This is a genomic window from Streptomyces sp. NPDC030809 (assembly GCF_055572195.1).
Genome location: NZ_JBVIDV010000018.1, coordinates 111,796 through 169,260 on the forward strand (window position 1 = coordinate 111,796; position 57,465 = coordinate 169,260).

Genomic DNA, 57,465 nt, shown 5'->3' on the forward strand with positions numbered 1-57,465 from the left:
CCCGGCTCCTGCCGTGTCTCCCGTGCGGTGGCCCGCGGGTTCCTCCGTACGGCCGTCGGGCGCAGGTGCATGCGCCGGGGCTGCGGTCTCCGGGTGTTCGCTCGCGTGCGGGTCAGCGGGCGCGTCGGCCGGGCCGGCGGTTTCCCGTAGCAGGCAGTTGAGCAGCGGGGTCACGGCCAGTGCCTCTGCCGCCCGGGCGAACTCCTCCTCCATCGCCCTTCACAGTAGGCGCGGCCGGGAGCGGGTGCGGTAGGACACGCGCATGTGCCGTACCGATGCCGAACGGACCCTCGCAGCGGAACTCGAAGCCGTACGCCCGGCGCGCTCGGACACCTACCTCGCCGCTCTGCCCGGAGCCCGGGCCGCGGTCCTGGCCCGGCTCTGGCGCGGACTCGTCCACGAGCCGCTGCCCTGGATCGCGAGCCGCACCGCAACGGCCGGCGCCCTCGTGCTGCGCCTCGCCGACGGCCGCCGCCTGCACGGCCCGCCCCCGGACCCGTGGGCGACCGGCACCGCGCTCGCGGAACTGGTCCTGGACGGCGCCCCGTACGACCATCCCGCCGAGCTGCTGGCCGCCCTCGCGCTCCCGGACACCGGGCACTTCACGGCCGAGGTGGACCACAGCGTGGCCTCGCTCGCCCTGTCGAGGACCGCCCCCGCCCCCGCGCTCCCGCCCGCCGCGCCCTGGGAGTGGGAGCAGTGGTCGACCGACGGCCACCCCTACCACCCCGCATGCCGGTCCCGCCCCGGCTTCTCCGCCGCCGAGCAGCTCGCGTACGCGCCGGAGCACCGGCCCGTGGTCGGCCTGCGGCTGGCACCGGTGACCGGTGGGACCGTACGGGGCGACTGGCCGGCGGAACTGCGCGAGGGGGCCGCCGTCCTGGTGCCGGTGCACCCGTGGCAGGCCGACCACGTCCTCCGCGGACGCCCCTTCCTGGCGGGACCCGCGGCGCACCCCCTGCTGTCCCTGCGCACCCTGCACCTCGGGGACGGCGGCCCGGGCCCCGCCGGGGGCTGCGGGGGCCTGCACGTCAAGACGGCGCTGAGCACCCGGCTCACCTCCTCCGTGCGGGACATCTCCGCCTACTCGGTGGCCCATGCCCTCGCCACCTCCCAGGTGCTCGAACGCGTGGCGGACCGGCTCGGGGGCCGGCTCCACATCGCCCGGACCCTTGCCGCCGCGGGCGCGGGCACCCCGGACCTCGCGGCCCTGCTCCGGGAATCGCCGTACGGGTACGCGGACGCCCGGGCCGGGGAGCAGGTCGTGCCGGTGGCGGCGTTCGGGGCCTGCCTCGCCTCCCGCAGCCCCGAGGAGCGCCTCGACCGGCTCATCGGGCTCGCCCGCCTGGCCCTCGGCGTCTGCCTGGACCTGCTCGAACGGGGCGTGGCCCTGGAGGCCCACGGCCAGAACCTCCTCGCCGTGCTCGACGCGGACGGCCACCCCCGGCGCCTCGTCTACCGGGACCTCGCCGACGTCCGTCTCAGCCCGTCCCTGCTCGCCCGGCACGGGTTCCCCGCTCCGCCCCTGACCGGCCGGCTGCTCAGCGAGGACGTGGCCGCCCTGCACCGGCAGTCCCTCGGCTGCCTGATCGGGAACGCCCTCGGCCCGCTGGCGGCCGACGCCGCCACCCTCGGGCTGGTCCTGGACGCCGCGACCCGCGATCTCCCGCCCACCGCGGCGGTACGCGCCCTGCGCACCCGCCCGCTGCCCGCGAAGGCCCTCACCCTCCGCCGCCTCACCCACGGCGGCGACCAGTGGACCACCCTCCCGAACCCGCTGGCACAGTGACGGACCGTTCCGTGCGTCCGGTCCGGACGGGCCGTCCGGTCCGTCCGGTCCGTCCGGGCCGTACGGTTCGCCCAGGCCGGACGGACCATATGACCGGCCGGGACGGCCCAAGGCCACCGCGCCTGACCGGCGGGCGGCCGCGCGTGGGCTAACGTGGGCGCGCATGACGGGCCGAGGGCACAGCGAGCGCCGGGCCGGGGCCGCCCCCGGCGGGCGGCGCGGGTTCGTACGGGCGTGCGCGGGCGGTGCGCTGGCCGCCGGGAGCGGGCTGCTGTCCGGGTGCGGCGCCCACGAGGGCACCGCACCCGTCAGCCGGGCCCGGGCGGACGGCGTGCTGCCCGCCGGCCCGGCCGCCGCCTGGCGGGAACTGGCCGCGGGCAACGCCCGCTGGCGCACCCTGCACGCGCAGCACCCCGACGAGTCGCGCGCCGTGCGGCGCTCGCTCGTCGGGGGCCAGCACCCGTTCGCGGTGGTCCTGGGCTGCATCGACTCGCGGGTCCCGCCGGAGCTGGTCTTCGACCAGGGGCTGGGGGACCTCCTGACCGTGCGGACCGCCGGCGAGGTGCTGGACGAGGCGGTGCTCGGCAGCATCGCCTACGGGGTCCTGGAACTGGGGGTGCCGCTCGTGGTCGTGCTCGGCCACGAGGGCTGCGGGGCGGTACGCGCCGCCGCCGAGTCGGAGGCGGACGGGGCCCGGCTCCCCGCCCACGTCCGCTACCTCGCCCAGCAGATCCGCCCGGTGCTCGACCCGCGGCTGACCGGGGAGGCCCGCGTGGACGCCGCGGTCACCGCGAACGTCCGCAGGATCACCGCCCGCCTGTCGGCCGAACCGGACCTGGCGCCGCGCATCGGATCCGGCGCCCTGGAGGTCGTGGGCGCCCGCTACGAACTGACCAGCCAGCGGGTGCACCGGATCCGGTGACCGCGGCGGCACGGTGGGCCCGACGGCGGGCCGGGCCGGGCGGGCGTTGTCAGACCCCCCGAATAGCCTGCACCTGTGACCGGACAAGCGTGCGAGAACCAGAAGAACCGCCCGAACGCCCTGCCGGCCGCCCTGCGGGCGGTGGCCGGGGTCGCCTTCCCCTACGGCGAGGACGAGGGGTGCATCGACTACGCGCCCTTCGAGGAGTTCATGTCCCCGGAGGAGACCACCGAGTGGTTCCGGGCCTGGACCGGCAACAGTGAGCTCGACGGCGGCGGGTTCCGGGTGTTCGGCCAGGACGGGTCGGGCGGGTACGCGGCCTTCTGGCTGGTCCGGGAGGGCCGGCCGCTCGTCGAGCAGCCGGTGGTCTTCCTCGGCTCCGAGGGGGAGACGGGGCTCGTGGCCCAGAACCTCGCCGCGTACCTGTGGCTGCTGGCCGACGGCGGCGGCCCCTACGAGGCCGTCCAGTACCCGGAGCGCGTCGGCCGCCCGCATCCGGTGCTGACGGAGATGGCCGAGCGGTACGCGCCGGACGGGCGCCGCCCTGCGGCGGAGCTGATTGCGGCGGCGGCCGCCGAGTTCCCCGACTTCGAGGACACGGTCTTCGCGCTCTGCCGCTGACCGGGTGCGCAGCGGCCGGGTTCACCGGGGGGTGATGACGAGCCCGACCGGCGCCGTGGGCGGGAGCGGAAGGGGGAGCAGGGACGGGAACGGGAACGGGTGCAGCGGGCGGGTGCCCGGGGTGAGGGAGCCGAGGACGCGCGGACCCGAAGCACCCGTGCAGTCCGGCGCGTTGGCGGGCAGCCCGAGTGCGCTGAGGAAGCCGAGCACCGCGAAGGCGTACGCCTCCTTGGCCTGGGCGGGCAGGCCGAGGCCGTCCGAGGGGACCACCGGGATGCCGCCCAGCTCCCGGCGGAGCAGCGCCATCAGGACCGGGTTGCGGGTGCCGCCGCCCGAGACGACCAGCTCCGTGGCGCCCAGCGGCCGCACCGCATCCGCGATCGTCCGGGCCGTCAGCAGGGTGAGCGTGGCCACGACCCCGGCCGCTCCGGCCGGGCCTCCGTCGGCCCCGAGTCCCGCCCCTGCCAGGGCCGTGCGCACGTACGCCGCGTTGAAGAGCTCCTTGCCGGTCGTACGGGGCGCCGGCAGCCGGTAGTACGGCTCGGCCAGCAGCCGGGCGAGCAGCGGCTCGTGGACGGTCCCCGCCGCGGCGAGCCGACCCTCGGCGTCGAACGCGAGGCGCCCGCCGGTGAGTTCGTGTACGGCCGCGTCGATCAGGGCGTTTCCGGGGCCGGTGTCGAAGGCCACCGCCGTGCCGTCCGGCCGTACCGCCGTGAGGTTGGCGATCCCGCCGATGTTCAGGGCGACGGGCCGCCCGGGGCGGCCCCGCAGCCACATCAGGTCCACGAGGCCCACCAGCGGTGCGCCCTGACCGCCCGCCGCCACGTCGCGGGGCCGGAAATCGGAGACGACCGGGCAGCCGGTGGCCTCCGCGATCCAGGCGGGCTGCCCGATCTGGAGGGTGCCGTGCACCCGGCCGCCCTCGGCCCAGTGGAAGACGGTCTGGCCGTGGGAGGCGATCAACTCGGCCCGGCCCCCGCACAGTTCGAGGTCCGCCCGGCGGGCCAGTGCGCCGAAGGCCTGGCCGATCCACGTGTCCAGGCGGCAGACGTCGGCCATCGTCACCGCGGCCGGCGGCAGCGCACGGGCGAGGGCGTCCCGCAGCTCAGGCGGATACGGCCGGCCGATCGCGCCGAGCGGGGTGAGGCGCAGCAGGCCGTCCTCGATCACCAGGTCGGCGGCCGCGGCGTCGATCGCGTCGTACGAGGTCCCCGACATCAGCCCGACGACCCTCACCGCAGGGGCCTGCGGTGGTCGTCGGAGCGCAGGGTCCACAGGGCCGGCAGGCCGAGGGCGCAGGCTCCCGCCGCGTACAGGGCCGGGATGTCGGTGCGGCCCGTCACCTGCGTGAGGCGGGTGACGACCAGCCCCGCGCAGCCCGCGAACACCGCGTTGGCCAGGGCGTACGCGAGTCCCAGGGCCGTGCAGCGGGTGCGGGCCGGGAACATCTCGGCGAGCATCGCCGGACCGGGTCCCGCGAGCAGGCCCACCAGGGCCCCGGCGACGAGCACCGCGGCGGCTTTGGCGGCGGCCGGTGCGCCGGGTTCGCGGAGCAGGGCGAACAGCGGGACGGCCAGCACCATCACCAGCACGCTGCCGGTGAGCATCACCGTCCGCCGCCCCAGCCGGTCGCTGAGCGAACCGGCCGGTACGAGCGCCGCCGCGAAGCCGAGGTTGGCGAGGACCGCCGCCAGCAGGGCGCCGCGGTACGAGGTGCCGAGCGTGCCGTGGAGGTACGAGGGCAGGACCACGAGGAAGGCGTACCCGGCACCGGACCAGCCGACGATCCGGCCCGCGCCGAGGACGACGGCGGTGAGCAGTTCCCGGCGCGGGACCTCCGGCGGGTCCGGCGGCCGGGACCGGGCCTCCGATGCCGTGGGCCGGAATGCGGGCGATTCCGCCAGCCGCAACCGCAGGCCCAGCGCGAGCAGACCCAGGGGCAGGGCGAGCAGGAAGCACACCCGCCAACCCCATGCGTACAGGGCCGCCTCCGGCAGCAGCGCGGCCAGGGCGGCCGCGGTGCCCGCGCCCGCCAGCAGCCCGAGGGCGACGGTGCAGGACTGCCAGGAGCCGTAGCGGCCGCGGCGGCCGGGCGGGGCGAACTCCGTCAGCACCGCCACCGCCCCGCCGAACTCCCCGCCCGCAGAAAGCCCTTGCAGGGCCCGCAGGGCCGTGAGCAGCACCGGGGCCGCGGCCCCGGCCGTCGCGTACCCGGGCAGCAGGCCGATGCCGGCGGTGGCCGCGGTCATCAGTCCGAGGGAGGCCAGGAGCGCCGGTCGGCGCCCCGCGCGGTCCCCGAGCCGGCCGAAGAGCAGCGCGCCGAGCGGGCGGAAGAAGAAGGCGAGCGCGAACGCCGCATACGTGGCGACCAGCGGGCCGGCCCCCGCCGCCGGGCCGCCCGGACCGGAGGCGGGGCCGGGGGAGAAGAAGGCGGCGGCGATGACCGGGGCGAGGCAGCCGTACACGCCGAACTCGTACCACTCGACGAGGTTGCCCACGGCGCCCGCGCACAGGGCTCGCCGGGCCGTCGGCGTCACCGCCCCGGCGGGGGACAGAACGGAGGTCGTCACCCCGCGAGGCTTCCCGCCGCCCCCACCCCGGAACCAGCCGCTCCACCCGTTCCCCCTGGCGGCCCTGCCCCGGGCACCACGGCAGGTCGTGACCCCGTCCCCGGCCGCCCGCGCCGGGGGAGGCTCTGGGCCGACACGGATCCGGGGCCGCCCGCCCGAGGCCGCCCCCGCGACTCCGGGGGCTACGGCTTCGGGTGCCCTGGGGCTTCGGGGCCGCGCCCGCAGGCCGTCCCGGCCGCCTTCCGGACGGCTGTTCCGGGGCCTGGTCCCCTCTGCTCGGGGGCCGCCATTCCGGCTCCGGCCTCCGGCCCCTGGCCCCGCAGCGGCTCCCGGCTTCCGGCCCGCCGGCCCCGGCTTTCCGGCCCGCGGGCCGGCACGGGGGCCGTCGTGCGTCCGGGGTCCGGCCCGGCACTCAGCTCGACGGGCGCCCGGAGTCCGACCCCGTACCGGGCCGCACGGGCTCTGGTTCCGTGGTCGGCACGGCCTCCGGCTCCGGCCGCGTACCGGGCTCCGTTTCGGGATCGGGCGCCGGTGCGGGATCCGGGGCCGTGCCGGGGGTCGGGACCGGCTTCGTGGCTGTTTGCCGGCGGGGCCCGGTGGTCAGGGTTGCAGCCGTGCACAGGCCGGCCGCTGCGAGGGCGGGCAGCAGGATGCGTACGTCGAGCAGGGAGACGAGGGCGGCGCCGAGGGCCAGGGCCACCGCGTTCGGGGCCATGATCAGGGTGCCCGCCGTGGCGGCCGTGCGGCCCAGGACGGCGTTCGGGGTCTCCCGCTGGACCGCCGTCATGGCGGTGACGATCACCGCCGGCAGACCGGCGCCGATCAGCGCGCTTCCGCCGGCCGCGGCGGCATCGTACGGCAGTGCCCGCAGCCCGGCGCCCACCGCGAAGGCGGCCACCGCGGCGGCGGCGAACAGCCGCTCGGGCACCCGCCGCAGCAGCGGGCCCGTCGCGAGCCCGCCCAGGACCGAGCCTGCACCCTGGACCGCGTACAGCACCCCCACCCAGGCGGGCGTCCGGCGCAGCACGTCGTCCGCGACGGCGTAGACGAAGGCCCCGTTCAGCCCGGCCAGCAGCATGGTCGCCGAGGCGGCGAGCACCAGCGGGCGCAGGGCGGGTGAGTGCCACAGGAGGCGGGCCCCCTCACGGACCCGGCCGGTTCCCGGCTCGGCCGCAGCCCCCGGCCCCGGACCCGGCTCCGGTTCCTGCTCCCCGTGGATGCGGAGCAGCGTGAAGATGCCCGCCGACAAGGCGAAGGTCGCCGCGTCGAGGAGGGCCACCGAACCGCCCCCGAACCGGGTGAAGAGCGCCGCACCGGCCACCGGGGCCACGAGCTTCATGCTCTCGTCGGCCGCTGCCCGCAGTCCGTTGAAGTCGCCGAGGAGCCGCTTTTCCACCACCTGCGGCAGCAGCGCCGCCCCGGCCGCGTCCGCCAGTGTCCCGGCGGTTCCGTAGAGGACCAGGACGGCGAACAGCAGCCACACCCGGTCCGCGGAGTCCATCAGGAGCAGGCAGGGCAGCACGGCGGCCATGCCCGCGCCGACCGCGACGAGCAGGGGCCGCCGGGGGAAGCGGTCGGCCAGGGCGCCCAGCGCGGGCCCGGCGAGCACGGGCACCCACATCGCGAAGGCGGTCAGTGCCGCGAGGCCGTCCGACCCGGTCAGGGTCTTCACCCAGACACCGGAGACCAGCCACATCGCGGTCGTGCCGAAGCCCGAGACCGCCACCCCGGAGAGGTAGAGCCCTGCATTGCGGTCCCGCAGGACCCGTTTCAACGTCCATGTGTTCACCGGCCGATCGTCGGGCGTGAGGCGGGCCGCCCGGATCGGGCAACTGCCGTAGCCGCTGCCCCGCGCCGCACTCAGGCCCCGCCCGGCGGGGGCTCAGCGCGGCGGGCCGCGCAGCCTTGCGCCCGAGGGCCCGCAGGCATCGCGAGTCCGCCCGGTTGCCGGACCGGCTCGCGCGGTGACATGACGGGCCCGGCGGCGGGCAGGTGCGGGGAACGGGGAGGTGCGCGCGTCCGGCGCGCCCGGTCCGGACAGCAGCCGACGACGACGAGGACGTGATCGACATGCGGGTGGCGTTCCTGATGGCTCCCGAAGGCGTCGAACAGGTGGAACTGGAGAAGCCCTGGCAGGCCGTGCGCGAAGCGGGCTGGGAGCCGCGGCTCGTCTCCACCCGGCCGGGACGGGTGCAGGCCTTCCACCACTTGGACAAGGGGGACACCTTCCCCGTGGACGACCTGGCCGCCGAGACCCCGGCCGAGGAGTTCGACGCACTGGTCCTGCCTGGCGGGGTGGCCAACCCGGACGCCCTGCGCCTCGACGAGCGGGCGGTCGGCTTCGCCCGGCACTTCTTCGGCATGGGCCGACCGGTCGCGGCGATCTGCCACGCGCCCTGGACCCTGATCGAGGCCGACATGGTGCGCGGCCGGACACTGACCTCTTGGCCCAGCCTGGCCACGGACATCCGCAACGCGGGCGGCACCTGGGTGGACGAGAAGGTGCACGTCTGCCGGGCCGCCCCGGGCACCCTCGTCACGAGCCGGAAGCCGGATGACCTGGAGGCGTTCTGCGCCGCGCTGGTCGAGGAGTTCGGGGCGGGGGAGCGGGGGGAGGCCCGCGCGGCGTGAGGCCCGGCGGCGGGAGGCCGCTCGCGTGCGCACTGCTCACGCGCGCCCCGGCCGGTCCGGCGCGTGCGTGAGCCGTACGGCGTTTTCCAGGAGCAGTGCGTGGACGAACGCCTGCGGGAGGTTGCCGCGCAACTGGCGCTGCGCCGTGTCGTACTCCTCCGCGAACAGGCCCGCCGAGCCGGCCGCCGTGCGCGAGCGTTCGAACCAGCGGGCGGCGGCCACCTCCCGCCCCTCCGCGAGGCAGGCCTCGGACATCAGGAACCCGCACAGGAGGAACGCGCCCTCGGCGCCGCCCAGGCTGCTCGGGCGGTCCGTGCCGCGAGTGCCGCCCGTACAGGCGAAGCGGTACACGAAGCCGTCCTCGGCGAGTTCGCGCTCCACCGCCAGCCGGGTCGCGGCCGAAGCCGGGTCCCCGGTCGGCCAGTACGCCGAGGTCAGGGGGCGCAGCAGGGCGGCGTCCGGGCCGGGGTCGGAGGCCGAGCGCTGCCAGCGGCCCGAGGGGTGCAGGCACCGCCGGCGCGCCTCGCGCAGCACCGCGTCCGCCAGTTCCGCCCACCGGCCCGCGTCCGGCCCGCCCACCTCGCGGGCCACCGCCCGCAGCCCCGTGACGGCGGCCAGCCGGGAGTGCGTCCACCAGGCCGGCTCCAGCTCCCACAGCCCCGAGTCCGGACTGTCCCAGTTCTCCTCCAGGGCCGCCACCGCCACCGCGACGGCCCGCCGCCCGTCGGAGTCGAGGCGGTCCTGCCGGGCCGCGGCCGCGAGGAGCTCCAGCACCTCGCCGAAGGTGTCCAGTTGGAACTGGGAGCCGGCCCGGTTGCCGATCCGGTCCGCCGCGCCCGGATAGCCGCACAGCGGCAGGGTCCGTTCCGGCGGGACCGGGGAGCCGTCGGTCCGGTACGCCGGCCGCAGCGCCGGCCCGTCCGCCAGCACCCGCGCCGTGGCCACCCGTACCGCCTCGTCGGTCAGCCGGTGCGGGCCGTGCTCGGCCACCGCGAGGCCGGTGTAGCACTGGTCGCGGAGCCAGGCGTACCGGTAGTCGTAGTCGCGGTCCGAACCGGCGTGCTCGGGGAGCGAGGTGGTCGCTGCCGCCACCATCGCGCCCGTGCGGGGGCTGGTGAGCCCGGTGGCCACGGCGTACGCCTGGCGGGCGTCCCGGGCCGCCGTCAGGTCCGTGCAGGCGGGTACGGCCGCGGCCCAGAACTCCTCCGTCCGCCGCCAGGCCCCGTCCGGGGGGACCGGGGGGTCCAGGGGGCGGTCCGACAGCTCCAGGACCAGATCGTGGTGCGCGCCTTCCGGTACGTGGACCAGGGCGCGGAGTTCGCCGTCGGGGCCCGGGCCGGCGGAAGCCCCCGGAAGGCCGCGCAGCCTCACTCTGAGCAGGCCGTCCGTCCCCTCCCACAGGCCTCCGCCGGTGCTGTGGAACCGCGGTGGCGGATCGCTTCCGTAGCCGCCGCGGACGCTCAGCCGGATCCGGAACCGGGCGGGGCCGCGGACTGCGCGGATGCGGCGGAGCAGGACCGCGCGGTGCGGGTCGGGCGGGGCCGCGAGGGCCTCGCGGCACTCGGCGACCCCGCCGGGGAGGGTCCAGCGGGTGGTCCAGATCAGGGAGCCGTCCGTGTAGGCGCCGGCCGACACCCGCCAGGGCTCGTCGGGACACACCTCGAAGGCGCCTGCGCCGCCGATCAGCTCCGCGAACACGGCCGGGTCGTCCCAGCCGGGGACGCACAGCCACACGGCGTCTCCGGCGGGGCCGACCAGGGCGCCGCGCTCGCCGTCGGCGAGGAGGACGTAGTCGCGCAGCGGGCGGGGTGTGTGCCGGAGGGCGGGGTCGGGCAGCGTGCAACGGCGGCGTTCCGTGGTCCTCTCCTCTCGTCCGTGCCGCGTCTACCCGCTGGGCGGGGGCTGATGCCGTGCCCTGGCGGGCCGGTGCCCGGCCGGGCACCGGGCTCGGGGCTCTGCCCCGGACCCTGCGCCTCAATCGCCGGCGGGGCTGGTTTTGGCGGGGCCGGATGTCGTGGGCGGCGGAGTCTCCGGTTCGGGGCTCTGCCCCGGGCCCTGCGCCTCAATCGCCGGCGGGGCTGGATTTCGCGGGGCCGGGTTTGGTGGGGCGGGGTTTCTGGTTCGGGGCTGTGCCCTGGGCCCCGCGCCTCAATCGCCGGCGGGGCTGGTTTTGGCGGGGCTGGTTTTGGCTGGGCCGGATTTCGTGAGGGGCGGGGTTTCCGGTTCGGGGCTCTGCCCCGGGCCCTGCGCCTCAATCGCCGGCGGGGCTGGATTTCGCGGGGCTGGGTTCGCGGCACCCGGGCGGAGGCGTGGCGGACCCGCCGCGGCGCTGGCGGCGGCGGGATTTCCGCGGGCCCTCGCAGCGGTCACCGGTCCTGTTGTGCCCGTGCCCGCCGGGCGGTCGCCGGTCGTGCAGGGCGCCGCTCCCCGCCGGGCGGTCGCCGGTCGTGCAGGGCGCCGCTCCCCGCCGGGCGGTCGCCGGTCGTGCAGGGCGCCGCTCCCCGCCGGGCGGTCACCGGTCGCGCAGGGCGCTGCCCCCCGCCCGGCGGTCGCCGGTCGCGCAGGGCGCCGCTCCCCGCCGGGCGGTCACCGGTCCCGTTGGGCCCGCGCCCGTCCGGCGATCACCGGTCCCGCAGGGCGCTGCCCCCGCCCGGCGGTCATCGGTTTCGGTGGGGCGGACGGGTGGGGGAGGTGAGGAGGCCTGGGAGGAGTTCTTGGGCCTTGGCCTTCAGGCCCTGGGTGAGCAGGTGGGCGCGGCCGCCGCCGTCGGAGCGGGCCAGGGAGGCGAGCGTCGCCTCGACCTGCTCCCAGGTGGCGTGCGGCGGGATCGGCGGGACCGCCGGGTCGGTGCGGAAGTCCAGCACCGTCGGTCCCTCCGCCGCCAGCGCCGTGCGCCAGGCGTCCTCGACCCGGTCCGGATCCGTCACCCGGATGCCGTCCATGCCCAGCGAGCGCGCGAAGTCCGCGTAGGGCACGTCGGGCAGCGACTGGGAGGCCTCGAAGGGCGGGGAGCCGCCCATCGCCCGCAGCTCCCAGCTGACCTGGTTGAGGTCGTGGTTGTTCCACACCGCGACCACCAGCCGGGGATCGTCCCACCGGTCCGCGTACTTGGCCACCGTCACCAGCTCGGCCAGCCCGTTCATCTGCATGGCCCCGTCGCCCACCAGCGCGATCGCCGGCCGGCCCGGGCGGGCGAACTTGGCCCCGATCGCATAGGGCACCGCGCTGCCCATCGTGGCCAGGGTGCCCGAGAGCGATCCGCGCATGGCACCGCGCATCGTCAGGTGCCGGGCGTACCAGGTGGCCACCGAGCCGGAGTCCACGCAGATCATGGCGTCCTCCGGAAGCAGCGGGTCCAGGGCGCGGGCCACGTGCTCGGGGTTGACGGGATCGGCCGCCAGGGCGGCCCGGCCCGCCATGACCTTGCGCCAGCGCCGCACCCCGGCCGCCACCTGCCGCTGCCAGCTCCGGTCCTCCTTGCGGGTCAGCAGCGGCAGGAGCCGGCGCAGCGTGGCCGCCGCATCGCCGACCAGATTGACCTCGTACGGGTAGCGCAGGCCCACCAGCTGCGGGTCGATGTCGATCTGCACCCCGCGCGCCCGCCCGTACTCCGGCAGGAACTCCGAGTACGGGAAGTTCGACCCGACCGTCAGCAGGGTGTCGCAGTCCCTCATCAGCTCGTAGCTCGGCCGGGTCCCCAGCAGCCCGATCGCGCCGGTCACGTACGGCAGTTCGTCGGTGAGCGCGTCCAGCCCGAGCAGCGCCTTCGCCACCCCGGCGCCCAGCAGCTCGGCGACGGCCCGGACCTCGTCGGCGGCGCCCGCCGCGCCCTGCCCGATCAGCATCGCCACCCGCTCGCCGGAGTCGAGCAGGTCCGCGGCCCGGGCGAGCGCCCCGTCGTCCGGCACCGGCGCCCAGCCGCTCGCGTCACGGCTGGACGGCACCATCTTGTGGGCGTGCGCCGGCGGCTCGTACGGCAGTTCCTGCACGTCGGCCGGGATGATCACCGCGGCCGGGGCCCGGCGGGCCCGGGCCGCCCGGAAGGCGCGGTCCAGCACGTTCGGCAGCTGCTCGGGCACGTTGACGGTCTCCAGATAGGCACCCGCCACGTCCTTGAACAGGCTGTGCAGGTCCACTTCCTGCTGGTACGAGCCGCCCATCGCGCTCCGGTCGGTCTGCCCGACCAGGGCGACCACCGGCACGTGGTCCAGCTTCGCGTCGTACAGCCCGTTCAGGAGGTGCACGGCGCCCGGGCCGGACGTCGCCACGCACACCCCGGTCCGGCCCGCGAACTTGGCGTAGCCCACCGCCTCGAACGCGGCCATCTCCTCGTGGCGGGCCTGGATGAACCGCGGCCGGTCACCCGCCCGCTCCCAGGCCGACAGCAGCCCGTCGATCCCGTCCCCGGGATAGCCGAAGACGTGGGTGACGCCCCAGTGCCGCAGCCGCTCCAGGACGTGGTCCGACACCTGTGCCGTGCTCATGAACCGCTCCTTCGTCGCGCTCGTCCCGCCCGGCCGGTGCGCGCCCCCGCCGGGCGGCCTGTCCGGCCGCACGCCTCACACGGTGGTCGTGGCCGTCGCGAGGGCGTCCACCACGTCCGTCAGGCGGCCGTGGCGGTGCAGGGCCGCGCGCTGGCGGGCCGCGCCGCTGCCGCCGCTGCGCAGCTGCTCCAGCAGGTCCCTGGCCAGGGCCAGGTCGCCGGTGGCTTCGAGGCCGGGGGCGGCGCGGGCGAAGAGCCGGTCGACGAGTTCCTCGGCGGGCGTGCGTTCGCCCGTGACCGGGTCCAGGCCGAACCCCGCCCGGCCGTGCGCGGCGGCCAGCCCGTGCGCGGCCCGCAGCCGGTGCTCGGGCACGTGCGGCGGGGGCACGCCCTCGGCCACCTCCGTGGCCAGGAGGCCGGCCGCCAGCCCGCGGATCAGGGCCGCGAGGAGGACCACCGTGTCCAGCTCGGCGTTGACGTCGGCCACGCGGATCTCCAGCGTGGGGCAGTGCTCGGAGGGCCGGGCGTACCAGTAGACCATCCGGCGGTCCATGAGGATCCGCTTCTCCACCAGGGCACCGACGTACGCCTCGTACTGCGGTTCCTGCAGCACGGGGGCGGGGCCGACGGTGGGCCAGCGGGAGAACTCCATGAACCGCCAGCTCTCGAAACCGGTGTCCCGGCCGAGCGAGAAGGGGGAGTTGCCCGCGAGGGACTGCACCACGGGAAGCCACGGCCGCATGTGGTTCGCCAGTGCCAGGGCCTCGGCGCGGCCCAAGGCGCCCACGTGCACGTGGCAGCCGCAGACCAGCCCGTCGTAGCCGCCCACGATCGCGGCGAACTGCCGGGCCATGCGGCGGTAGCGGTCGGTGTCGGTGATGGTCAGCGGGCGGGCCGGGGGGATCACGGGGGTGCCGGTGGCCACCAGCCGGCAGCCCTGCTCCTCGGCGGCCGCGCCCACGGTGCTGCGCAGGTGCGCGAGGTCGCTGCGGAGGCGCCCGAGGTCGGCGGCGGGCTCGGTGCAGACCTCGACCTGGGCGTTGAAGAACTCGCTCTGCACCCGGGGGCCCAGCTCCCGGGCGGCGGCGGCGATGACCGCGGGGGCGCGTTCCGCGGGCCCCCGGCTCTCCCGGTCGACCAGCAGGAACTCCTCCTCCACGCCCAACGTGAGCACGCTCATCGGAAGCCTCCTCGTGCCGGACCCTGCGCCTACCCCCGCAGGGCCGGTCCAAGCGCGCGGGCCGGGGTCCGGAAGGCCGCATGGGATCCGGGATCCGGGGTAGCTGCGCGTTGCCGGAACCCGATACCCGAAGGGACAGGGCCATGGGCAAGCTCAAGGGCAAGGCCGACGAGGTCAAGGGCAAGGTCAAGGAAGAAGTCGGCGACATGACCGGCGACAAGGGCATGGAGATGAAGGGCAAGGGCGACCAGGCCAAGGGACGGATGGAGGAGTCCGCGACCGACGCCAAGACCCGGATGAAGAGGATGGCCGACAAGGACCGGTGACCGGACGGTGACCGGACGGCGGGGGGGGGGGGGGGGGGGGGGGGGGGGGGGGGGGGGGGGGGGGGGGGGGGAGGGGGGGACCGATCACTACGCCCCCTCCACGCCCCCCCCCCCCCCCCCCCCCCCCCCCCCCCGCCGCCAACCCCTGACCAGGCAGAACGTCAGTCCCCGCCGGAACAGGCCCGACCCGCCGGAACCGGCCCGAGGGGCCCGAACCGGCCGGGCGGGGCGACTTCGCCCGTGCCGTCCGGTCCGGGGCTACTTCTCCACGAGGACGATGTCCTCGATCCGCCGGGTCATGCGCACCGTGTGCTCGGTGATCTGGAGGACGTGCTGCAGCCCCTTCAGGGGCTCCTCCCGGCCCGGCACGATCACCTCCTCGTCCCCGCCCGCCAGGTACGCGCGGAAGCAGGCCAGGGAGGGGCCGAAGAGGCGCAGGTGGTCGGCCAGGCGCCGGAACAGCTTCGGGAGGATCACCTGCTGCTCGGTGATGGATTCCAGGTTCTCGATCGTCACGCCGGTGTCCTTGAAGGTCACGTCCTTCCCCCACACCCCCCTCGGCGGCTGCGCCCCGCGCGCCCGCCGGGCGGTCTCGGCCATGCATTCGCGCAGCTCGCGGGGGAGCTTGCTGTAGAAGGTCGGGTAGACCAGTCCGAGGTCGAGCAGGTGGTGGTTGGCCGTCTCGTGGAGCAGGGCGGTGCTCACGACCATCAGGTCCCCGCTCCTGGTGTGCGGCGGAAGCTCGCCGCGGCCCACCATGGCGATGCAGCGGCCGAAGAGGTCGGCCCCGCTCGCGAGCACGAAACCCGGGACGCTCTCCGGGACGGCGGCGGTGACCTTGCCCTTCTCCTCGCCCTCCTCGACCATCTCGATCTCGCGGAAGCCCAGCCAGGACAGCAGCTCGTCCCGGGCGGCCAGGGCCAGCTCGGACGGCTGGGCCACCATCTTGGGGCCGACCCCCTCGTAGTGGGTCTCCAGGGCGTCGATGCCGTCCATCCGGATCTTGCCGCGGCCCACCCGGTTCCGCTTGACGAGGTTCTGGCCGGGCACATCGCGCCAGAAGCCGGGGTCCTCGGGCAGGAAGTGCACCGTGTCGCCGTCGGGCTGGGTGCCGATGATCTGGAAGGTCCCCTTGATGAGCAGCATGGGCACGCGAGTCTCCCGGTGGCATGAGGCGGGTCGGGGCCCGGTCAGGGCGCGAGCACCCCCAGACTGCCGGATCCCGCCGCCCCGTCCGGGCCGCGACCCCGTTCGGCCTGCGAGTTCACCTGAACCGCCGAGGGCGTGTCCGCGTGCGACCCGGCCGTGGCACGGGCCGCCACCGGGCTGCCGCCGAAGCCCCAGGACCCGACGTCCCGGTAGCGGATGGGCCCCGGGCCGCGCCCGATGTTGCTGCCCACCAGGTGCAGCCGTTCCGTCCGCCAGGCCTGCCCGGCGAACCCGGCCAGGCCGGCCGCGGCCTCCACCACGCTGGACGCGTCGTTGCGGCGGGCCCGGGCCAGCGTCAGGTGGGGGCGCAGCACCCGCTCCTCGAACCCGATGCCGCACTCCCTCACCAGCGCCCGGACCTCGGCGGCCAGCAGGTGCAGCCCGTCCAGGTCCCCGCCTATGGCGCTCCACAGCACCCGCTCGTCGAAATGCCCGCCGCCGCGCAGGTCCAGGTCCAGGGGGCGGCGCGCGGCCGCGAGCGCGGCCAGCGGGGCGCGCAGCAGCGGCACGGCGGCCGCCGGGAGCTCCCCGAGGAAGGCGAGGGTGATGTGCCAGTCCTCGATCCGGTTCCAGCGCATGTGCGGGTACGCGTCGTAGGCGGGCCGCAGCGCGTGCGCCAGCTCGTCCTTCGCCGGGTCGGGCGGGGCGAGGGCGATGAACACGCGGGTGGTCGCGGACCGGATGTGATCGTTCACGGAACTTCGTACCTGAGTACCTGGGTCGTCGGAGGGGCCCCGCCATCTTCGCACCCTGGGTCCGGCCCCCGCCCACCGCCCGTTACCGGACACGGGCGCCCGTTCCCGGACACCGGCGCCCGCAACGGTGCAAGCGGGTGGCGGGCTGGGCAGTCTGGGTGCGGAACGCGCCGCGGGCCGGGGCCGGCGGCCGGTGGGGACGAGGGAAGGGGATGGCCGTGGGGGAGTGGGACTGGGTGTCGGCCGAGTTCGGCGAGGCGCACGCGGGGCGGGTGGGGGTGGTGCTGGCCGACGGCACCGAGCCCGGCCCCGTCTACTTCGACATAGGCAGCGGCTCCGAGGTGCACTCCACGACCCGCTGGACCGTGTACGACGGCAGGTTCCGCCGCCCGCGGGCCGAAGGGCTCCGGGCGGCCTGCGCGTGCGGCTGGCGCGGGGTCGCCGAGTACCCGCTGGACTGGGAGGCGATGGGCGGGGAGCGCCGGTACGAGGCCGGGGTGGAGCCGGCGGGCCTGTTCGCGGACTGGAGCGCCCACCTGTCCGTGGTCCGCGAGACGACCGTGGCCCTGCCCGAGCAGCTGGCCGCCCTGCTGACCCGGCTGGCCGACGAACTCCAGGACATCGCCGCCGATGCCCCGCTCGCGGCGCTGAAGGCGGTCGCGATGCTGGAGCGGATCACGGGGGACATGGCCCAGGAAGCGGCCGACGCGGTGTGGGACTCGGGCGCGCCGACCGAGGCCGTGGCCGCGGCGCTCGGCACCACCCCGTCCCAGGCCCTCGGCATCCTCCTGCGCTACCGGCGCTCCTGAGCGCACCGCCCCGGCCCCGCCCGCCCCGGTGGCGTAGAAATCGACGGACCCGCACGGACGGGCGACTGATTCGCTGTGCGGAGCCGGGCCTACGCCGTGCCTTCGGGGAACCGCGGTGAATTCGGGGCTGGCGGTCAACCCACCTGAAAAGACTGGTAGTTGAACCTTCCGCTACGCGCGGGTTCCCCTTGCCCCCGCGGGGGGTGAACGGCCACTCTTGCGGGGTTGGGACCGCAGGGGGTCCCAGGGGGGAGTACATCATGCAGGTCAGATCCGCCATGCCCGCTTCCGGTCGCGGCCCGCGCCGCAGGCCCGGCGGCGCCGCACTCGCGCTCGCCACGGCGATGCTGCTGGCCGCCGGTTCGGCCGCCACCGCCACGGCGGCCGCACCGCAGCCGGAGGGGGTCGTGGCCAACGCCGGGGCCCCGGGCACCATCCCCGGCAGCTACATCGTGATCCTCAATCAGGCGCACGCCAAGTCCCAGTCTCCCGCGGGCCGTTCGGTCGTCGAGCGGTACCACGGGAAGATCCGCCACACCTACGACTCGGCACTCAACGGCTACTCCGCCGAGCTCACCGCGCAGCAGGCCCGGCGGCTCGCCGCCGACCCGGCCGTGGCCCAGGTCGTCCAGGACGGTGTGGTCCACGCCGACACCACCCAGCCGAACCCGCCGTCCTGGGGGCTCGACCGGATCGACCGGCGGCGCAAGCCCGGCCAGGACAAGAAGTACACGTACCCGACCAGCGCGGGCACGGGGGTCACGGCGTACATCATCGACACCGGCGTCAACTTCAGCCACCACGACTTCGGCGGCCGGGCCCGCTCCGGCTACGACGCGATCGCCCCGGGCACCCCGGCGTGGGACGAGCAGGGGCACGGCACGCACGTGGCCGGCACCGTGGCCGGTACGACGTTCGGCGTGGCCAAGAAGGCGAAGATCGTCGCCGTGCGGGTGCTCGACGCCAACGGCTCCGGCACCATCGCGCAGGTCATCGCGGGCGTCGACTGGGTGACCCGGAAGGCCGTCAAGCCGGCCGTCGCCAACATGAGCCTCGGCGGCGCCGCCAACGCCGCGCTCGACACGGCCGTCCGCAACTCCATCGCCAAGGGCATCACGTACGCGGTCGCCGCGGGCAACGAGAACAAGGACGCCTCGACCCGCTCCCCGGCGCGGGTGGCCACCGCCATCACGGTCGGCGCCACGCAGCGCGACGACCGGCGGTCGGACTTCTCCAACTACGGGGCCACGGTGGACCTGTTCGCGCCCGGCTCGGACATCACCTCGGCCGTCTGGTGGGACAACGAGTCCTCCGACACCAAGTCGGGTACCTCGATGGCCACCCCGCACGTGGCGGGCGCCGCGGCCCTCTACCTCTCGACGCACCGCACGGCCACCCCGGCGCAGGTGGACAAGGCGCTGAAGGCCAACGCCACGACGGAGGGGATCTGGGACAAGGGGGCCAACTCGCCCAACCGGCTGCTGTACGTGGGCACCACGGCCCAGAAGAAGGTCGTGAAGAAGTTCACCAACAGCGCCAACTACGCCTTCAACGGCGGCACCGCCGCCAACTCGCCGGTGACCGTCACCGGGCTGACCGGCAACGCGCCGAAGAACCTCGAAGTGGCCGTCTCCGCCAAGTTCCCGGCGTGGGGCTTCCCGAGCGCGGCACTGGTCGCCCCCGACGGGACCGTCTACCCGCTCAACCTGAGTGACACCCGCTGGGACATGCCCGACCTGGGCGGCATCTGGACCGTGAACGCCTCCGCCGAGACCGCGAACGGCAAGTGGCGGCTGCGCCTCAAGGAAGACCCGGCGGCGGGCCTCCAGGGCTACATCGACAGCTGGACGCTGCGCTTCTGATCCTGCTGCTCCGGTGCGGCCCTGCGCCGCTCCACTGGCGTCCCGGTGCCGCGCGACCGCGCGCGGTACCGGGACGCACGCGTGTGCGGACCCGCCAGTGGGACACTGCTGACGTGAAGTCTCTCCGTAATCCGCGCGTACGGTGCGTCAAGTGCGTGAGCACCGCAGTGATCCTGTCCCAGCCCGTCGACCGGCGGACCGCCGAATACCGGTGGCGGTACCGGTGCCTGGACTGCTCCGTGGCCTGGTGGCAGGACGAAACGGATTACTGGCGCGAGTACGGCGCCCCCGGTGAATAGCCCGGGAGGGACCGCCTGACCTGACGGACCGCCAACACGCCGGAGCTGCCCGGACGGCTCCGTCCGGACAGCTCCCTCAGCCAGGTGTCCCCGCCCGAACCAGCCGTCCGGGCGGGCGGGTTCAGTGGCCGTTCACCGACCAGTGGGCCGGGTCGTCGGACGGCTGGTACGCGAAGTGGATCACCCCGTACGTGCGTCCCACCGCCATCAGCTTGCTGTTCAGCCCGTTGCGCGGACCACTGGAGATCGTCACCCGCTGCCCGTTCCCGTCCGTGATCGTGATGCTGCGCGCGGACCAGGTGGTGGGCATGTCGATCGCGAGGCCCCGGACGTGCAGGCTCTTCGGCGACGGCGGCTTCTTGAGGTTCGGGCTGATCCCGAGGGCCTTGTAGAGGCGCTCCGCGGCGGCGATGGAGGCCTTGGCGTCGAAGGCGCCGTTCTCGTCGGTGTGCTGCCAGCAGATGTTGACGGGCTCCTGGGCGCCCACGGGCTTGAACGGCAGCGCCTTGTCGGCGGAGACCGCCTTGCGGGTGATCTGGTAGGCGTAGTGCATCATGTACGCCCGCTGCACCGGCCGGCGGGTCGCGACCTGGTCCGGGTCCGTGGTGATGCCGGCACGGCGCATGGCCCCCATGAACGCCTCGACGTCCTGGCGGAAGCCGTCCGCCAGGTCCGAGGTCCGCTTCTTCGTCGGGAACTGCTTGGCCCACGCGGCCCCGCTCAGCGACTTGGCATCACAGGTGCGGGTGAAGGCGAGGGTCCCCGTGTTGGGGTTGCACGGGCCCGACGGGACCGTGACCTCCCACGTGATGGCGTACGTCTTCGGCGCGAGGAACGGGGCCGGCTTGGTGTACTTGTGCGTCACCGTGACCAGCTCGGCTCCGTCGGCGCCGCCCGCGAAGGTGCGGTTGCTCGTGGTGCCGTCACCCCAGGTGGTCTTCACGCTGAAGGTGCACGTGCTGGTCGAACCCCGGCTGTAGAGCTTGTACGCCACGTTCGGGTCCGGGCTCGCGCACTTCGGCTTCGACTTCGCGAAGCAGGAGGTGGGCCCGGCGTCGGACCGCAGGTCGTGGCCGGACAGGGCCACCGAGCCGCGCGGGGTGTCCGGACCTACGTCGGCGGAGGCGGTGCCGGCGGCCACGGCCAGCACGGCCACGGCCAGGGCCGCGGCCAGCCGCCGGCGCCACGGGGCGCGGTGGTGCCGCTGCTGTGCGCGGCGCAGGGACAGGTGCATGCTCAAGGGACCCCCCAGGTCTTCGTGGGCGCGCACGGCGTCCCGCCGGCGCGCGCGAGCTGCAAGAGCCCCGGCATCCCCCCAACGGCGGTGAAACCCGGTCAACCGGAGCCCGCGGGAAGCGTACGGCCGTTCGCAGCGCCCCGTGGCACCCGACACGAACTCGGCGGCCGCCGCTCCCGGCGTCCCCGGCACCTGCCGACGGCGCCGCTGCGCAGCCGTCCACCGCCGAAGGCCCGGGCCTACGGCGGCCCCCGCAGGCCCGTGGGGCCCGTCGGCGCTGCCCGGCGGGGTGGCGGCCGGCCTGGCGGGCCCGGCGGGAGGGGCAACCGGTGCTTCCCGCATCGACGGTGATGCGCAGGGCTCCTCGTCCGGCTGGCCGAGCGGCCGGCCCCGCACGTGCACCAGCCCGTATACGCAGATCGGCGGCCGCGCGTCCAGGAACCCGCGCCGGGAAATGGCTTCGGGCCGGCGACCGACGACGTGCTGCTCTTCGTCAACGCCGCCATGCCCGGCCCGACCTCGCCCTCGACGCCGTCAAGTACGGCAACGCACTCAAGCGGGCCCTGCGGCACGCGCACATCGCCCCCGCGCCCACGGGCATCCCGGTGCCACCGCCGCCGGACTCGGCATCGGCGAGGCGCAGTTCGGACTCCGCCTGGAGGCCGCCGGCTTCGGCCACCTGCTGCGCACGGACGTGCTCGACGGCCACCGCAGCCGGGCCCGCGGCCGTCGCCGGCCGAAGGCGCCCACGGCCGGAGCGTTGGCTAGGCTGGCGGACGGAAGCCGGTCCCGCGGCAACGCGCGGGCCGGGAGCGGGTGTCCGTCGGCCGGCCGCGGCCGCCGGACGTCCGACACGACGGGGGGCTCGCCTTGGATCGCCTGACCGCAACGCGCTTACGGACCCGGCCCGCGCCCGCGCTGCCGCCCCTGCTGCTGCCCGCCCGGCTCGGGCCGCCCGCCGCCCTCGCCGCGCTGGTGGTCCTCGTCCTCGGTATCCGGTACGCGGGCACCGGCCGGCCCAGTCCGGTGGACGAGCGGGTCGGGGCGGCGGTGGACGGCACCCGGCCCCCGGCCTGGCGGCAGGCCGCCCTGGCCGCCGACTTCCTGGGGGAGCCCGCGGGAGCGGCGGTGCTGATCGCCGCCCTGGCCGCGGTCTGCCTGCTGCTGCGCCGGCCGCGCGCGGCGGTGCTCGTCGTGGCCGGCGCCGGACTCACCGTGGCCACGACCACCCTGCTCAAGTACGTGGTGGGACGCACCATCAACGGCGGGTACCTCTCCTACCCGAGCGGGCACACCGCCTTCCTCACCGCGCTCGCCCTCGCGGGGGCCCTGCTCGCGGCCGGCCGCCTCGGCCTCGGCCGGACGGCCGGCACCCTGCTCGTGCTCGCGGCCGCGCTGGCCGCCGGGGCCGCCATGGGATGGGCTCAGGTCGCGCTCGGCGCGCACTACCCGACCGACGTCCTCGGCGGATGGTGCACCGCTCTGGCGGTGACACCGGCGACCGCGTGGCTGGTCGACCGGATGCCCGGCACCGGCCCGCGGCCGCCCCGCTGACGTCACCTCAGCTCACGGCGCGACCCCCCCGGCCCCGTCTCACGAGAAGCGGCGGAACACGGGCTTCACCGGCCGCCCGCCCATCCAGGGCGTGGGATCCCCGCCGTCCAGCGCCTTCCGGTACACCGCGCACGCCCGGGCCACCGCCTCGACCGTGTGGTCGATGTCGGCATCGGTCAGGGCGCTGCTCACCACGAAGGACGGGGCCAGCACCCCGCCCGCGAGCAGGCTGCGCAGGAACAGGGTGCGGTACTCCTGCGAGGGCCGCCCCTGCCCGTCGAGGGTGGCGTACACCAGGTTGCTGGCGCGGCCCCGGACGAGCACGTGCTCGCCGACCCCCGCCGCCGCCGCGGCCTCGCGGACCCCCGCGGCCAGCCGCTCGCCGAGGGCGTGCAGCCGGGCCGTGACGCCCTCTTCGGCGTAAACGGCCTGCACGGCCATGGCGGCGGCCAGCGCGTGCGTCTCCGCTCCGTGCGTGGTGGACAGCAGGAACACCCGCTCGCCGGAGTGGCGCAGCCCGCCCCGCTCCATCAGCTCGCGGCGCCCGGCCAGGGCGGAGACGGCGAAGCCGTTGCCCAGGGCCTTCCCGAAGGCGGACAGGTCGGGGACCACCCCGTACAGCCCCTGGGCGCCCGCCTCGGACCAGCGGAACCCGGTGATCATCTCGTCGAAGACCAGGACGCAGCCGTGCCGGTCGGCCAGCTCGCGCAGTCCGGCCAGGTAGCCGGGCGGCGGCTCGGTCTGCCCGGCGGGTTCGAGGACCAGGCAGGCGACCTCGTCCGGGTACCGCCCGAGCAGCTCCTCCGCGGCGGCCAGGTCCCCGTACGGGAAGCCCACGGTGAGCTCGGTGGTCGCCGCCGGGATCCCGGCGGACATCGCGGTGGTGCCGATGAACCAGTCGTCCACGGAGAAGAAGGGATGGTCGGAGCAGAGGGCCACCCGGGGCCGGCCGGTGGCGGCACGGGCCAGGCGCACCGCGGCGGTGGTGGCGTCCGAGCCGTTCTTCGCGAACTTCACCATCTCGGCGGTCGGCACCGTGGCCAGGAACCGCTCGGCGGCCTCGACCTCCACCACGGACGGCCGGGTGAAGTTGCCGCCGCGGTCCAGTTCCCGCCGCACCGCCTCCAGCACCCGCGGATGGGCGTGGCCCAGGCTCACCGACCGCAGGCCCGAGCCGTACTCCACGTACCGGTTTCCGTCCACGTCCCACACGTGGGCCCCGCGGCCGTGGCTGATGACCGGGGCCAGGTCCTCGGGGTACTGGTCGTCCCCCTTGGCGTAGGTGTGCGCGCCCCCGGGGACCAGGGCGTGCAGCCGCTCCCCGGCCGCCCGCGACCGGGGCAGGCCGAACTCTTCGGTGGTCATCCCCGCCTCACCCCTCCCGCCGTCGCAGGACCTCGGCGAGGCTCGGCGCCTTCCGGTCCCGTTCGGACACGGACGTGACCGGAAGCGGCCAGGGCACGGCGAGCTCCGGGTCGTCGAAGGCGATCGTCACGTCCTCGGACGGATCGTGCGGGCGGTCGATCCGGTACGACACGTCCGCGGTCTCGGTCAGCGCCTGGAAGCCGTGGGCGCAGCCCGCGGGGACGTACAGGGTCACCTGGGTCTCGCCGGAGAGCTCGAAGAGGCCCACGTTGCGGTAGGTCGGCGAGCCGGGCCGCAGGTCCACGACCACGTCGAACACCTTCCCGTACGAGCACCGCACGAGCTTCGCCTCCCCCGCGCCCGCGCGCAGGTGCAGGCCGCGCAGCACCCCCCGGACCGAGCGGGACACGCTGTCCTGGACGAAGGCGTGCGGGTCGAGGCCCACCGAGCGCAGCAGGTCGGCGTCCGAGGTGCGGCAGAAGAAGCCGCGCTCGTCGGCGAACGGCTTCGGCTCGAAGAGGTACGCCCCGGCGATGGCCGGGGCTTCGGTCGCTGTCATTCCGGACGGATTCATGGGGTCTCCCGCAGGGCCTGGGTGTGCGTGTGGTTCCGGTCGCGGCCGGCCGCGACCGCCGGGAACAGGGCCGCGTTCAAGGCGGCGAACTGCTCCTCGACCTGCAAGGCGGCGAGCCGGTTCCGTTCGGCGAGGGTCCGGCGCAGCTCGGCCGCCCGCAGCTCCAGTTCGCGGAACTGCGCGAGCAGCCGGTCGGCGTCCACGGCGCGCGCCGGATGGCAGTACGCGCCCAGACCCATCCGGTCCATGAGCGCGTCGCTCTTCGCCGCGTAGCCGACGGCCAGCGTCGGCGTGCCGACCTTCAGCGCGGAGATCAGGTTGTGGTACCGGACGGCCACCGCCGTGCCCACCGCCGCCATCTCCTTCATCAGGTCGTCCAGCGAGGCGGTCGCGGCCGCGGTGACCAGCGGAGAGTCCACGGCCTCCAGGATCGCCCCGACCACCGGCGCGTCCACCTCGTCCCCGGTGAGCAGCCGGACCGGCCGTCCTTCCCCGACCAGCGTGCGGACGAACCGGATCGTCCCGTCCAGGTAGCGCCGGTGGATCTCCTCGGCCCGGGCCCGGTCGTCGTTGCCGCCGTGGAAGGCCATCACCCCCACGCAGACGGGCCCCCCGGGGGCCGGGTCCGCGCCGGGTCCGGCCGCCGGCGGCGTCGGCAGGGCGAAGGCGAGGTCCGGATAGACCTCGTCGCGCGAGGTGTCCACGCCCATCGCCCGCATCGCGTCCCGGGACGGGTCGTCCCGGTACGAGCGGTACGCCGCGAGCCGCGCCGACCAGCGCACCAGGGCGCGGGTCGGCCGGCTGCCGATCGCGGCCGCGCCCACGCTGACCAGCGCGACCCGGGTGCCGGTCAGCCGGCCGGACGCGCAGAGCAGGAACAGGGCGTACGGGAAGCCCCACGGCCGCAGCGGCAGGGTGGCCTCCAGGACGCCCATGCCCGGCACGATCACCACGTCGTGCCGGCGCACCCAGGCGGCGGTGCGGACGGCGTCGACCAGCTTGCCGAGTCCCTTCGCCGCGACGGAACCCGCCCGCGAGGCGGTCCGGTACTCCCCGCGGTACCAGTGCAGCCGGGTCGCGGGGATCCCGAACCGGGCCGAAACGGCCTCGGGCCCGCCGCACAGCGCGTCCACGACGGCCTCCGGGTGCTGGGCGCGGAGGTAGCCGAGCACCGCCTCCAGCGAGCCGTCGTTGCCCAGGTTGCCGGAGCCGAGCAGGCCGAACACCCCGACGCGCACCGGGTTTCCGGGTGCCCTCCTCATCCCGTCCTCCCCTCGCGGCCGGCGACGAGGGCGTCGACGGAGACGGTGAGCTGGGCCGGATCGACCGGGGCGCGGTCCTCGACCCGCTCGCCGGCGCCCGGCCGGACCCGGCTGGCCAGCCAGGCGGCCAGGTGGCGGTGGCAGGCGCGCCGGTCGGCGGCGGACAGCGGCACCCGCCGGACCGCCGAGGCGAACCCCCACAGGTACTCGGCGAGCAGCCGGGGCGTCGGGTGCAGCAGACCGGCCCGCACCGGGTCCAGGTTGACGCACCGGGAGCGCTTGGACGGGTTGGCCCGCTCGGCGCGGGTGGGGTGGTCCCGGCGGAAGTACAGCAGCTCCGGCACCTGGTGGAAGGGCCCGAGCAGGGCGAGTTCGGCGACGAACGTGCGGTCCGCGTGGTGGTAGCTGCCGAGCGGTTTCACCCGGCGCAGCACATCGGCCCGCACCACCCCGTAGAAGTCGTCCCCGCCGGGCTCGAACAGCAGGCTGCGGAAGCGCTCCGGGGCCCTCGGGGAGGCGGTGGCCAGCGTGTACTCGTACGGGACCGTCACCCGGCCCGTGCCGTCGATGACCGCCTGGTCGGCGTGCGCGACGATCACCTCCGGCCGCTCGTCCAGCACCTCCACGCAGCGCTTGAGGAGGTCCCGGGCGTACAGGTCGTCGTGCGAGGCCCACTTGAAGAGCTCGCCGCGGCACTCGTCGAAGACGTGGTTGTGGTTGGGGGAGGCGCCGATGTTCCGGGCCAGCCGCAGGTACCGGATGCGCGAGTCCCGCGCGGCGTACTTGCGGCAGATGTCCTGGGTCCCGTCGGTCGAGGCGTTGTCGGAGATGACCAGCTCGAAGTCCTCGTAGGTCTGGCCGAGCAGGGCGTCGAGCGACTCGGCGAGGTACTCCTCGCCGTTGTACACGGGCAGGCCGATGCTCAACCGGGGTTGGGCGGTCATGGTGTCCTCACTTCACGGATCGTTTCCAGTTGGTGCTCCCGCAGGGCGGAGCGCAGCTGCAGCCACCAGACGGCCGAGCCGCCGACGGTCGCCGCGGCCACGCCCCAGGCCGAGCCGACCGTGCCGGCCGCGGCCGCCCCGCCCAGCCCGCCGCCCACGTAGCAGGCGGAGGCGAACAGCTGGCAGCGCAGGCTGCGCCGGGCCGCTCCGAGCGCCCGCAGCCCGGCCGCCGCACCGGTGCCGAGCCCCGCCCCCGCGACGCCGAGGGCGACCGGCACGATGAGCTCCGAGGCGGAGTGCCAGACCCCGCCGAGCACCGGCTCGCCGAACCGGTCCGGCACCGGCAGCAGGGCCGCGCCCCACAGCAGCGCCCCGGCGGCCTGCCCGCCGCCGAGCAGGAGGCAGAACCTGCCCAGCCGCTGCGGGGCCTGCCGCAGGACCCGTGCCGCCTCCGGGACGGTGACCAGCGAAAGGCCCATCAGCACGGCGAGGAACGGGCCGAGCAGGAGCTCGGCGCCCCGCACCGCGCCCACCGCGCCGACCCCCGCGATCGCGCCGAGCCCGTACGCCCGCAGCTGGCTCGCCCCGCCGAGGCTGACGTTCTCGACCAGGTACCGGTAGCCGAGGTCGCGCTGCTCGCGGAGCCAGCCGGGCGCCCCGCCCGGCCGCGGCAGGATGCCGGACTGCGCGCAGCCGTACCCCGCGGCCACCGTGGCCGAGGCGCCCCAGGCGAGCACGAACGCGGCCACGCTGCCCGCGTGGGCCGCCACCACCATGGCCGGGACGAGCGCGACGCCCCACACGACGTCGTTGGCGAAGGCCTTCCGGCCGGCGCCCGCGGCGAAGAACGAGAACCGCCAGGCGTCCTGCAGCAGCAGGCCCGGCAGCACGACGCCCAGGGCGCAGAAGGCGGGTCCCACGCGGCCGCCCAGGGCGAGCCCGGCCGCCAGGCAGACGGCGGCGAGGGCCGCCCCGACGCCGAGGGCGGTACCCGTCGAGCGGGCCACCGCCCCGCGCCAGGACGCGTCGGACACCCCGCTGAAGCGCACCACGAGCGGATCGGTGGCCAGCCCGCGGGAGACGTTGAGCACGACTCCGTACGTCACCCAGGCGAGGCTGAACACGCCGAACGCGGTCACCCCGAGCGAGCGGGCCACGTAGACGCCCACCGCGAAGTTGCTCACGCTGGACGCCGCCTGGTCGGCCAGTCCCCAGGACAGCCGCCCGACGAGGGCCCGCTTCGCCGTCCGCCCCGCGGCCCCGGCCGCAGCCGCCTCCTTCCCCCCTTCGGCGGTCACCGGCGTCATGCCTTGATCAGTCCGGCGCCGAGCAGGGCGTCGGCCGCCGCGGCGACGGTGTCGAACGGCAGCCCCGAGCGCTCGGCCACGTCCAGCAGGCTGTGCCCGCCGTCGGAGAGGCTGAGCACCCAGAGCATCGCCATCTGGGCCTGCTTCGCGTCGCTGCGGCCGCCGAGCGACTCGTACAGTCCCCGCCGGCCCAGCTGCGGTTCCCCGTACGGACTGAGGTTGAGGTAGCGCCGGTTGCGGTCCAGCACGGCGAAGGCCTCGCGGCACACGGCGAGGGTGTCCGCCATCGCCTCGGCGGAGACGAAGTCCGGGTTGTCGGCGGAGGTGTGGTACTCGGGGTAGCCGGCGTACGGGGTCCGGCTGAGCGAGCCCACCCCCAGGTCGAACCCGGGCGAGCAGAACTGCCGCTCGTCGTAGCCGTACGGCGTGAACTCGGCAATGCGGTGCGGGCGTCCGGAGACGGACAGCACGTGCTGCAGCACCCGGTCGATCTCCGCGTCACCGCGCCGGCTCTGCTTGTACGTCAGACGGCCCCGGTCGCCCGCGCAGGCCAGCACCAGCCCGTGTTCGACCCGCGCCACCCGCTCCCGGTTCCGCGCGAGCCAGGTGATCGCCCCGATGGTGCCGGGAGCGAACAGGAACCGGTAGGTGTAGTACGGGGTTCCCTCCGCCAGCGCCCGGGCCAGGTACGTCGCCACCGCGATCCCGGCCAGGTTGTCGTTGGCCAGGGACGGGTGGCAGACGTGGCAGGAGACGAGCACTTCCTCGGGGACCTGCCCGGGGACCACGTGCTCGGCGTAGGTGAGGTGGCCGTCGGCGAGCGTGGAGTCGATGTGCACCTCGTACGCGCCGTCCGGCATCGCGTCCAGGGTCTCCTGGGCCAGGCAGAAGCCCCACGCCGGGGTGTAGTAGCTGGTGCGGTACGGCACCCACGACGGGTGCTCCGGCAGGGTGTGCAGGTGTGCGCGCAGCTCGGACAGCGGCATGGTCGCCGAGACCGGCACGCTGTAGCCGAGCACGTGCAGGCTGGACGCGGCGAAGTCGACCACCCGGTTGCCGGCGGAGTCCGCGATGTACGCGTCCCGGATGTTCCACTCCTGCGGCACCGTCCAGTCGAGCACCTGCGTCCCGGTCGGCACCTCGTGCACCTGCAGCGGGACGTACTCCCCGATGACGTCCAGGGTGGCGCGCACCCCGTCGCCGGTGATGCTCCGGCACAGCGGGTACAGCCGCTCCACCAGCGCGTGCATGTCCTCCCCGGGCGCCGTCACCGGCGCCGCCGCAGGGTCTCGTCGACGGTGCCGGCCTCCGATGCCGCGCGCAGCACGGCCAGGCGGGTGAAACGCCGGTCGAAGTCCTCCCGGACCAGCCCGTGTGCGCGGTAGGCGTCGGCGAGTTCCAGCGCGCCCTGCTTCACCGTCCACTCGCAGTCGAAGCCGGGCACCGCGGCGCGGAACCGCGAGAAGTCCACCCGGTACGAGCGCGGGTCGGCGCCGGTCTCCCCGGTGATCACCACCTTCGCCCCCGACACCGCCTCGGCGACCTGCCCGGCGATCTCGGCCACCGTGACGTTGTTGGTCTCGCTGCCGATGTTGAACGCCTCGTCGTGCACCGCCTCGCGGGGTGCGGTCAGCGCCGCCGCGAAGGCCCGGGCGATGTCGGCGGCGTGCACCAGCGGACGCCAGGGGGTGCCGTCGGAGAGCACGAGCACCTCCCCGGACAGGAGGGCGTGCCCCACCAGGTTGTTCAGCACGATGTCGGCGCGCAGCCGCGGCGAGTACCCGAACGCGGTCGCGTTGCGCATGTAGACCGGGCTGAAGTCCCCGTCGGCCAGGTCGTGCAGGTCGTCCTCCACCCGCACCTTGGACTCCGCGTACGGGGTCACCGGGCGCAGCGGGGCGTCCTCGGCGACCAGGTCGCCACCGCCGGCGGCCCCGTACACCGAGCAGGTCGAGGCGTACAGGAAGCGCCGCACCCCGGCCTCCCGGGCCAGCCGGGCCAGCCGTACGGAGGCGTGGTGGTTGATGTCGTACGTGAGCTCGGGCGCCAGGGAGCCCAGCGGGTCGTTGGAGAGCGCGGCCAGGTGGATCACCGCGTCCACCCCCGCCACGTGCTCGGCCGTGACGTCCCGCAGGTCCACCCGGTGCCCCGCCGGGTCGGCGGGTGCCGGGCCCAGCACGCAGTCGGCGAACAGGCCGGAGTCCAGTCCGACGACCTCGTGCCCGGCGGCCGCGAGGACCGGGGCCATCACGGTGCCCAGGTACCCCTGGTGACCGGTCAGCAGTACGCGCAAGGTTCATCCCCCCAGATTCAGAGTGAGTTTGGCGACGGCGAACGCCTCGGCATAGCGGGCGTGGCATTCGATGCCGCGGATCCGTGCGAGGCCCAGGAAGGCCTCCCGGTCGTACCAGGGCCGGTGCCGCTGCGAGGGGTAGTGCTCCTGCAGCAGCCGCACCTTGTCCTCGGCGACCTCAGGGGACAGCGGCTGGTAGGCCGACGGGCGGCCCAGATCCCCGTCCCACTTGGCGATCTCGTAGCGGAGCACCAGGTGGTCGCGGAAGGCGGTGGTCACCAGCTTCGCCAGGCCCCGGTGGTCCTGGTGCGCGTCGTCGGTGCGCGGTGCCAGCACGAGGTCCGGATCGGTCTGGCCGCGCAGCTCCTCGACCGCCTCCTTGGCCTCGTCCCAGTGCGTGGGCAGCCGGCCGTCCGGCAGCTTGAGCACGGTCAGCCGCAGGTCGGCGCCCGGGCAGAACGCGGCGAGCGCGGCCTGCTCCTCCGCCTCCCGCTCGCTCCCGCCGCCCGAGAGCACCAGGGCGTCGATCCGGATGCCCGGCCGCGCCCGGCACAGGGTCAGCAGGGTGCCGCCCGCGCCGATGGCGATGTCGTCGCAGTGCGCCCCGACCGCGACCAGCCGGTCCAGGGGCCCGGCCCCGAGCCCGATCACGGGTTCCCCGTTCCGGTGCCGCGCTCCCACACGGCCCAGGGGCGGTCGCCCGCGGCGTAGGCGGCGTCGAGCGAGGCCCGCTCCTTCACCGTGTCGGTCGGCTTCCAGAACCCGCGGTGCCGGTGCGCCACCAGCCGCCCCTGCTTGGCGAGCTGCACGCACCCGTCCCCGACCAGGTCCCCGTTCTCCGGGATGTGGTCGAAGACCTCCTGGCGGAGCACGAAGTAGCCGCCGTTCTCCCACAGCGGCAGGTCGCTCACCGGGGTGATCCCGCCCACCAGGCCGTCCTGCCCCAGCTCCACGCAGTGGAACGAGGACTGCGGCGGCACCACCATCATCGAGGCCCCGGCGTCCTGCTGCGCGAACCGGTCGATCATCTCCGGCAGCGGGGCGTCGGTGAGCACGTCGGCGTAGTTGGCGAGGAACATCTCGTCCCCGTCCAGGTGGTGCCGCACCCGCCGCAGCCGCTCGCCGATGGGCGACTCCAGGCCCGTCTGCGCGAACGTGATCGTCCAGTCGGCTATGTCCGTGGACAGCAGCTCCGCACGCCCGCCCCGCAGGACGAAGTCGTTGGACGTGGTCTCCTCGTAGTTGAGGAAGAACTCCTTGATGTGATGGGCCCCGTAGCCCAGGCACAGGATGAACTCCTTGTGCCCGAAGTGCGCGTAGTAGCGCATGACGTGCCAGATCAGCGGCCGCGGACCGACCATCGCCATCGGCTTGGGGATGTCGTCGGCGGATCCGCTGCGCATCCGCAGCCCGTAACCGCCGCAGAACAGGACGACCTTCATGCCTCGACCTCGACAATGCTCAGTTCCGGGATGGGAAAGACCAGGCGGCCGCCCCAGTCGTGCACGAACGCCAGCTGCTCGGCCAGCTCCTCCCGCAGGTTCCACGGCAGGACGAGCACGTAGTCCGGCTTGTCGGCGGCGATCTGCTCGGGCGGCAGGATCGGGATCCGCGTGCCCGGGGTGAACCGTCCGTGCTTGTACGGGTTCCGGTCGACCGTGTACGCGAGCAGGTCGGGCCGGATGCCGCAGTGGTTGAGCAGGGTGTTGCCCTTCCCGGGGGCGCCGTAGCCGACGACCGTCTCGCCCCGCTCGGCCGCCTCGATCAGGAAGCGCAGGAGGTCCCGGCGCACCTTGGCCACCCGTGCGGAGAACTGGGTGTACCCGGACAGCTCCTGCAGCCCCGCCGCCTTCTCCCGGTCCAGCACCTCGGCCACCCGCTGCGAGGGCTCCCCGGCCGCCGCGGCCGGCCGGGCCCACAGCCGGATCGAACCGCCGTGCGTGGGCAGCAGCTCCACGTCCACCAGCGTGAGTCCGCCGCTCGCCAGGGCCCGGATCGCCGAGGCGACCGTGTAGTACTGGAAGTGCTCGTGGTAGATCGTGTCGTACTGGTTCTCCTCGATCAGGGTCAGCAGGTGCTGCACCTCGATCGAGACCCAGCCGTCGTCGGCCACCAGGGCGCGCAGCCCGCGCGTGAACCCGACCACGTCGGGGATGTGCGCGTACACGTTGTTGGCGACGACCAGGTCCGCCGGGCCGTGCTCGGCGCGGACGGCCGCGCCGGTGCCGGGCTCCAGGAAGGCCGTGAGCGTGGGCACCCCCGCGTCGCGGGCGGCGGCGCCGACGTTCACCGACGGTTCGATGCCCAGGCAGCGGATCCCCCGGTCCACCATGTGCCGCAGCAGGTACCCGTCGTTGCTCGCCACCTCGACCACGAAGGACTCGCTGCCGAGCCCCAGCCGGTCCACGGCCCCCGCCACGAACCTGCGCGCGTGCTCCACCCACGAGGTCGAATAGGAGGAGAAGTACGCGTACTCCGTGAACGTCTCCTCCGGCGTGATCAGCGGCGGGATCTGCGCCAGCCAGCAGTCGGTGCACACCCGCAGGTGCAGCGGGTACGCCGGCTCCGGCAGGTCCAGCGCCTCCGCCGCGAGGAAGCTCTCGCACGGCGGGGTCGCCCCCAGGTCGACGACGCTCGCCAGAGCCGCCGAGCCGCACAGTCGGCATCGTGTCATCTACAGCCCCCCATCCCTGCCCGCGCGGGAGCCCCGCAGCGGGCCAGTGTGTCCGTTGTCCACCGGCGGCGCTCCCTCCGCGCCGCCGGACCGCGCCTCGATCGCGGCGCGGTACCCCTCCACCAGGCGCTCCAGCCCGACCTCCGGGCTGAACCCCTGCGCGTAGCGGCCCCGGGCCGCCCGCCCCATCTCCCGGTTCCGGGCCGGCTCGGCCGTGACCCGGCGCAGGGCGTCCGCGAGCGAGGCGGCATCGCCCGGCCGGTGCAGCAGGCCGGTCACCCCGTCCTCGACGAGCTCCACGAACGCGCCGTGACCGGCGGCCACGGCCGGGACCCCGGCCGCCATCGCCTCCACGACCACCAGGCCGAACGCCTCCAGCCAGGTCGAAGGAGCCACCACCGCCACCGACCGCGCCACCGCCTCCCGGCACTGCGCCGGGTCGTACAGGCCGACGTACCGCACGTCCGGCCGGCCCGCCGCCCAGGCGGTCACCTCCCGCTCCAGCGGCCCCGACCCGGCGATCACCAGCGGCACGCCCGCACCGCCGCCCGCGGCGAGCTCGTCCCACGCGGCCATGAGCAGCCGTACGCCCTTGGCCTCCGCGAGCCGGCCGAGATAGAGCAGGTGCTCACCGGCACCCTCCCGGCCGGCGCCCGGGTCGGGCACGAAGTTGTGCTTCACCGCCAGCCGCTCGGCCGGCATGCCCGAGTCCACCAGGACCTCGCGCTGCGCCGCCGAGATGCAGAAGAACCGCTCCACCCCCGACCACCACCGGCGCCGGTTGACCGACAGGCTGACCGCGAGCGGCACCGTCGCCAGCCGCGAGCCGCGGTAGCAGCCGTGCCGGACGGCGGGCAGCGGAGCCGACCCGACGCACGCGGTGCACGGCCGTCCGTCCCGCTGGAGCGTGCCCGGCGGGCAGACCTGGGTGTAGTTGTGCAGGGTGGCCACCACCGGCACCCCGGCGTCGGCGCAGGCCGCCAGCACCGCGGGCGACAGCAGCGGGAAGACGTTGTGGACGTGCACCACGTCCGGCCGTTCGGCGCGCAGCCGGGCGGCGAGCTCCCTGCGGACCGCCGGGTTCCACGGCACCAGCAGCGGCAGCGCCGCCTTGCCGAGCAGGGACAGGGAGCCGATGTCGTCGCTGCGCCGCTCGAACACGCCGACCCGGTGGCCGGCCGCGCGCAGCAGCCCCACCTCCTGGTCGACCACGTTGTTCTCCCCGCTCGGCTGCGCCGAGGCGTAGCGGTTGTGCACCACGAGTACGTGCATGCTCAGGTCACCTCCCGTGTCCGGGGCCGTGGGGGTCCGTGGGATCGAGCGGGCCGGGCGCCGGAAGGGCCGCGGCCGCCGCGGGCGCCGCCAGCAGCGAGGCGGCCACGGTCAGGTGCAGCAGGTACGGCGAGGCGTCGCCGAGCCCGGCCTCGGTGTACGAGGCGATCGAGCAGTAGCTGATCAGGAAGATCGCGCAGGCCCTCGGGAGCGACGGCGGGCGCAGCAGCGCGACCGCGCTCAGCACGACGAGGACCGCTCCCACGATCACCGTGCCGGCCAGCCCCTGCTCGTTGTAGACGGCCAGCCAGCTGTTGTCGATCGGCAGCCCGCCGAAGGACTTGTCGCCCAGGCCCGTGCCGAACAGCTGCTCCGAGGTGCTCCGGGGAGCGGCCAGCAGCGCGTCCCAGACCTTGGCCCGGCCGGTGAGGCTGGAGAAGTTCTCCTTGCTCTGGCCGCGCAGGAACCACGCCTGGAGCGCGGAGCTGAACACCACCAGGGCCACCACGGCGGTCAGCGCCGCCCAGGTGAAGAACCGGCGGGCGGCGGCGCTGGTCAGGACGAGCGAGCCGATCGCCAGCCCCAGCCCGGCGAGCAGGCCGAGGGTGGCCGTACGGGTGTGGGTCAGGGCGAGCAGCACCAGCGCCGGCCCGATGACGAGCGCCGCACTGCGCCGGTCGGTCTGCCGGCCCAGCAGGAGCAGCACCGAGAGCCCGGTGATCACCGCTGCGTACTGGCCGATCTGCGGCGGGGTCAGCGGCCACAGGGCGCCGACCAGCCGGCCGCCGTACAGGTCGGGCATGGCCGCACCCGGCGAGACCAGCAGGCCCGCGGCCACCGAGGCCAGCACCGCGAAGTACAGCCTTATGTGGTGCCGGACGAACCCCGGACCGCCGTCCCACCAGCGGCTGAGCAGCCACAGCGTGCCGATGAACAGCCCCAGCCGGGTGCAGCGGAACAGCGCGCCGAACCCGGACTCCAGGTTCACGCTGGCGATCACGCTCGGCACCAGCAGCAGGGAGAGCAGGAACAGGAAGGCGCTGGCCCGGACGCGCAGCCGCAGGTTGAGGGCGAGGGCCAGCGCGAACGCGGCGACCAGCGAGCCCATCGTGACCATCTGGATGAGCGAGCGGGGCAGCGGGACGACCGTCTTCGCGCCGGTGGAGCCGAGGGTGTTGAGGATCAGCAGCCCCCACACGATCCCGACCGCCGCGGGCGTCCCGGACGGGCGCGGTGCCGGCCCGGACCGCTCCGGCCCCGCGGTGTCCGGCCCCCCGGGTATCCCCTCGCGCATCAGGTTCCGTCCCATCTCAGCCCCCGGCCTGCGGCTGGAAGGTGCTGCCCGCGTCCTGCCGGTACGGGGCGGCCTGCCACTGACCGAAGTCGAGCTCCCGGCTCGGGTCGTGGGCGAGGAAGCTCCACGGCCCGACGTACACGTTGTCGTGCCAGCGGTTCTGCTGCTTGTGGGTGATCGCCTCGGCCACCCCGTCGCCCTTGTACGGGGACCAGTCCGGGTACGTGCCGTAGTTGGCCAGGACCGCCATGCGCCCGCACTTGACCGCGCACCCGACGACGGACGTGTCCAGCACGAAGCGGTTGTCGTGGATGTCCACCCGCCGGGTCCTCCACCGGCAGTCGGCGAACAGCGGCGGAGCGGAGATCCCCGGCTGGGCGCAGCGGCCGGTGTCCTTCACCATCAGCGTGCAGTCCCCGGAGGAGGTGTTGGCCGGGCTGTTGCAGAACCGGTCCGCGTTCTCCCACAGGGTGATCCCGGACCAGTTGTTCTCCAGCAGGTTCCCGTAGACCTCGATGCGGTCCGTGCGGGCCTTGATCCGAGGCTCCCCGCCCGCTTCGGACAGGTAGAGGGTCGCGAAGGGGAAGGTGTCCCCGCTGTCGGCCTTCCGGCGGCCCTCCACCCAGTTGTTCCGCCGCATCGTGTTCTTCCGGATGACCGCGTTGTAGCCGGCCTCGTAGATGAGCGCGGCGCCGTCGTTGCCCTCCAGCAGGTTGTCCTCGATGCGGAAGTCGTTGTTGTTGGTGTCCGCCCACAGGCCCGGCCCGCGGTTGTCGTGCACCCAGTTGCCGCGCACGTCCGCGCCGTCGACCGCCCAGAACTTGACGCCCCCGGTGCAGCCGCAGCCCGGCTTGCGCCGCTCCCAGTCGCCGGTGTTGTTCCCCGTGATCTCGTTGCCCTCGACCAGCAGTCCGCGGACCGGCCCGCCGGACTTGTACGCGTTCAGCCCGTACTGGCCGTTGCCGCGCAGGCAGCTGGACCGGACCTGCTGGCGGGCCCCGGCCATCAGCCCGGCACCGGAGTTGTCCCGGATGGTGGCGTGCTCGACCACCCACCCGTCGGCCGAGTCGTGGTTGACCACGCCCTCGTTCTGCGGGGCGACGAAGCCCTGCACCGTCAGGTGCCGGATCGAGACCTGCCCGGCCTGGCCGCCGAACGCGTACTGGTTGGTCTTCCGGCCGTCGAGCACAGCGCCCGGCGCGCCCACGTAGCTGTTCCCCTCCTTGGGGATCACCTGGGCGTACCGGTCCGGTTCGAGCCGGTGGGTGCCCGGCAGGAGCCAGAACGTGGTGTGCGGCGGGCTGCTCTTGGTCTTGGCGGCCAGGTCCCCGACCACGGCGGGGTCCACCACCACCGCTCCCGCCGGAGCCTTCGAGGGCCCGGCCGCGGGCCGGGAGCACACCCGGGCCGCGGTGGGCGCCCCGGAGGCGGCGGAGGCCCCCGCGGCGGACGACCCGCGGGACGGCCCCGCCCCGGCACTCGGCGTGACCGTACAGCCCGCCGCGGCCAGCAGGACCGCCACCAGCGGGGCCGCGGGCAGCAGCGCGCCCCGCCTCCTCGTGATCAGCACGCCACCACCCCCTAGCCCTCGAACCCGAGCACGGTCGTGAACTCCGCCGTGCCGTCGGCGAACCCGCTGCCGAGCAGCGTCGTCGCCGGCTCCTTGCGCCCGAAGCCGGGGGAGTACCAGCCCAGCGGCGGGTTGCTCTCCCCGCGGTGGGCCCGCCAGGACAGCTCCCCGGGCAGGTCCAGCACCGCAGAGCGGTCCTCGCCGTCCCGGGTCCAGGTGAGCACCGCCCGGTTCCCCGCCAGTTCCGCGGTGACGGCCGGGCCGAGGTGGAACGCCAGGCGCACCGCCCGCAGCGGGCCCCCGTGCACCTCGTCCACCACCCGCAGCTCCCGGCGCGCGGCGGCCAGCTCCACCCGGCGCCGGTGCACCGAGCCCCGGTAGCCGTCGTGCTCGGCGCACCAGCGGGCCGTGCCCGCCCCGGCCGGATCCGCGACCAGTACCCGGCTGCGGGCGTGCCGGACCCACAGGAACGGCCCCCCGGACACGGACTGGTCCGCGCCGTCCACTTCGAGGGTGTTGTGGCCGACGGTCGAGCGGAAGTACTGCCGCCAGCCGGGCTGCCCGTGGTAGCAGTACGTCCCCGGATCGGCGAGCACGTCCACCCCGTCGTGCCGGACCTCGACCGACAGCGCGTCCGCGTGGGCGTGCGCCGCAATGGACAGGAACCCGTGCGGACCGCCGTCGCAGCGGACCCAGATCTCCTCCGGACCGCGCAGCAGGGTGAGCCCCGCGTCGGCGAAGTGGGCCGGCCGGGCGGCCGGCCGGGTCACGGCCGGCACCGTCCCGGGCTTCCCGTACGGCCGGACCAGCGCGGCCAGCAGCGGGGTGCGCACATCGGAGCCGGACACCTCCGGCCACCAGGGGAGCCGGCCGAACACGGCCTCTCCGGTGGCCAGCAGCGAGCCCCAGCGGTCGGTGCCCGCACCGTCCAGGACCAGGCCGTGCCCGTCGTCCGCGTCCCCCTGCCGCGGCGGCCGCAGCCGCCCGTCCACGACCGCCGCGAGGGCATCGGTCATCCGCAGCAGCACCAGCCGGACCGTCGCGGGCACCGGCACACCGGCGGCATCCGCCTCGGCCAGCGCGGCCAGGCCGAGCTCCAGCACCAGCCCGTGGTACTCGGTGGCCAGTTCGCGGTTGAGGCCGGAGCCGAAGGTGTTGCTCCGCAGGTGCCGCTCCAGCGACCGCAGCCCGTCGGCCCGCCAGCGCGCCGAGGCGGGGAACCAGTCGAACGCACAGGCCGCGGCGAACTGCCCGGCGGTCTCGGCGATGACGTGGTTGTTCGCCGAGGACCCCCGGCTGGGGAAGGCCGCCAGCCACCGCTGGTGGTGCCAGATCTGGCTGCGCGCCACCGGATCCTCCTCGAACAGTTCGGCCGCGCCCGCCCAGCCGTCGAGCAGCCGTCGGATCCACACCCAGGACAGCAGCCGGATCCCCAGCTCGATCCCGCTGATCCAGTGCACCCCGCGCAGCGGCGGGTTGGCCGCCCACCACGACCGCAGGTGCTCCGCCACGCGCTCCGCGTACCGGTCGTTCCCGGTGACCGCGTACGCGGCGGCGAGCACGGTGAGGTACTGGTGCCGGGAGGGCTCCCAGATCTGCTTGATGTCCCCGACCGCCGCCTCGTCCCGGTACGGCACGTCGAAGGCGTACCCGGGCCCCGCCCGCCGCCCGGTCTTCGGGTCGAACCACCAGTCCGGGTCGGCCATGTCCTCGCGGACCACCCCGAAGAACCCGGCCCGTCCGGCCATCAGCCGGTCCGCCTCGGCCACCAGCCGCTTCGCGGCGTCCGGGGAGACGGCGCCCACCGCCCGGGCGGGCAGCACGGCGGTGAACCGGGCCCCGGCCACCGCAGGGCACTCCGGCGGCGCCTTCCGCCACCGGCGTCTGCGCAGCGCGTCGCCCAGCCGGCCGCCGACCTCCTGCGGCCCCATCCGGGACAGCCGCCGCAGGTACCACCCCGCGCTCATCGTCATCGGGTCCCCGCCAGCGTCACCGGGGCCCCGCCGGCCAGACTGGCCTGCACGGCGAGGGTGGCCGAGGTGGTGGCGACCAGCGACTCCAGCGGCACCGGCATCGGCCCGCCGGTGCGCACGGCCCTGACGAACGCGGCCAGTTCGGCGGCCTGGCCCTTGTCCCGGGCCTGCGGGAGCCGCGAGCTGACCCACCGCTTGCGGCCGTACACGGAGGCGCGGACGAAGTCGTCGAACTTCAGCACCCTGCCGTCCGCCACGAGGTCCAGCGTCTCCTTCGGGAAACCGGGCGCGCCGGTGGTGACGTACCCGATGGCGGCGGTGGAGCCGTCCGGGTAGCGCAGCACGACGTGCAGGTCCTCGTTCCCGGCCGGGGCGACCGCGTACACCGACACCGGGTCGGCGCCGAGCAGCCAGCTCGCCGTGTCGATGAAGTGGCCGCCCTCGCCGGCGAACCGCGAGCCCTCGGTGTCCTGCCGCAGGTACCAGCTGCCGTGCCCGAGCCGGCCCGCGTTGACCAGGTAGCGCAGGTTCGCCGGGCCGCTGCGGTCCCCGAACCGCTTCCCGGCCTCGCGCAGCAGCGGGGCGAAGCGGCGGTTGAAGCCCACCTGGATCCGGTCGTTCCCGGACTCCTCCACCGCGGCGAGCACCCCCGCCAGCTCCTCCTCGGTGAGCGCCAGCGGCTTCTCCACGAACACCGCCTTGCCGGCCAGCAGCGCCCTGCGGGTCAGCTCGGCGTGCGAGCTGTGCCGGGTCACCACGAACACCGCGTCGACGGAGGGGTCCCCGAGCACGGCGTCGAGATCGGTGGTCGCCTCGGCGAAGCCGAACTTCCGCTGCGCATTGGCCGCGGACAGCGCCGTGGTGGTCACGACCGCGGACAGCTCGACCCCCTCGCGCCGCACCAGGTGCGGAAGCAGCATCGAGCTCGCGTAGTTCCCCGCGCCGACGAACGCCAGCCGCACCGGCGCGCCGCCGGACCGGGCCCGCACCGGCCGGGCGGCCGCGGACGGCCCCGCCTCCCCGCGCCGGACCGCCGGCACCGTCACCGCCGGGGCCGCCGCCTCCCCGTCCCCCGCCCGGTCGGGATAGCGGAACAGCACGGCCACGGCCTTCAACTCGCCGTCCTTCAGCCGCTGGTACGTCTTCACGGCGTCGTCGAAGTCCGCGATGTGCGAGATCAGCGGGTCCACGTCCACCTTGCCGCGGGCCACGAGCCCCAGGAAGCACGCCAGGTTCCGGCGCTCGGTCCACCGCACGTAGCCGATCGGGTAGTCCCGCCCGTCGAGCTCGTACTCCGGGTCGTAGCGCCCGGGCCCGTAGCTGCGGGAGAACCGGACGTCGAGCTCCTTCTCGTAGTACGCGTTCCACGGCAGGTCCAGGCGGCACTTGCCGATGTCCACGACCCGGCCCCGGTCCCGGGCCAGCCGGGCGGCCAGCTCGACGGGCTCGTTGCTGCCGCCGCCGGCCGCCAGGTACACCTGGTCCGCGCCGTGCCCGCAGGTGAGCTCGGCGACCGCGGACTCCACCGCCGCGGACCCGGGATCCCCGGCCGCCGCGGCGCCCAGCCGGACCGCGAGCTCGCAGCGCGCCGGATCGGGGTCCGCCCCGACCACCTGCACCCCCGAGGCGGTGAGCAGCTGGGCCACCAGCTGCCCGATCAGTCCCAGGCCGATGACCAGCGCCACCTCGCCGAGCTGCGGCCCGCCCTGGCGCACCCCCTGCAACGCGATCGAACCGACGGTCCCGAAGGCCGCGTGCCGCGGGTCGAGGCCCTCCGGCACCGGGGTGTACAGGTTCTTCGGCACCCAGTTCAGCTCGGCGTGCAGCGCGTGCTCGTTGCCCGCGCAGGCCACGAGGTCCCCGACCGCCACGTCGTCGATCCCGGCACCGACCTGCTCGACCACCCCGCACAGCGAGTAGCCCAGCGGAGTGTAGGAGTCCAACTGGCTGTTGACCTTGCGGTAGGTGGCGGCCAGCCCGTTGGCGGCCACGCTCTGCACGACCTTCGCCACCTGGTCCGGCCGGGAGCGGGCCTTGCCCAGCATCGACATGCCCGCCTCGGACACCTTCATGAGCTCGGTCCCCGTGGAGATCAGCGAGTACGCGGTGCGCACCAGCACGCCCCCCGGCTTGCACCCCGGCACCGGCACGTCGAGCACCGCCAACTCGCCGCTCTTGTAGTTCTGCACGACCTGCTTCACCCGAACTCCTCCGAAATTCCTACGCCGTCAGCCGCGAGCTCTCGCCGGCCCCGGAGGCCGCGCCGCGGTACCAGTACTCGAGGGTCAGCACGTGCCACAGATGCTTGGAGAAGTCCCGCTGCCCCGAGGCGTCCTCGGCGACCATGCGCGCCAGCGCCTCCCGGCGCAGGAGCCCGGACTCCACGAGCACGCCCTCGTTCACCACCTCGCGCACCAGCGGCGCCAGGTCCCGGCTCATCCAGGCCCGCAGCGGGGCGCTGAACAGGCCCTTCGGCCGGTAGACGATCTCCCGGGGCAGGACCGAGGAGGCGGCCTCCTTCAGGACCGCCTTGCCCTGCCGCCCCGAGATCTTGCGGTCGCCCGGCACCGCGAACGCCGCCTTGACCACCTCCACGTCCACGTACGGGACGCGCACCTCGGTGGACGCCGCCATGCTGGAGCGGTCCGTGTACGCGAGGTTCAGCCCCGGCAGGAACATCCGGGCGTCGCCCAGGCACATGCGGTTGACGAAGTCGTCGAGGTCGTTGTCCCCGTAGACCTCCGCGTGCTCGGCCAGCACCTCGTCCACCGCTCCCGCCAGGTCCGGATCGACCAGGCCGAGCAGCTCCTCCGGGTCGTACATGGTGTAGCTGCGCCGGAACGCGGTCTCCTCCGGCAGCTCCGCGAAGGACAGGAACCGCTTCGCGAACCGCACCGACCGGTACCCCCGGCGGGCGGTGGCCACCGGCAGCCGGTCCACCGCCCGGGACACCCCGCGCCGCACGGGGCGCGGGACCCGCTGGTAGCGCAGCGCCAGCAGGTTGGCCAGGTGCTTGCGGTACCCGGCGAACAGCTCGTCGGCGCCCATCCCCGAAAGCAGCACCTTCACCCCGGCCTCCCGGGCGGCCGAGCAGATCAGGAAGGTGTTGATCGCGGCCGGGTCGCCGATGGGCTCGTCCAGGTGGTACGTCATCTGCGGCAGCAGGTCGAGCACGTTCGGGGCGATCTCGATCTCGTGCAGGTCCACCCCGAACTGCCGGGCCACCCGCCGCGCGTACAGCAGGTCGTCCGGCATCGCCTCGAACTTCGCGTCCTCGGCGCGGAAACCGATCGTGTAGGCCGAGATCCCCGGCTGCTCGCGGGCCGCCAGCGCGGTCAGGTAGCTGGAGTCCAGGCCGCCCGACAGGAAGGTGGCCACGGGCACGTCGGCGAGCAGGTGGCGCCGCGTCGACTCCTCGACGACCGCCGCGAGGTCCGGCTGCTCGCCGGCCCGGGCCCGGTCCCGCCCCTCGGCGGCCACGTCCTTGAGGTTCCAGAACCGGCCGCGCTCCACCCGGCCGTCGGGCCGGCACCGCAGCCAGCTCCCCGGCGGCAGCTTCTCCGCCTCGCGGTACGCGCAGCGCGAGTCCGGCACCCAGTAGTACAGCAGCGAGGCCACCAGCGCCGCGTGGTCCACCTCCAGCGATCCGCCGGTGGCGGCGGCCAGCGCCTTCAGCTCGGAGGCGAACACCAGCCCCCCGCCGCGCCGCAGCAGGAACAGCGGCTTGATGCCGAGCTGGTCGCGGGCGAGCACCAGCTCACCGGTGCGCTCGTCGAAGACCCCGAACGCGAACATGCCGCGCAGCCGGGGCAGGCAGTCCGTGCCCCAGCGCCGCCAGGCCTCCAGCACCACCTCGGTGTCGGAGGTGCCGCGGAAGCGCACCCCGGCGGCGGCCAGTTCGGCCCGCAGCTCGGGCGCGTTGTACAGCTCGCCGTTGTACGTCAGGACCAGCCCGTCCGCGGCCATCGGCTGGGCGCCGGTCCCCGTCAGGTCCACGATGGCCAGCCGGCGGTGCCCGAGGTGCACCTCGCCGTCACCCGCGGCGTGGCCGTACCGGCCGGCCCCGTCGGGGCCGCGGTGGGCCAGGGTGTCGGTGAGCCGGTCGGTCACGGCCTTCCCGTCCGGCCAGTGGTACGTGCCTGCGATGCCACACATGTGCTACCGAGCCTCCTGGTCTGTGTCCGGGATCCGGGCGGCCCGGACCGGCATCCGCTCCATCCGCACCCGCCCCGCCCCGTGGTGCCGGCCCCACCGCTCGCTCCGGGCGCGCGGCACGCCGTCCGGCCCGTCCCACAGCGTGCCGTCGGTGCGGTCGAGCGGATCGGGGTCGATCAGCACCACGCCGATCACCGCGATGCGCTGCTCCGCCAGCTGCCGGGCCACCGTGTGCAGCCAGGCCGCACTGCCGTGCCCGGCCCGTACGACGAGCAGGGTCCGGGTGCCGAGGTGCGGAAGGTCGGTCCACGCGGTGCCGGGCGCCACCGAGCCCACGCCGAACCTGCGCTGCTCGGACGGCAGGGCCGCGGCCCGCTCGCCGGAGACCACCTCCGGGTCCCCCGGCTTGGGCCGCCGGCCGGCGAGCCGCAGGCCCGCCAGTCCGTCGACCACGGCCACCGGCCCGTCCGCCGCGAGCGCCCCGGCGAGGTCCAGGGCGATCGTCTCCGCACCGCGCACGCAGCCCAGCTCCAGCAGGGACACCGGTTCGGCCGAGGCCCGCACGGCGCGGGCCAGGGTCGTGGTGAGCCGTTCGCGGGTGGCCCGGACCCGGCGGCGCCGCCACGGCAGGGCGGGCCGGTGCGGCAGCTCCGCGATCACCGAGGCCCCGAGGTGCGCGGCGATGTCCCGGCGCAGCACCGGCCGGTCCGCCACCACCGTGCCGACCGCGGCCAGCCCGAGCCCGAGGACCAGCCCGAGCACCAGCCCGATCGCGGCGTTGGTGGCCGCGGCCCGGGGCAGCGAGTGCCGCAGGGCGCGCGGGGCGTCCACGATCTGCGTACCGGCGATCAGCTGCGGGGTGCCCACCCGCGCCTCGGCGGCGCGCCGGTCGAACTCCGCGATGCGCGAGGTGAGTTCGGCCCGGCGGGCGAACAGCGACTCCGCGGCCGCCGAGGCCTTCGGCCCGCTTGCCGCAGGCCCGTCCCCGATCGCCTTGTCCACCCGCGCGAGTTCCTCGCGCATGCGGTCGCGCTGCGCGAGGAGGGTCCGGGACTCGGCGTCCGCGGCCTCGCGGATCCGCTTGACGTGGTCCGCGACGAAGGCACCGGCCAGCGCCCGGGCCCGGGACACCGCCTGTGCGTCGTCCTCGCCCGTGGCCGTGATCTGCAGCAGGTTGTTGGTCAGGCCCGCACCCGCGTACTCCTTCATGAACTCTTCCGGTTCCTCTGAGGACCGGAGGGACTTCAGGGCCGCCCCGGCGATCCGCGTGGTCTGCAGCAGCGCGACGTCGGTGCGGATCAGGGTGCCGGGGTCGTTCGGCTGGTCCGCCTGGTGAGCGACCAGCACCTTGGTCACCGCGGTCGGGGGCGGCGGCATGAGGAAGGCCGCGGCCGCCCCGGCCAGCAGCCCGAGCAGCGCCATGGTGCACCAGAGGCGGCGGCGCCTGCGCACCGCGACCACCAGTCCGTGCAGGTCCACCAGCGGAGCGGCGGCCGCCGCCTCCGCCGTCTTGCTCGTCGTCACGCCTGACCTCGCCTCGCATCGTCGCCGCCCGCGAGCACCGGCACGGCGCCCTCCGGGGACCGGTCGGCCGGGCGTCCCGCGGACCCCTTCGCGGACCGGCCGCCGGACCGCGCCGTACGGGCGGCCCGGACCGTGCCGGCCAGGACGGCGCCCACCACCTCGTACTCCGCGTCCGCACACGCCTCCGCCACGCCGCCGAGCTCCGCCGCGGTCCACAGGCCGGCGCTGAGCACGACCAGGGCACCGGCCGCGTCCCCTTGCTCCGGCACCAGCGGCCGGTCCACCGGGACCTCCACCGGCCGCAGCGCGGGACAGGGCCGCCCCGCAGCGCCTGCGGAAGGGCCGCTCTCCGCCTCGGCCACGAGCTGCGCGGCGGCCCGCCGGGCGGTCTCGTCGCCGGCCGGGACGAGCACCAGCACCTCCCGGGCGGCCGGCAGCCGGTCCACGAGGCGGGCGCACACCCGCCGGTAGCGGATCCGCCGCCCGGCCTCGTCCTCCGCACCCTGCGGGGCCGGTACGTCCCACCGGACGTCGAGGCCCAGCAGCCGGCGGATCCGCGCCCGCGGCCCGCGGTCCTCCGGCCGCCTCCCGGGCGGCTCGTCCGGTACGGCCACGGCACCGAGCAGCGCCGCGCCCAGAGCGGCGGCGATCTCCGGCTCGGTGCGCAGCCGGCGGCTCATCCGGGCCGAGGCGAGATGGCCGACGACCCCGAGCAGCAGGAACAGCACCGCCCCCGCCCCGACGAGCTGGACGCGCGTGGGCGGGGCCTCGCCGGCCGGCCGGGCCGCCGGGCCCATGACCACCATGTTGGCCTTGGCGGCGGCCGGGTCGACCTGGTCCAGCTTCTTGACGGCCTCCTGGAGGGCGGTGCGCAGCTTCGCGAGCTCGGTGCGGGTCTGCACGCTCTCCACGGTCCGCCCCGGGTCGGCGGAGTCGGCCAGGTCGGTGATGCGGCGGCTGGTCTGCACGACCATCTTGCGCAGCGCCTCCGGCCCCGCCGCCGCCTCGGGGTCGGTGTTGTCGCCCGCGATCCGGGCGGCGAACGCGACGAACTGCCGGGCCACCTGGTCGGCGAGCTGCTGAGCGCCCTCCGGGGTGTCCGCCGTGCCGGAGATCTTGATGATGTTCCCGTCGGAGGCCTTGGCGGTCACCAGGTCCCGCAGCTCGCCGCCGCCGACCCCGGGCCGGCCCAGGGCGGCGGCCGCCCGGTCCACCACCACCGAACTGGCCGCGATCTCCGCCTGGGTCAGCAGCTCGCGCTCCTCCCACGCTCCGGGCAGCAGGACCGACGCCGTCGTCGTGTAACGCGGCGGCAGCAGCAGGGAGGTGGCGCAGCCGACGAGCGCGCCCACCACGGCGAGGACGGTGAGGAGCCGCCAGCGCCGACGCGCAATCCGGCCGATCGTGACCAGCCGTATCGTGTCATCGCTCAAGGACGCGGTCTCCTCCGTGCCCGGGTCCTCCGTGCGCGTCGCGTCCGTTCCCGTCCCGGCCGGCCGCCGGCACCGAATGGCCCCGGCAGGCGGCGGCGTAGGCGGCGAGCAGCGCCTTCTGCGAGTTCCGCCAGGAGAGCGGCCCGCCGATCCGCTCCTGCCCGATCTTGCCCATCCGGGCCCGCTGCTCCGGATCGTCGAGCAGCTGCACGATGAGCCCGGCGAACGCGGACTCGTCGTCGGCGGGGGCGTACACGGCGGCCTCGCCGGCGGAGACCCGCGCCTCCCGGAGGTCGAACGAGACGATGGGCCGCCCCATCACCATGTACTCCAGCACCTTGTTCATCGTCGACACGTCGTTGAGCGGATTGCGCGGGTCGGGGGAGAGGCACACGTCCGCGGTGGACAGGTAGCGCGCCAGGTCGGCGTCCGGGATCCGCCCCGTGAACTCCACCTGTCCGGAGAGCCCGAGCCGCCCGGCCAGCTCCACCATCGCGTCGAAGGTGTCCCCGCCGCCGACGAACACCGCGTGCCAGTCGGTACGCCCGTACTCGTCGCGCAGTTTCGCGAGGGCGCGCAGGGCGTAGTCCACCCCGTCCTGCGGCCCCATCACCCCGAGGTAGCACAGCAGATGGGGCTTGCCCCGCTTCAGCTCCTCCTCCGGGGGCACCGGCTGGAACCGTGCGGTGTCGGGGGCGCTGCGCACCACGAACACGTCTTCCGGGCGCCTGCGGCCGCGGCGGATCGCGACCTCGCGGTAGCTCTCGTTCGTGGCGAGCACCACGTCCGCGGCCCGGTAGGTGCACCGCTCCAGCGCGCACACCGCGCGGTAGAGCAGGTCCTTGCCGCGGCCGAAGCGGGACAGGTACAGCTCGGGCACCAGGTCGTGCTGGTCGAAGACGAACCGGGTGCCGCGCCGCTTCATCCACAGCGCGGGCAGGAACAGCAGGTCAGGCGGGTTGCAGGCGTGGACCACGTGCACCGGGCCGACCTTGCGGGCCAGCCGCACCGTGTGCCACAGCGCCGTGCCGTACTCCTGCACGAAGCCGGCGGGCCCGCCGGTGGCCGCACGCAGCGGGTAGCGGTGGATCCGCACCCCGTCCACGACGGCCTCCGGCTCGGTGTCCCGCTTCTCGCCCCGGGGGCAGATGACGTGGACCTCCCAGCCCGCGTCGCGCAGGGTCGTGCACTCCTGCCACACCCGGCGGTCGAACGGCACCGACAGGTTCTCCACGAGGATCAGCGCGCGCCGGGTCGGCCGGGCGCCGCCGGAAGGTTCACCAAGCAAGGCCCACGTACCCCGGTTCGGCCCGGCGCGCGTCGGCGTCGGGAAGGCGGATGAGGTCGACGATCACGGGGCCGCCGCCGTGCGGCAGCGCGGACAGCACGTCCGGGTCCCCGGTGCCCACGAGGCACACCTCGGCGTGCGCCAGCACCTCTGCCACGGAGTCCGAGAGCAGCTTCGCGAGGTGCGGCAGCCTGGTCTCGACGTACTCGCGGTTGGCGCCGAGCAGCCGGGAGAGGTTCACGTTCGGGTCGTAGATCCGCAGGTCGTACCCCTTGCCGAAGAGCCGCTCCGCCAGCTCGACGAGCGGGCTCTCGCGGAGGTCGTCGGTGCCGGGCTTGAAGGACAGCCCGAACAGGCCCACCCGGCGCTTGCCGGTGCGCTCGACCAGTTCCACGGCGCGCTGGAGGTGTTCGGAGTTGGACGGCAGCACGTGCGCGAGGATCGGCACCGCCACGTCGGCCTGCCGGGCCGCGTGGACCAGGCTGCGCAGGTCCTTGGGGAGGCAGGAGCCGCCGAAGGCGAACCCGGGGCGCAGGTAGGCGGGGCTGATGTTCAGCTTGCGGTCGGCGAGGAACACGTCCATCACCTGGTGCGAGTCCACCCCGAGGGCGTGGCACACGGCGCCCAGCTCGTTCGCGAAGCCGATCTTGAGCCCGTGGAACGCGTTGTCCGCGTACTTGATGGCCTCGGCGGTCGGGACGGGCACCCGGAACACCTCGCCGGGCAGCCCTTCGTACAGCGCCGCCACCATGTCCCCGGCGGCCGGGTCGAGTTCGCCGATGACGGTCTTGGGCGGGTCGAAGAAGTCCCGCACGCTGGTGCCCTCCCGGAGGAACTCCGGATTGACCGCGACACCGAAGTCCACCCCGGCGGTGCCGCCGGTGTGCTTCTCCAGGATCGGCACCAGCAGGTTCAGGCAGGTGCCCGGCAGCATGGTGCTGCGGAACACGACGGTGTGCCGGCCGCCCCGTTCGGACACCGCGGCGCCGATCTGCTCGGTGACCCGCTCCAGGTACGCGGTGCACAGGCTGCCGTTGGGCTCCGACGGCGTGCCCACGCAGACGAGCGACACGTCGCTGTTGACGACCGCCTCGCGCACGTCCGCGGTGGCCCGCAGGGCCCCGGACCGTACGACCTCGGCGGTGAGCTCGCCGATCCGTTCCTCGACCACCGGCGCCCGGCCGGCGTTGACCAGGTCCACCTTCACCTGGTTCACGTCCACACCGATGACCTCGTGGCCCAGACTGGCCAGGCACGCGGCCGACACGCAGCCCACGTAGCCGAGACCTAAGACGCTGACCTTCATGACCCGTTCCTCCCCCCGGCCAGGCCCTCCTGGCCTGCCGTCCGCGAGCTGACCGGACTGCAACCGCCGCGCATCAGTACGCCCCCTGCCCCTGGACCACCGCGCGCAGCGTCTTCCACAAAATCACCGTGTCGAGGGCGAGCGACCAGTCCTCCACGTACCGGAGGTCCAGCCGGACCGCCTCCTCCCACGGCAGGTCGCTCCGGCCGCTGACCTGCCACAGGCCGGTGAGCCCGGGCTTGACCAGCAGCCGCCGCCGGATGTCCGGGCCGTACGCGGCCGACTCCTCCGGCAGCGGGGGCCGCGGACCGACGAGCGACATCGACCCGGTCAGCACGTTGAAGAGCTGCGGGAGTTCGTCGATCGAGTACCGGCGCAGCAGGGTTCCCACCCGGGTCACCCGCGGATCCCGGCGGAGCTTGAACAGCAGCCCGGCGCCCTCGTTGCGGTCGGCCAGCCCGGCACGCGCCCGGTGGGCCCCGGCCACCATGGTGCGGAACTTGACGATGGTGAACTCGCGGCCGTCCTTGCCCACCCGGCGCTGGCAGTAGAACACCCCGCCCCGGCTGTCGATCAGCACGAGGAGGGCGACGAGCAGCATCAGCGGCGAGAACAGGACGAGCAGCACCGCAGCGCCCAGCCGGTCGACGACCTCTTTGACCACCCGGCGGCCGCCGGTGAAGATCGGCATGCTGAGCCGCAGCAGCGGGATCCCCAGCACCGCGTCCACGTGCAGCCGCGGGCCGGACACCTCCATCAGCACGGGGGCCACGACCATGTCGGCGTCGCTGCCTTCGAGGTTCCAGGCCAGTCGCTGCAACCGGTTCGGCGACCAGTGCGGGTCCGGGGTGACCGCGACGACCCGGTAGCCGTCGCGGTGCACGTGGGTCGCGACGTCCGTCAGCCGGCCGACGATCGGCACTCCGTCCAGCCGGTCGGTGCGGTCGCCGTCGAGCCCGAGCCCGTCGGGCGTGCAGACCGCGTCCACCCGCCAGCCGAGGTGCGGGAACCTGCGGACCCGGGTGATCAGGTCGAGCACGGTGGCCGGGCTCCCGGCCGCCAGCACCGGCCGCAGGCAGCGGCCTTCCTTGCGCTGCCGGTGCAGCCGGAGCCGGAGCAGGTAGCGGGCGGTCATCGTGACGAGTGCGACCGCGGGGAGCGCTACGAAGATCCAGAGTTTGATGTTGCGCGAGGTGAGCGCGATCCCGCCGAGGGCCAGCAGGGCGGCCGTCGCGAACAGGGAGCGTCCGAGCCGGCGGAACTCCTCGGCGCCCTGGCCGAGCACGGCCGGGGCCCAGGCCCGGCCCGCTGCGAGCGCTCCCAGCACCAGCAGCTCGGTCCCGAAGGCGAGGATCCCCCACTTCTCGTGCCAATTGGCCGCGTCCCGGGAGCCGAAGAACTCGCCGACGGCCCCCACCACGAGGGCGGTGGCCACGGTGTCACTGGTGATCACGGTCCGGCGGTACCGCTGCTCCCAGTCGAGCGCGGGCCGGCCGACCGTCCCGTTCGCCGACCGCCCGCGCGCTGCCGGTAACGGGCTCGCCAATTCCTTCTGCTGCACAGGACCCCCCCAGGCCGCCAGTGGTCCGGCGATTTCGCCGCACCCTGTTTATCCCCGGGAGGACGAGCCCCCCGTAAAAAAAATGCACACCGGCTATTGCAGCGCCGCTTCAACACCCTGTCAGGCGGAAGCGGACTCGCATGTTCTATCAGAATTCCAGGCCGGCGGATACCGGTCGAAAAACTCGGATGTTCCCGCGCCCCCCCAGGCTCCAGGAATCGATCACTTACACGTCCGGAACCGAGGACGAAACCATCCGTCGGCGGTTCTTCGCGCCAAACCCGTAGATCGTTTTTTGTCGGCTCGCGTCCGGCCATCCGAAGCACGGGTCAATCTAGACCATGGCGGACCATCCGGAGAGGGGATCTCCGCAAAATACGTCCAAGCCAAGAAGGAAGACCCGTCCACGGGTGTCCGGGGATGACTCCTCTTCCTGCTGGACATACGGCTCTGGCCTGCGGAGACCAGCGTTTTCCCGGCCTCCGGATCCGCCCACTGGAGGCCCTTCGGGCGACCCATTCGGAACCACTGACAATTACTGACACCGGCGTGGACCGTGGGGGCGGTGTGGGTGTCCGGACGGGTGGGGAGGAGGGGTATCGGGAACAGGCGCCGGAGCCGTGCGCACGCCCCGGCGCACGGGGGCGCACCCGGCCGCGGCGCCCGGAGCGCACGGCGGTGATTCCTCGGTTTGTGTTCGGAAATCCCTCCGCGTTCCCCCCGTCCGCCCGGGACGCCCTGCCCGGCCCGTCGGCCGGGGAAGTCAGCCGCCGCGCGGCGGAGACCGGTTTGCCGGGTGCCGGAACTGCTATCCGGAACCGGATAAACGGCGAACACGTGATGTGCACCAGCAATGTGAAGCGCCCGGCGAGCGCCTTTGCGGAGCCATTGCAGAACGCCCCTCCGGTATTCGCTCCCCACCCCTTCGGCATCTCTTCCACCGCGGTGCGGCACCCGGGACGGGCCGGGCGGGCGCGCCCGAGTCGCTCAGCCCGGGACGGGTCCGCCGCCGGACGGTCCGGTCCGGCCGAGGATGCGCCGCAGCCACGCGGTGCGGGCCCGGGCCGCGTCCCGGCTGAGCGCCGCGGCCGGGGCGACGGTGTCGAAGCCGTGGAACGCGCCTGGCCACACGTGGAGTTCGGCCTCCCCGCCGGCCCGCCAGATGGCGTCCGCGTACGCCACGCCCTCGTCCCGGAAGGTCTCGGCCGAGCCGACGTCGATGTAGGCCGGGGGCAGCCCCGACAGGTCCGTGGCGCGGGCGGGCGCGGCGTACGGCGGCAGGCCCTCGCCGGATCCGTACCGGTCGCCGAGCAGGGCCTGCCAGGCGGTGGCGTTCGAGGTGCGGTCCCAGAGGTCCACGCCCTCCATCTGGTGGGCGGAGAACGTCTCGTTGCGGTCGTCGAGCATCGGGCACAGCAGCAACTGCCCCACCGGCCGCGGCCCGCCCCGGTCGCGCAGCAGCAGCGCCAGCGCCGCGGCGAGTCCGCCGCCGGCGCTCTTGCCCCCGATGAGGATGCGGTCCGGGTCGATGTCCAGCGCGGCCGCACGGTCCGCCACCCACGACAGCCCGGCGTGGCAGTCCTCCAGCGCCCCCGGGTACCGCGTCTGCGGGGCCAGCCGGTAGTCCACCGACACGACGGCCAGCCCGAGGGGCAGCGCCCACGTGCGCAGCAGGCGCGGCAGCACGGACCACGCGTTGCCCGTGATCATTCCGCCGCCGTGCATGTAGTAGAGCAACGGCAGCGGCCCCGCGGCCCCCGCCGGCCGCGCGCTCACGAGCATGACCTCCGGCGCGCCCGCAGGCCCGGGCACCCGCAGCTCCGCCACCTCGAACAGGCCGTCCGCCTGCAGCGCGGCGGCCGTCGGCCTGGGCCGGGCCCCGGCATCGAGCCGCTGCACGGACGCGAGGTTCCCGGGCGTGAGCGCCTCCTGCACCCCACCTCCCGAAGCCTCCAGCGTCAGGCGGAGTTCGGGGTCGAACGGCGGCGGGCACGCGGCCGCGGGCAGCAGGCGGTCCTCCGGCGGCAGGGCCGGTCCATGGGCATGCACGCGCACAGTCAACCACCCGACCGCATGTACGGTGAAAGGATGATCAGTGAAAAGGGTGCCGGACTGGGCACGGAGGCCGCCCGCCGGCTGGCGGAGGCTGGGTGCTGCGAGATCGCTCCGGGGCTCACCGACGAGGAGTTCGACCGCATCGAGGCCGCCTTCGGGTTCGAGTTCTCCGACGAGCACCGGGCCTTCCTGGCGGCGGGGCTGCCGGTGTCCTCGCCCTATGAGGAGGGCCAGATCTGGGAACAGCCGTGGCCCGACTGGCGCAACGCCGACCCGGAAGACCTCCGCCGCCGGCTGGACCTGCCGGTGAAGGGCGTGCTGGCCGATGTCGAAGACGGCTGCTGGCCCCGGCAGCTGGGGCCGGCGCCGGCCGAGGGCGAGGACGTGATGGAGGCGGCCCGGCGGATCCTCGCCCACACCCCGCCCCTCGTCCCCCTGTACGCGCACCGCTTCCTGCCCGCCGGACGCGGCACCTGGGGCCACCCGGTCCTGTCGCTCTGGGGCACCGACATCATCTGCTACGGCGTGGACCTGGCCGACTACGTGGTCCGCGAGTTCGTCGACCCGGAGGGGGACGACCCGTGGGACGCGCAGGCCACGGTGCCGTTCTGGAAGGACTTCCTCCCGCCCCGCCGGCCCGACGGCGCAGTGGGGACGGAGGAGACGGAGGGGGCGGCGGGCTAGCAGCCCGGATCACCCGTGCAGGTGGTGCGGCGCAACCTCGGGGCCGCTCAGCGGTTGCACCGGTGTGCCCCCGGTCAGGGGGTCCCCGTCACGAACAGGAACATGATGCTCAAGAAGGCTGCGCAGACCGTCGTCGTCGCCGTTTCGCTCCTCGGCGCGGGCGCCGCCCTGGCCACCCCGGCCATGGCCATCGGCAACGACAACGGCATCAACACCGTCAACGGAAACGGCGAGGCCCAGATCTACGGCAACCAGCAGACCAAGGGTGCGATGAGCCCCCAGGCCTCCCTGGTCCAGGGCACCGCCAACAAGCTCTGCGTGGGCCTGCCGGCGAAGGCCGACGTGCAGTCCGTCCTCGGCATCATCGCCAACGTCGGCGTCCAGGACATCCCGGTGCTGTCCGCGCCGCAGACGCAGCAGTGCACCGAGAGCTCCACCCAGGCCAAGGGGGACGAGCCGGCCTCGCACATCCTCAGCAACATCCCGGTGCTCTCGGGCAACCTCTCCGCCGGCAGCTGAACCCTCCGCCCCGGCGGGCAGCCGCGCCCCCGCGGCGCCTGCCCGCCCGGGGCGGCCCGCGGGCCCCCGCCCCGCCGGAACCGAGTGGAGCCGGGCCGCCCCGACAAGGGCACCGGGATGTTCCTCTGCGAGCTCGGCGTCGACGAGCCGTACCGCGGCCGCGGCATCGGACGCGCCCTGACCGAAGCGCTCGCCGGCCCCGCTTGACCCTCGACCTGGTGGAGGGCTCAGGGTTGCGGGTGTGGAGAACGAGATGCGCAGTATCGGGGAGATGGCCCGGGACAGCGGGCTGAGCGTCAGCGCCCTGCGGTTCTACGACGGGGCCGGGGTGCTCGTGCCCGACCGGGTGGATCCCCTGAGCGGCTACCGCTGGTACGGGGAACGGCAGCTGGAGGAGTCGCGGCTGCTGGCCCGGCTGCGACGGGCCGGCATGCCGCTGGCGGACGTCCGGCTGGTCATGGCCGGATGGTCCGGCGCCGACACCGGCCTGGTGGCGAAGCTGCTCGACGCGCACCTGCGGCGCCTGGAACGCGGGCTGTCCGAGGCGCGCAGCGAGTTCTCCGCAGTCCGCCTACTGCTCGAAACCAAGGAGAACGCCGTGACTTCGCTGCGCGAGGCGACCCCTTCCGTCCGACTCTCCGTGTCCGGCGCCGAGCTGGGGAGCGCGCTGGACGCGGTCCGGTTCGCCGCCGGCGCCGATCCCGACCTGCCGATGCTCGGGGGCGTCCTGTTCGACGTCGAGGGGGAGCAGCTGAGGGTGGTCGCCACCGACCGCTACCGCATGGCCGTCGCGCGGGTGGCGTGCGGCGCCGGACCGGCGGACCGCCGCGCGCAGGCCGTCGTACCGTCCGCGCTGGTGGATGCGATGCGGGCGCTGCTCGCGGGAGAAGGGACCGTGCAGGTGGTGCTGGACGGGGACCGGGTGGGCGTCGAGACCGGGGAGCGCCAGGCCGGAGGGCGGTGCCTCGGCCACGGGTTCCCGGAGTGGGGCCGGCTCGTCCGGGTGCCGGAGGGCCGCCGCGCCGAGGTGGAGGTGCAAGCGTTCCGGGAAGCCGTCGAGACCGGCCCGGTGCGGATCGGCGAGCCGCGGGAACAGGACGGCGCGCTGCGATCTGACGGTGCTGGAGCTGGCGGGGGACGGCACCGTGCGCGTCTGCGCGGACACCGAGCCCGGCCCGGACCGCATCGCCGTCAACCGGGAGTTCCTGCTGCAGGCCCTCGCCGCCGGGGGCCGGGAGCGGCTGGTCCTGGAGGCCGGGGCCCCGACCGCGCCCCTGGCGGTCCGCCGACCGGACGGGGACGAGGCCTTCTCCCTGCTGATGCCGGTCCGGCTGGAAGCCTGACGGCAGACCGGGAGCCGGGCGCCCTGCGGGACCGGCTCCCGGAGCTGCCGGCCCCGTCACCCCTGCGGTGCGGTGGCGGGGCCGGACGGCCCCTGCGTCTGCCGGTGGTAACCGGCCGGCACAGGGGCCGTCGGTCATGCGTGCTGCGCGGCTGGGCCCACGGGGGTGGCGGGGTCCGGTCGCGCGTGCCGTCGCGGGAGCGTCAGCAGGGGATGGTGAGTTCGTAGCTCACCGGGCGGGGGGTCCAGGGGAACGAGGCCACGCTGAACGTGCCGCGGACGGTCGCGCCGCAGGGCACGGTGCTCGTGAGCCCGTGCACGTCGACGGTGGTGGCGATGAAGTTGACCGCCTTGTTCTGCGTCTGGGGGGCGACGCCGCTGCCGAGGACCTCGGAGGTGAGCGTCGTGAGCAGCTGCTTCGGCTCGGGAGCCGGGCTGCCGGGGGAGGGCGGACCCGCGAGGGAGACCTTGCCGTAGATCTCGACCGAGTTGCCGTTCACCTCGGCGCAGACCCGCGTGGAGAGGCCGGCCTGGAGGCCCGAGGGGCCGCAGGTGACGGTGGTCTGGGCGGCGGCCGGTGCGGCGGCCGGGGTGGCCGCGCCGGCGGGGGTGATCGCTAAGACGCTCAGGCCGGCGGCGCCGGCGGCGAGGAGGGCGATGCGCTTCATGGAAGTGTCTCCTGAGTCATATGAGTCATGGCGCCGAACGGGCTTCCCCGGTCGGCCTATGCCATGTGATATTTCACGTGTCATTAGAACACGGGATGATCGGAACCTGAACCTCACCCGCCCGCCGCGTGGCCTTCAGACGCGGGGCGGCCGGCACCTGCAGCGGCAGGCCAGGGGAGGCGGGCGCGGAAGCGGGCGTGCGGAAGCGGACCCGCCGGCCGCGCGTGCGGCCGGCGGGTCCGTCGTCCTCCCGCCTACTCCGTGTCCTCGCGGGCGAGGGTCAGCGCGAGCTCCTGCAGGATGTGCTCGGTGGTGGTGCCGGGGGCGCCGCCCTCGGCGCTGTCCAGCGCGCCGGCCACCGCCTGGAAGGCGAGGATGAAGCCGTTGACCAGCGCACTGAGCGGTGCCGTGACCTGCTGGAGGACCTGGAGGCCCGCCTCCTCCGCACTGGCGTCGGCCGGTACGGCGAACTGTGCGGGGATCACCTCTCCCAGCAGGTCCGAGACGAATGCGGGCTCGGCTCCGGATCGGAGGGCGGTCAGCGCCGCGATGGCCTTGAGCTGGATCTCGTTCTCCGTCACGACCCGAGGGTAGAGCGGTCAGGCGTCCACCGGCTGCCAGGCCGGGCCGTTCCCCTCCGCCCGGACCTGCCCGAACACCACGTCCGCGAGGTGCACTCCGAAGCCGATCGTGCCCGGTTCGGCCAGCTCGGCGACCAGGCGGCGGCGGTGCCCGGCGGTCAGGACGCGGTCGTGGTCGAAGCCCGAGGACCATTCCGGGTGGTCGATCTGGACCGGCGCGTGCAGGGCGTCTCCGAAGGCGATCAGGCGCCGCCCGCCGCCGGTGATCACGTACTCGGCGTGCCCCGCGGTGTGGCCGGGGTGGATGCGCACGTGCACCCCCGGGAACACCTCCTCCCCGTCCGCGACCGTGCGCACGCGCGGTGCGAGCGCGGCGACCTGCTCGGCCATGCCCTGGGCGGCCAGCGCCTCGCGGGTGTCCCACTCGGGTCCGGAGACCAGGTACGCCGCGTGGGTGAACAGGGGCCGGTCGCCGCCGGGGGCCGGGTGGCAGGCCCAGCCGAGGTGGTCGGCGTGGAGGTGGGTGAAGGCCACCGCCTCGATGTCCTCCGGCTTGCGTCCCAGAGCGGCGAGGCTCTCCGGCAGGGCGCCCCCGCGGGCCCTGGCCAGCGGGCCGTCCGGGAGTTCGAACGCCTGCGGGCCGAGTCCGGCATCGATCAGCAGCGCCCGGCCGCCGTGCTCGACCAGCAGGCTGCCGACACTGCCCACGAGGCGGCCGTCGGGGTCCACGTACTCGGGGTGCGCGGCCCACACCTCGTCGGTGGTGTCCGGGAGCAGGTCCAGCGGCCGCAGCCGCACCTCGCCGTCCGGTACGTACGACACCTTGGTCTCGCCCAGCTGTATCGAGCGGATCCCTGCCGGCCGGCGCAGCCGTGCCTCGTGTTCCACCGTCAAACCGGCCATTCCACACCCCTGGTGATGAGTCGTCAGATCGCTGTCGCGGCCTGTCCCGCGGCGGCGTGGATCACCATATGCATCAAGCTCGAATCATTCAAGCTGTAAATATGTTGGCTTGACGGAGTTGCTAGGGTGAGGGCATGACCAAGTCCCCGGAACCGCAGGCCCTCGCCGAGCGGCAGCTGTGCGGTCTGGTGAACGGACTGGCCCAGCGGATCGCCGAGCACGTGCGCGAGCGCGCGGCCGTCCTGGGGCTCACGGCCGCCCAGGCGACCGCGCTGCGCGAGATGAGCGGGCCGATGACCATGCGGGAGCTCGCCGAGCGCATGAGCTGCGAGCCCTCGAACACCACCTTCGTCGTGGACAAGCTGGAGAAGCAGGGGCTCGTCGAGCGCCACCCGCACCCCACCGACCGGCGCGCCAAGCACCTCGTGCTCACCGGCGAGGGGGCCGCGCTGCGCGAGCGGCTGCTCGGCCTGCTGCACGAGGACTCCCCGCTCTCCGGGCTCGCCCCCGAGGAGCAGGCCGTCCTCCACGGCCTGCTGGAACGGGCCATCACCGGCCCGTGACCGGCCCCGGGCCTCGGGCCCGCGCCGTGCCGCGGCCCCGCACGCCCCCGTACGGCGGTCGAGGCCTCCGCATCCGGCCGGGGTGGAAGCGGCAGGTCCGCACCGTCGACCGACCCGCGAGTACGCGGTACGCGCGGGCGACGTAGTCTGCGCACATGAGCGACGGAA

47 protein-coding genes and 2 pseudogenes (1 of these 49 only partly in view) are annotated in these 57,465 nt (G+C 74.8%); 15 read left to right on the forward strand and 34 right to left on the reverse strand.

All coding sequences use genetic code 11. From position 1 onward, the window contains the following. Positions 1–262 precede the first annotated feature (262 nt). The 3 genes from ACZ407_RS23570 (at position 263) to ACZ407_RS23580 (ending at position 3,332) form a co-directional block, all read left to right on the forward strand. Positions 263–1,789: an IucA/IucC family protein gene (locus ACZ407_RS23570; RefSeq protein ID WP_468131312.1), complete on the forward strand. Its 1,527-nt coding sequence runs from the start codon at positions 263–265 to the stop codon at positions 1,787–1,789. Between the two features lie 163 nt (positions 1,790–1,952). Further along, a complete protein-coding gene (locus tag ACZ407_RS23575; RefSeq protein ID WP_468131314.1) occupies positions 1,953–2,711 on the forward strand; it encodes a carbonic anhydrase in 759 nt (252 codons plus the stop codon). Between the two features lie 75 nt (positions 2,712–2,786). Next, the gene (locus ACZ407_RS23580) at positions 2,787–3,332 is read left to right on the forward strand and encodes an SMI1/KNR4 family protein (protein WP_468131316.1); all 546 of its coding nucleotides are present in this window, start codon (positions 2,787–2,789) and stop codon (positions 3,330–3,332) included. A 21-nt stretch (positions 3,333–3,353) separates the two neighbouring features. Here ACZ407_RS23580 and ACZ407_RS23585 read toward each other — a convergent pair whose 3' ends face one another. The 3 genes from ACZ407_RS23585 to ACZ407_RS23595 form a co-directional block, all read right to left on the reverse strand. Beyond that, positions 3,354–4,568 carry an anhydro-N-acetylmuramic acid kinase gene (locus tag ACZ407_RS23585; RefSeq protein WP_468131318.1) on the reverse strand — a complete coding sequence of 405 codons (1,215 nt, stop codon included), beginning with the start codon at positions 4,566–4,568 and terminating at the stop codon, positions 3,354–3,356. Beyond that, entirely contained in the window at positions 4,565–5,902 is a 1,338-nt protein-coding gene (locus ACZ407_RS23590; RefSeq protein WP_468131320.1) for an MFS transporter, read from the reverse strand. Before ACZ407_RS23590 ends, ACZ407_RS23585 begins: the two co-directional genes overlap by 4 nt. 412 nt (positions 5,903–6,314) lie before the next feature. Next, positions 6,315–7,691: an MFS transporter gene (locus ACZ407_RS23595; RefSeq protein ID WP_468131322.1), complete on the reverse strand. Its 1,377-nt coding sequence runs from the start codon at positions 7,689–7,691 to the stop codon at positions 6,315–6,317. Positions 7,692–7,972: 281 nt separating this feature from the next. Here ACZ407_RS23595 and ACZ407_RS23600 point away from each other — a divergent pair, with 281 nt between their 5' ends. Further along, complete coding sequence (locus tag ACZ407_RS23600; protein ID WP_468131457.1) at positions 7,973–8,533, forward strand: type 1 glutamine amidotransferase domain-containing protein; 561 nt, start codon at positions 7,973–7,975, stop codon at positions 8,531–8,533. Positions 8,534–8,569: 36 nt separating this feature from the next. Here the strand turns inward: ACZ407_RS23600 and ACZ407_RS23605 are convergent, their stop codons facing one another. The 3 genes from ACZ407_RS23605 to ACZ407_RS23615 all read right to left on the reverse strand — a co-directional run bounded on the left by ACZ407_RS23605 (position 8,570) and on the right by ACZ407_RS23615 (position 14,196). Further along, positions 8,570–10,369 (reverse strand): glycoside hydrolase family 15 protein, encoded by a 1,800-nt coding sequence (locus ACZ407_RS23605; RefSeq protein ID WP_468131459.1) that lies wholly within the window; start codon positions 10,367–10,369, stop codon positions 8,570–8,572. 821 nt (positions 10,370–11,190) lie between these two features. After that, complete coding sequence (locus ACZ407_RS23610; protein WP_468131324.1) at positions 11,191–13,017, reverse strand: thiamine pyrophosphate-requiring protein; 1,827 nt, start codon at positions 13,015–13,017, stop codon at positions 11,191–11,193. Positions 13,018–13,092: 75 nt separating this feature from the next. After that, a complete protein-coding gene (locus ACZ407_RS23615; RefSeq protein ID WP_468131325.1) occupies positions 13,093–14,196 on the reverse strand; it encodes a carboxylate-amine ligase in 1,104 nt (367 codons plus the stop codon). Positions 14,197–14,339: 143 nt separating this feature from the next. On the opposite strand from ACZ407_RS23615, the gene ACZ407_RS23620 reads away from it, so the two are divergent. Continuing rightward, a complete protein-coding gene (locus ACZ407_RS23620) occupies positions 14,340–14,522 on the forward strand; it encodes a CsbD family protein (RefSeq protein ID WP_468131327.1) in 183 nt (60 codons plus the stop codon). Positions 14,523–14,780: 258 nt separating this feature from the next. On the opposite strand, the gene ACZ407_RS23625 is transcribed toward ACZ407_RS23620, so the two are convergent. Together ACZ407_RS23625 and thpR are read right to left on the reverse strand one after the other, a co-directional pair. Continuing rightward, positions 14,781–15,668: a nuclease gene (locus tag ACZ407_RS23625; protein ID WP_468131461.1), complete on the reverse strand. Its 888-nt coding sequence runs from the start codon at positions 15,666–15,668 to the stop codon at positions 14,781–14,783. Positions 15,669–15,853: 185 nt separating this feature from the next. Beyond that, positions 15,854–16,426: pseudogene (thpR, locus tag ACZ407_RS23630) on the reverse strand (RNA 2',3'-cyclic phosphodiesterase); the annotation flags it as partial. 212 nt (positions 16,427–16,638) lie between these two features. Between thpR and ACZ407_RS23635 the strand changes: the two are divergent. The 3 genes from ACZ407_RS23635 to ACZ407_RS23645 all read left to right on the forward strand — a co-directional run bounded on the left by ACZ407_RS23635 (position 16,639) and on the right by ACZ407_RS23645 (position 19,396). Then, the gene (locus tag ACZ407_RS23635) at positions 16,639–17,235 is read left to right on the forward strand and encodes a hypothetical protein (RefSeq protein ID WP_468131329.1); all 597 of its coding nucleotides are present in this window, start codon (positions 16,639–16,641) and stop codon (positions 17,233–17,235) included. Positions 17,236–17,495: 260 nt separating this feature from the next. After that, on the forward strand, positions 17,496–19,097 hold the full coding sequence (locus ACZ407_RS23640; RefSeq protein WP_468131331.1) for a S8 family peptidase: 1,602 nt from the start codon (positions 17,496–17,498) through the stop codon (positions 19,095–19,097). 155 nt (positions 19,098–19,252) lie between these two features. Next, on the forward strand, positions 19,253–19,396 hold the full coding sequence (locus ACZ407_RS23645; RefSeq protein ID WP_468131333.1) for a hypothetical protein: 144 nt from the start codon (positions 19,253–19,255) through the stop codon (positions 19,394–19,396). A gap of 121 nt (positions 19,397–19,517) precedes the next feature. Here the strand turns inward: ACZ407_RS23645 and ACZ407_RS23650 are convergent, their stop codons facing one another. Next, on the reverse strand, positions 19,518–20,636 hold the full coding sequence (locus ACZ407_RS23650; RefSeq protein WP_468131335.1) for a hypothetical protein: 1,119 nt from the start codon (positions 20,634–20,636) through the stop codon (positions 19,518–19,520). 867 nt (positions 20,637–21,503) lie between these two features. On the opposite strand from ACZ407_RS23650, the gene ACZ407_RS23655 reads away from it, so the two are divergent. Then, positions 21,504–22,187: a phosphatase PAP2 family protein gene (locus ACZ407_RS23655; protein ID WP_468131337.1), complete on the forward strand. Its 684-nt coding sequence runs from the start codon at positions 21,504–21,506 to the stop codon at positions 22,185–22,187. A gap of 39 nt (positions 22,188–22,226) precedes the next feature. Here ACZ407_RS23655 and ACZ407_RS23660 read toward each other — a convergent pair whose 3' ends face one another. The 22 genes from ACZ407_RS23660 to ACZ407_RS23765 all read right to left on the reverse strand — a co-directional run bounded on the left by ACZ407_RS23660 (position 22,227) and on the right by ACZ407_RS23765 (position 52,031). Continuing rightward, positions 22,227–23,552 (reverse strand): glutamate-1-semialdehyde 2,1-aminomutase, encoded by a 1,326-nt coding sequence (locus ACZ407_RS23660; RefSeq protein WP_468131339.1) that lies wholly within the window; start codon positions 23,550–23,552, stop codon positions 22,227–22,229. Between the two features lie 7 nt (positions 23,553–23,559). Beyond that, positions 23,560–24,111: a dTDP-4-dehydrorhamnose 3,5-epimerase gene (gene rfbC / locus ACZ407_RS23665; protein WP_468131341.1), complete on the reverse strand. Its 552-nt coding sequence runs from the start codon at positions 24,109–24,111 to the stop codon at positions 23,560–23,562. 11 nt (positions 24,112–24,122) lie between these two features. Next, positions 24,123–25,388 (reverse strand): polysaccharide pyruvyl transferase family protein, encoded by a 1,266-nt coding sequence (locus tag ACZ407_RS23670; RefSeq protein WP_468131343.1) that lies wholly within the window; start codon positions 25,386–25,388, stop codon positions 24,123–24,125. Continuing rightward, positions 25,385–26,332: a glycosyltransferase family 2 protein gene (locus ACZ407_RS23675; protein WP_468131345.1), complete on the reverse strand. Its 948-nt coding sequence runs from the start codon at positions 26,330–26,332 to the stop codon at positions 25,385–25,387. Before ACZ407_RS23675 ends, ACZ407_RS23670 begins: the two co-directional genes overlap by 4 nt. Then, positions 26,329–27,639 (reverse strand): hypothetical protein, encoded by a 1,311-nt coding sequence (locus ACZ407_RS23680; RefSeq protein WP_468131347.1) that lies wholly within the window; start codon positions 27,637–27,639, stop codon positions 26,329–26,331. Before ACZ407_RS23680 ends, ACZ407_RS23675 begins: the two co-directional genes overlap by 4 nt. Next, a complete protein-coding gene (locus tag ACZ407_RS23685; protein ID WP_468131349.1) occupies positions 27,636–28,889 on the reverse strand; it encodes a DUF4910 domain-containing protein in 1,254 nt (417 codons plus the stop codon). The genes ACZ407_RS23680 and ACZ407_RS23685 overlap by 4 nt, the downstream gene beginning before the upstream one ends. Positions 28,890–28,906: 17 nt before the next feature. After that, positions 28,907–29,932, reverse strand: coding sequence for an NAD-dependent epimerase/dehydratase family protein (locus tag ACZ407_RS23690; protein ID WP_468131351.1), 1,026 nt, complete (start codon positions 29,930–29,932; stop codon positions 28,907–28,909). A gap of 3 nt (positions 29,933–29,935) precedes the next feature. After that, entirely contained in the window at positions 29,936–30,583 is a 648-nt protein-coding gene (locus ACZ407_RS23695) for a PIG-L deacetylase family protein (RefSeq protein WP_468131353.1), read from the reverse strand. Beyond that, complete coding sequence (locus tag ACZ407_RS23700) at positions 30,580–31,374, reverse strand: sugar phosphate nucleotidyltransferase (RefSeq protein WP_468131355.1); 795 nt, start codon at positions 31,372–31,374, stop codon at positions 30,580–30,582. Before ACZ407_RS23700 ends, ACZ407_RS23695 begins: the two co-directional genes overlap by 4 nt. Beyond that, positions 31,371–32,606, reverse strand: coding sequence for a class I SAM-dependent methyltransferase (locus ACZ407_RS23705; RefSeq protein ID WP_468131357.1), 1,236 nt, complete (start codon positions 32,604–32,606; stop codon positions 31,371–31,373). Before ACZ407_RS23705 ends, ACZ407_RS23700 begins: the two co-directional genes overlap by 4 nt. Then, positions 32,607–33,878 (reverse strand): glycosyltransferase, encoded by a 1,272-nt coding sequence (locus ACZ407_RS23710; protein ID WP_468131359.1) that lies wholly within the window; start codon positions 33,876–33,878, stop codon positions 32,607–32,609. Between the two features lie 7 nt (positions 33,879–33,885). Then, positions 33,886–35,187 carry an O-antigen ligase domain-containing protein gene (locus tag ACZ407_RS23715; RefSeq protein WP_468131361.1) on the reverse strand — a complete coding sequence of 434 codons (1,302 nt, stop codon included), beginning with the start codon at positions 35,185–35,187 and terminating at the stop codon, positions 33,886–33,888. Between the two features lies 1 nt (position 35,188). Next, on the reverse strand, positions 35,189–36,742 hold the full coding sequence (locus ACZ407_RS23720) for a right-handed parallel beta-helix repeat-containing protein (RefSeq protein WP_468131363.1): 1,554 nt from the start codon (positions 36,740–36,742) through the stop codon (positions 35,189–35,191). A gap of 11 nt (positions 36,743–36,753) precedes the next feature. After that, complete coding sequence (locus tag ACZ407_RS23725) at positions 36,754–38,715, reverse strand: heparinase II/III family protein (RefSeq protein ID WP_468131365.1); 1,962 nt, start codon at positions 38,713–38,715, stop codon at positions 36,754–36,756. After that, a complete protein-coding gene (locus tag ACZ407_RS23730; protein WP_468131367.1) occupies positions 38,712–40,916 on the reverse strand; it encodes a bi-domain-containing oxidoreductase in 2,205 nt (734 codons plus the stop codon). Before ACZ407_RS23730 ends, ACZ407_RS23725 begins: the two co-directional genes overlap by 4 nt. 19 nt (positions 40,917–40,935) lie before the next feature. Continuing rightward, entirely contained in the window at positions 40,936–42,870 is a 1,935-nt protein-coding gene (gene asnB, locus ACZ407_RS23735; RefSeq protein WP_468131369.1) for an asparagine synthase (glutamine-hydrolyzing), read from the reverse strand. Between the two features lie 3 nt (positions 42,871–42,873). Next, entirely contained in the window at positions 42,874–44,394 is a 1,521-nt protein-coding gene (locus ACZ407_RS23740) for a Wzz/FepE/Etk N-terminal domain-containing protein (RefSeq protein WP_468131371.1), read from the reverse strand. Continuing rightward, positions 44,391–45,827, reverse strand: a complete 1,437-nt coding sequence (locus ACZ407_RS23745) for a YveK family protein (RefSeq protein WP_468131373.1) — start codon at positions 45,825–45,827, stop codon at positions 44,391–44,393. The genes ACZ407_RS23740 and ACZ407_RS23745 overlap by 4 nt, the downstream gene beginning before the upstream one ends. Further along, positions 45,817–47,115 (reverse strand): glycosyltransferase family 4 protein, encoded by a 1,299-nt coding sequence (locus tag ACZ407_RS23750; RefSeq protein ID WP_468131375.1) that lies wholly within the window; start codon positions 47,113–47,115, stop codon positions 45,817–45,819. The genes ACZ407_RS23745 and ACZ407_RS23750 overlap by 11 nt, the downstream gene beginning before the upstream one ends. Continuing rightward, positions 47,105–48,421, reverse strand: a complete 1,317-nt coding sequence (locus ACZ407_RS23755; RefSeq protein WP_468131377.1) for a nucleotide sugar dehydrogenase — start codon at positions 48,419–48,421, stop codon at positions 47,105–47,107. Before ACZ407_RS23755 ends, ACZ407_RS23750 begins: the two co-directional genes overlap by 11 nt. Before the next feature lie 73 nt (positions 48,422–48,494). Then, entirely contained in the window at positions 48,495–49,982 is a 1,488-nt protein-coding gene (locus tag ACZ407_RS23760; RefSeq protein WP_468131379.1) for a sugar transferase, read from the reverse strand. A 987-nt stretch (positions 49,983–50,969) separates the two neighbouring features. Next, positions 50,970–52,031 (reverse strand): alpha/beta hydrolase, encoded by a 1,062-nt coding sequence (locus ACZ407_RS23765; protein ID WP_468131381.1) that lies wholly within the window; start codon positions 52,029–52,031, stop codon positions 50,970–50,972. A gap of 39 nt (positions 52,032–52,070) precedes the next feature. On the opposite strand from ACZ407_RS23765, the gene ACZ407_RS23770 reads away from it, so the two are divergent. The 4 genes and pseudogenes from ACZ407_RS23770 (at position 52,071) to ACZ407_RS23785 (ending at position 54,583) form a co-directional block, all read left to right on the forward strand. Continuing rightward, positions 52,071–52,721, forward strand: coding sequence for a hypothetical protein (locus ACZ407_RS23770; protein WP_468131383.1), 651 nt, complete (start codon positions 52,071–52,073; stop codon positions 52,719–52,721). Between the two features lie 105 nt (positions 52,722–52,826). After that, complete coding sequence (locus ACZ407_RS23775; RefSeq protein ID WP_468131463.1) at positions 52,827–53,240, forward strand: rodlin; 414 nt, start codon at positions 52,827–52,829, stop codon at positions 53,238–53,240. Positions 53,241–53,357: 117 nt separating this feature from the next. Beyond that, positions 53,358–53,447 carry a GNAT family N-acetyltransferase gene (locus tag ACZ407_RS23780; RefSeq protein ID WP_468131385.1) on the forward strand — a complete coding sequence of 30 codons (90 nt, stop codon included), beginning with the start codon at positions 53,358–53,360 and terminating at the stop codon, positions 53,445–53,447. Between the two features lie 46 nt (positions 53,448–53,493). Continuing rightward, positions 53,494–54,583: pseudogene (locus ACZ407_RS23785) on the forward strand (DNA polymerase III subunit beta family protein). Positions 54,584–54,785: 202 nt separating this feature from the next. Here ACZ407_RS23785 and ACZ407_RS23790 read toward each other — a convergent pair. From ACZ407_RS23790 to ACZ407_RS23800, 3 genes are all read right to left on the reverse strand, one after another. Next, positions 54,786–55,250 (reverse strand): hypothetical protein, encoded by a 465-nt coding sequence (locus tag ACZ407_RS23790; protein WP_468131387.1) that lies wholly within the window; start codon positions 55,248–55,250, stop codon positions 54,786–54,788. 254 nt (positions 55,251–55,504) lie between these two features. Beyond that, positions 55,505–55,831 (reverse strand): hypothetical protein, encoded by a 327-nt coding sequence (locus tag ACZ407_RS23795; RefSeq protein ID WP_468131389.1) that lies wholly within the window; start codon positions 55,829–55,831, stop codon positions 55,505–55,507. Positions 55,832–55,849: 18 nt separating this feature from the next. Further along, positions 55,850–56,734, reverse strand: coding sequence for an MBL fold metallo-hydrolase (locus ACZ407_RS23800; RefSeq protein ID WP_468131391.1), 885 nt, complete (start codon positions 56,732–56,734; stop codon positions 55,850–55,852). A gap of 134 nt (positions 56,735–56,868) precedes the next feature. On the opposite strand from ACZ407_RS23800, the gene ACZ407_RS23805 reads away from it, so the two are divergent. Together ACZ407_RS23805 and ACZ407_RS23810 are read left to right on the forward strand one after the other, a co-directional pair. Then, entirely contained in the window at positions 56,869–57,297 is a 429-nt protein-coding gene (locus tag ACZ407_RS23805; RefSeq protein ID WP_468131393.1) for a MarR family winged helix-turn-helix transcriptional regulator, read from the forward strand. 155 nt (positions 57,298–57,452) lie between these two features. Next, positions 57,453–57,465 carry the start of a carbonic anhydrase gene (locus ACZ407_RS23810; protein ID WP_468131395.1) on the forward strand. 638 nt of this gene lie beyond the right edge of the window, so the window shows 13 of its 651 coding nt (coding positions 1–13); its start codon is at positions 57,453–57,455; its stop codon lies beyond the right edge, outside the window.

Coding starts and splice junctions, on each gene's coding strand:
- ACZ407_RS23805 (WP_468131393.1), top strand. CDS start 56,869: ATGACCAAGTCCCCGGAACCGCAGGCCCTCGCCGAGCGGCAGCTGTGC.
- ACZ407_RS23615 (WP_468131325.1), bottom strand. CDS start 14,196: ATGAGCGTGCTCACGTTGGGCGTGGAGGAGGAGTTCCTGCTGGTCGAC.
- ACZ407_RS23800 (WP_468131391.1), bottom strand. CDS start 56,734: ATGGCCGGTTTGACGGTGGAACACGAGGCACGGCTGCGCCGGCCGGCA.
- ACZ407_RS23705 (WP_468131357.1), bottom strand. CDS start 32,606: ATGACACGATGCCGACTGTGCGGCTCGGCGGCTCTGGCGAGCGTCGTC.
- ACZ407_RS23660 (WP_468131339.1), bottom strand. CDS start 23,552: ATGACCACCGAAGAGTTCGGCCTGCCCCGGTCGCGGGCGGCCGGGGAG.
- ACZ407_RS23620 (WP_468131327.1), top strand. CDS start 14,340: ATGGGCAAGCTCAAGGGCAAGGCCGACGAGGTCAAGGGCAAGGTCAAG.
- rfbC (WP_468131341.1), bottom strand. CDS start 24,111: ATGACAGCGACCGAAGCCCCGGCCATCGCCGGGGCGTACCTCTTCGAG.
- ACZ407_RS23680 (WP_468131347.1), bottom strand. CDS start 27,639: ATGACGCCGGTGACCGCCGAAGGGGGGAAGGAGGCGGCTGCGGCCGGG.
- ACZ407_RS23670 (WP_468131343.1), bottom strand. CDS start 25,388: ATGAGGAGGGCACCCGGAAACCCGGTGCGCGTCGGGGTGTTCGGCCTG.
- ACZ407_RS23710 (WP_468131359.1), bottom strand. CDS start 33,878: ATGCACGTACTCGTGGTGCACAACCGCTACGCCTCGGCGCAGCCGAGC.
- ACZ407_RS23610 (WP_468131324.1), bottom strand. CDS start 13,017: ATGAGCACGGCACAGGTGTCGGACCACGTCCTGGAGCGGCTGCGGCAC.
- ACZ407_RS23700 (WP_468131355.1), bottom strand. CDS start 31,374: ATGAAGGTCGTCCTGTTCTGCGGCGGTTACGGGCTGCGGATGCGCAGC.
- ACZ407_RS23600 (WP_468131457.1), top strand. CDS start 7,973: ATGCGGGTGGCGTTCCTGATGGCTCCCGAAGGCGTCGAACAGGTGGAA.
- ACZ407_RS23725 (WP_468131365.1), bottom strand. CDS start 38,715: ATGACGATGAGCGCGGGGTGGTACCTGCGGCGGCTGTCCCGGATGGGG.
- ACZ407_RS23675 (WP_468131345.1), bottom strand. CDS start 26,332: ATGACCGCCCAACCCCGGTTGAGCATCGGCCTGCCCGTGTACAACGGC.
- ACZ407_RS23775 (WP_468131463.1), top strand. CDS start 52,827: ATGCTCAAGAAGGCTGCGCAGACCGTCGTCGTCGCCGTTTCGCTCCTC.
- ACZ407_RS23780 (WP_468131385.1), top strand. CDS start 53,358: ATGTTCCTCTGCGAGCTCGGCGTCGACGAGCCGTACCGCGGCCGCGGC.
- ACZ407_RS23755 (WP_468131377.1), bottom strand. CDS start 48,421: ATGAAGGTCAGCGTCTTAGGTCTCGGCTACGTGGGCTGCGTGTCGGCC.
- ACZ407_RS23790 (WP_468131387.1), bottom strand. CDS start 55,250: ATGAAGCGCATCGCCCTCCTCGCCGCCGGCGCCGCCGGCCTGAGCGTC.
- ACZ407_RS23715 (WP_468131361.1), bottom strand. CDS start 35,187: ATGGGACGGAACCTGATGCGCGAGGGGATACCCGGGGGGCCGGACACC.
- ACZ407_RS23570 (WP_468131312.1), top strand. CDS start 263: ATGTGCCGTACCGATGCCGAACGGACCCTCGCAGCGGAACTCGAAGCC.
- asnB (WP_468131369.1), bottom strand. CDS start 42,870: ATGTGTGGCATCGCAGGCACGTACCACTGGCCGGACGGGAAGGCCGTG.
- ACZ407_RS23635 (WP_468131329.1), top strand. CDS start 16,639: ATGGCCGTGGGGGAGTGGGACTGGGTGTCGGCCGAGTTCGGCGAGGCG.
- ACZ407_RS23625 (WP_468131461.1), bottom strand. CDS start 15,668: ATGCTGCTCATCAAGGGGACCTTCCAGATCATCGGCACCCAGCCCGAC.
- ACZ407_RS23640 (WP_468131331.1), top strand. CDS start 17,496: ATGCAGGTCAGATCCGCCATGCCCGCTTCCGGTCGCGGCCCGCGCCGC.
- ACZ407_RS23575 (WP_468131314.1), top strand. CDS start 1,953: ATGACGGGCCGAGGGCACAGCGAGCGCCGGGCCGGGGCCGCCCCCGGC.
- ACZ407_RS23770 (WP_468131383.1), top strand. CDS start 52,071: ATGATCAGTGAAAAGGGTGCCGGACTGGGCACGGAGGCCGCCCGCCGG.
- ACZ407_RS23685 (WP_468131349.1), bottom strand. CDS start 28,889: ATGCACGCGCTGGTGGAGCGGCTGTACCCGCTGTGCCGGAGCATCACC.